The following is a 57,671-nucleotide window of genomic DNA, read 5'->3' as shown; positions in this document are numbered from 1 at the left end:
AAATTTCGATAAATACGGAATAAATCATCGTTTAAATGTTGCTCTTTTGATTGGTGGGGTATCTTTTGAACTCCAAGATCGCAAACTTGAACGAGGAGCTGATGTTCTTATAGCAACACCAGGGCGCCTTCTTGATCATTTCGAGCGCGGTAAATTGCTCCTGATGGGCGTTGAAATCCTTGTTATTGATGAAGCTGATCGCATGTTGGACATGGGCTTTATTCCTGATATCGAACGCATCTGTAAACTAACACCTTTTACGCGTCAAACTTTGTTCTTTTCTGCAACAATGGCACCAGAAATTACAAAACTAACGAAACAATTTTTACATTCTCCGGTATCTGTTGAAGTTACAAAAGCTTCCTCAACAGCGACCACAATTACACAACGGCTTGTTAAATCTGGAAATAAATCATGGGACAAAAGAGCAGTTTTACGAGAACTTATCCAAAATGAAGGTGCCGAGCTTCAAAATGCTATTATTTTCTGTAATCGCAAGAGGGATATCTCTGAACTTCTTAGATCACTCATTAAACATAACTTTAGTGTAGGTGCATTGCATGGGGATATGGACCAATATTCACGTATGAACACCCTAGCCGATTTTAAAAATAACAAACTTACACTTCTGGTTGCTTCTGATGTTGCTGCCCGTGGTCTCGATATTCCAGCCGTAAGCCACGTATTTAACTATGATGTTCCTACACATGCTGAAGACTATATCCATCGAATTGGTCGTACAGGGCGTGCAAATCGTAGCGGAAAAGCTTTTACAATTGTCACAAAAGCTGATCAAAAATATATCAATGCCATTGAGGAAATGAGTAATGAAAAAATTGAATGGCTCAATGGAGATCTCTCAACTTTAATAGCCGATGATCAAACAGAAGATATTGTTGTAAAGAAAAAATCATCAAAATCATCAAAGAAAACTGCTCCAAAAGAGCCTGTTGCTCACACTAAAAAATCTGTAGAAGAGAATAAAACAGAATATATCAAAAATGCAAATAATAAGGAGAAGCCATCTGAGCAACAACGCTCACGAAAAAATAAGAATTACACGCCCCTTGGATTTGGTGATGATATTCCTGCATTCATGCTCATAAAAACGCGTAGATAGACTCGCCCTTTACTCTCTGTAAGCATAAAGTAAATAAAAGATGCCTTTTAAAAGTTTTTCTTATTTCTTAGAGAGCCTTTCTATTACCTTTTCACGCCCTAAAAGCTGCAAAAGCTTTCCCATTTCAGGTCCATGATCCATGCCCGTAAGTGCTTGACGTAATGGCATAAATAAAGACTTTCCTTTCCGACCTGTTTTTTCTTTTAATGCTGTTGTCCAAATTTTCCAACTTTCCTCATTCAAAGCACCTTCAGGTAAGAAATCGAGTGATTGACGCACAAATGCACGATCCTCTAGTGCTACTGTATCAAAATTTTGTTCATCATGAATGATTTTCCACCACAAAACAGCATCTTTGACTTTATCAATATTGCGTCTTATCGCGTTCCAGAAATATTCCGCCTTATCTCCCTCAATAGAAAGTTTTTTAAGTCGTATTTGAACTTCTTCATAGGTTAGTTCATGGACAAGATGACTATTCAAAGAAAGAAGATCAGCAATATCAAATTTTGCAACGGATCTTGACGTATCTTGTAAATTAAAATGTTCTAAAAGCGTAGCTTGATTGGGATAGGGATGCACATTTTGCGATGTCCCAATCAAAACGGCAAGGCATTGAACAGCTATAGATTCAAATCCTTCTTCCCGTAGAGAACGAATAGAAAGATCATTATTACGTTTTGAAAATCCTTTTCCTAAAACTGTCGCCAATAAATTGGTATGAGCAAAAACCGGTAATTCTGCATTAAGAGCTTTAAAAAGAGCAATTTGAGCGCCTGTATTTGTAATATGATCATCCCCGCGAATAATATGCGTAATAGCCATATCTACATCATCAACAATAGACGGCAATGTATAAAGATAGCTTCCATCTTCACGAATAAGAACAGGATCTGAAAGAGAAGCCAAATCAATCGTCTGCTTCCCCTTTATCGCATCATTCCAGCAAACTTCTGTTCGCTTTGTTTGCAAAGGATCACTTTCAAAATTAGGAAGAAGAAAACGCCAATGGGGTTTACGACCTTGAGATTCAAAGCTTTTTTTCTCTTCTGCCGTCAATTTTAATGCTGCACGGTTATAAATAGGAGGCAATTTGCGTGAAAGCTGAATTTTACGACGCCGCTCTAATTCTTCTGCAGTCTCATAACAGGGATAAAGAAGCCCGCGTTGTTTGAGAATTTCCGCAACTTCATCATATCGATTAAATCGCTTAGATTGGTAATAAATTGAATCTGGTTGAATACCAAGCCATTCAAGGTCAACAGCAATAGCATCAATATATTCTTGTTTAGAACGTTCAACATCTGTATCATCATAGCGCAAAATAAATTCTCCTTTATGCGCTTGCGCATAAAGCCAATTGAAAAGTGCAATACGGATATTGCCAATATGAATATAACCTGTTGGAGAGGGAGCAAAACGAACTTTAACCATAAAATAATACTCAATTTTTATCGCGAAAATGATTGACTATGGGATAGCGACGATCGCGTCCAAAACTCTTGTAACTGATTTTTACACCGGGTGCAGATTGTCGTCTTTTATATTCGGCACCATAAAGAAGCTGTTCAACTTTCTCAACAGTTTCTCGTGAATGCCCACGTTTAACAATATCACAAATACTCATGTCATTTTCTACAAGAGATTGCAATATATCATCTAAAATAGGATAAGGGGGAAGAGAATCTTCATCTTTTTGATTTTCTCGCAGCTCTGCAGAAGGCGCTTTTTCTATAATATTGGATGGAATGACAATTCCTTCTGGTCCTCTCAAATTGTGAAAGTGATTTTTATTGCGCCATTCAGCTAATGCGTAAACCTGCATTTTATAAATATCTTTAAGAGGATTAAATCCGCCATTCATATCCCCATATAGTGTTGCATATCCTACAGCCATTTCTGACTTATTGCCTGTCGTTACCACCATTGATCCGAATTTATTCGAAAGAGCCATCAAAAGTGTACCGCGTATGCGACTTTGAAGATTTTCTTCTGTTACATCAGAGGGTAAGCCCAAAAAAACAGGTGCCATTGTCTTTAAAAAAGCCTCAACAGGTTGTGCAATCGGTATGATTTCATAATGACATCCTAAAAGATCAGCACATTCTTTGGCATCTTTTAATGATTCTTGCGAAGTGAAATGATAAGGCATCATAATGGTGCGAACCCTCTCAGCACCAAGAGCATCCACCGCCATTGCCGCACACAGGGCTGAATCAATTCCTCCTGAAAGACCAAGAATAACATCCTTAAAGCCGTTTTTATTAACGTAATCTTTCAAGCCTAAAACACAAGCTTGATAATCGGCTGCTAATCCATTGAGAAGATTTTCATTAGGACCTGAAACACAGTTCCATCCCGTCGTTGTTCGTTGCCAATGGCTCAAAGCAATCTGCCTTTCAAAGTGTTTCATTTGAAACACTTTTTTGCCTTGCCCATTCAAGGCAAAAGACCCGCCATCAAAAACGAGCTCATCTTGACCACCAACTTGATTAGCATAAATAATTGGTACCCCAGATCGTAGAGCTTGCGTATGAACAACATCTATACGTTTTAAAGTTTTATTACGATAGTAGGGAGATCCGTTAAGGACGAGAATAATTTCCGCTCCTTTATCTTTAAGCTCTGTACTCAGAGAGAAATCATTCCATAGATCCTCACAAATGACTATTCCTAATTTGATTCCATGATAAACAATAGGCTCAGGACGTGGACCTGAAGAAAACAAACGCTTTTCATCAAATTCGGCATAATTAGGTAAATCAAACTTTAAGCTTTCAGCAATAACTCGCCCTTCATCAAGAAGCATGAGACCGTTATAAACATTGCCATTACGCCTTAATGGAAGACCAATGACAATTCCTGGTCCGCCTACGGTTATTTTTGCTAAATTTTTAACAGCCTCTTCACATGTTTTTGTAAAAGCAGATTTTAGAACAAGATCTTCTGGTGAATAAGCGCTTATAAAAAGCTCCGATAATAAAACAAGGGCTGCTCCCTCTTCTTTAGCCTTTTGATGTGCCATAACAGCTAGAGAAAAATTCCCCTCAATATCACCGACAATAGGATTTAATTGGGCAATTGCTACCCGAAAATCATTTTTCATAAGTCTTTTTATCACTTCATCAGTTTGGCAACCACAACTTTATTTTCAATCATCAGAAACATCGCTTTTTTTAAAATTCTCTTCTGTCATATGATCTAAAATATTAGGTAAACTTTTGCTATCCACCAGTGGCAATTGCTAACGGGTCAGTGGCACGATTTTTTTTAAGGAGTTCCGCAACAAGAAACGCCAATTCTAACGATTGATCTGCATTTAATCGTGGATCACATTGCGTATGATAACGATCAGACAAATCGTCCACAGAAATAGCATGTGCCCCACCGGTGCATTCAGTGACATCACGACCTGTCATCTCAATATGAATGCCTCCTGGATAAGTTCCCTCTCCATGATGCACAGCAAAAAAATTCTCTACTTCTTTTAAAACATAATCAAAGGGACGCGTTTTATAACCACTAACAGTAATTGTATTGCCATGCATTGGATCACATGACCATATAACCGCACGCTTCTCGCGTTCAACGGCGCGGATGAGTTTAGGTAGATAACTTTCAACCTTATCATAACCAAAGCGCGTAATAAGGGTAAGCCGACCTGGCTCGTTTTCAGGATTTAGAATATCAATTAATCTTAAAAGCTCATCAGGCTCAATGGAAGGGCCACACTTTAATCCTATAGGATTTTTGATACCACGACAATATTCAACGTGAGCATGGTCAATCTGACGTGTACGGTCTCCAATCCATAACATATGGCCAGATGTTGCATACCAATTTCCTGAAGTTGAATCAATTCGCGTCAAAGCCTCTTCATAACCAAGTAAAAGTGCTTCATGACTGGTATAAAAAGATGTTTCACGCAATGAAGAATGCGTTTTGGATGTAATCCCTATAGAACGCATAAAATCAATTGCTTCAGAAATACGCTCTGCCAATAATTCATAACGTTCCCCCTGCGGACTGTTAGAAACAAAACTCAACATCCATGTGTGAACATTTTCTAAATCAGCATAGCCACCTTGTGAAAAAGCACGCAAGAGATTAAGTGTTGCCGCAGATTGGCGATAAGCCATGGACATCCGTTGCGGATCCGGAATACGAGAATCGGCTCTAAATTCAATGCCATTAATAATATCCCCCCGATAAGCAGGAAGATCAATCCCTTCTTTACTTTCGATATCAGAAGAGCGTGGCTTTGCAAATTGACCAGCAATACGACCAATTTTAACAACAGGCTTAAAACTACCAAAGGTTAAAACAATCGCCATTTGCAAAAATACACGAAAAAAATCTCGGATATTATCAGCTTCATGTTCTGCAAAGCTTTCGGCACAATCACCACCTTGCAATAAAAAAGCTTGTCCTTTTGCAACAGCTGCTAATTCATTTTTTAAATCACGTGCTTCACCGGCAAAAACTAAAGGAGGATAGCTTCTCAGTTTTCGTTCAACATTTTCTAACATAGACTTATCCGGATAAGTCGGAACTTGTTTAATTGGCCTTTCTCTCCAAGAGTCAGGCACCCATTCTTTTATCATTACACTCTCTCTAAAGACTAAACTTACAAAACTTACAGCTTGGCATATCAAAAACTTTTCACCAAAATATATGCTGTTTAACTTTCTATTTTCTTCCCATTTTCATATATATAACTTGGTTTATACATCGTTACCAATTCTTCTGCCATCGTTGGATGCACTGCCATCGTTTCATCAAAGATATCCTTCGTTAGCTTACCCTTGAGAGATATCCCTATAAGCTGAGCCATCTCACCAGCATTTTCCCCTAAAATATGAGCGCCCACAACAATACGACTTTCACCATCAACAATGAGTTTCATAAGCATTTTCTCTGAACTACCAGAAAAAACATTACGCATAGGACGAAAAACTGTACGATAAATTTCAAGACGCTTATAACGCTTTACCGCCTCCTCTTCTGAAAGACCAACCGTTCCAATCTCTGGTTGAGAAAAAACTGCCGTTGTAATTAAATCATAATCAGGTGTTGTGGGAATATTCTCAAATGCTGTCTTAACAAAACACATTGCATCATGAATCGCAACGGGTGTTAATTGAATATGACCTGTTACATCACCAACAGCCCAAATATGGGGGATATTTGTTGTCATTTTCTCATCAACAACAACTGCACCAAATTCATTAACTTCTATACCTACTCTCTCAAGTCCTAAACCAGCAGTATTGGGCATCCGTCCCGTAGCCAACATAATTTGATCGGCGCTGATCATTTTCCCATTTGATAAAACAACTTCATAACAATTTTCTGCAGCCTGTACTTTAGAAATTGTTATACCATAGAGAATAGAAATCCCTTTTTCAATCATTGCATCGCTGAGCAATTGCCGCAAATCATGATCAAAATTACGAAGAATTAAATCACCACGATGAAGGAGTGTTGTTTTTACACCTAATTCATGAAAAATATTAGCAAATTCAACACCAATATACCCTCCACCAACAATCACTATTGATTTTGGGAGTTGATTAAGATCAAAAATCTCATTAGAAGTAAGGCAAAATTCACCGCCTTCTATGGACGTATTTGGTGCAAGTTTTGCCCCTGTTGCAATCAAAATTTTTTCTGCACTTACCCGCTCACCCGTGGCAGAAAGCTCTAATGTGTGATCATCTATAAAAGTAGCACGACTTTCATAAATATGCACATTGTTATTTTCTAATCCCTTACGATACAGCCCTTCTAACCTTGATATTTCTTTATTTTTAGCTGCAACCAACTTTTCCCAACTAAAAATTGGATCCGCATATTCCCACCCAAAACCAATACTTTTCTTAAATTCTTTGGCATATTGTGACGCATAAACATAAAGTTTTTTGGGAACACAACCACGAATAACACAAGTGCCCCCTATACGATATTCCTCTGCTATAGCTACCCGCTTGCCAAGAGCTCCCACAAGCCGTGCTGCACGCACTCCACCAGAACCACTTCCAATAACAAATAAATCAAAATCAAAAGAACCCACGAACTAATCCTTCTCACATATCTACAAACAATAGGCTAAGATCATTTATTATCAAATAAAAGTCTTTTTTCTTTTGAAGAAGCATTTTAAGCAATATTCTTAAAGGATTTATTCTTATTAAAAGATTAAAAACGGCGGAAAAACCGCCGCTATTACAAAAATCAGAAATTGCCCATTGTTGTCATAATATCAATCAAGCTATTTTTTATTTTCTGAAGATTCTGATTTTATAGGCATATTTGTAGGCATAGTAGAATTATTCAAATTAAGTGTTTCAGACATCTCTTTTTTCACATTTTCTACAAGATCCCGCATAAGAGCAGAACGCCATACATCAAATGCAGAATAGGAATCACGTGCAATATTGGGGACTTCTGTCAAAAACTTTTTACCGGTGTCAGAATTATAAAATGCTGTAATGGCATCAAGCTCTTTTTGAGTAAAATATTTTGCATACACATGAGCAATCTCTTTTTCTAGATCAGAGCGCCTTTTAACTAAAGCAAGCGCTTGTTTATCAACAATATCAGAAATAGCTGTTGCCAAATTCGGATCATCACTGATTAGTTCATTTTTGAAATCATGGACTGCATTTGGTAAAAAGCTATCAAATTGATCCGTTGCATGAATAGCTCTGATTGCCTTTCGCGCTGAATCTAAATGTTGATCACTCACACCTTGTGCATAAACCATTCCAACATTCACAACAAAAATAGCAATTGCACTAAAATATACGACAAAACGCTGAAAAGAAAATATTACTTTCATTTAATGATTACCCCGATCGCTAATTATAATTTTAATTCGTTATTCTACCTAAAATCTTTAAGACCCTTTTTTACTGTGCTAACATATCATCATGTAAATGCCTTTTCTAAAAATCAAACGGTTCTAAAACTTTTATTTGCCCATCAGCCATAGCGACAATTGCACGTGAAGCCAACCCCAAAAAAAGGCCATTCTCAACAACACCAGGAATAGCAAGAAGTGCATCCGATAATGGTTTTGGTTGCAAAATGCAGCCCCAAAATGCATCAAGAATAAAATGGCCACCATCTGTTTCAAAAGGATTTTTTCCATTCATTCGCAATGCAATTTTTCCAGAAAGCCCTAAATCATCAGCAACTTTTTCGATGGCTTTGCGTGTTGTATGGATACCAAATGAATTAACTTCAATCGGTAGTGCAAAAGCACCAAGTCTTTTTACTATCTTTGTTTCATCAGCAATGACAAGCATTTCACGGGATGCCGATGCCACAATTTTTTCATATAACAATGCTCCCCCTCCCCCTTTAATGAGCATCATCTGAGGACCAATTTCATCTGCTCCATCAATATCAAGATCCAATTCAGGTATTTCTTCTAAAGTGCTAACAGGAACTCCAAACTTACGACAGAGCTGTTCAGAATGTCGTGAGGTAGCAACACCAGTCACACGTAGACCATCAGCAACACGCTCACCAAGAAGACGAATAAACTCATTGACTGTCGAACCAGATCCGATACCAAGCCGCATACCATCTTCAATAAATTCAAGCGCTCTAACAGCTGCCATTTTTTTTAACTGCTGAACATTCATGAATGACTTTGCCTTCTATCCGTATAAGCAACACTTATCACCCCTATTACCACCGATAATAATGATAATAAAAGATAACCTCTTGACGCAATCTATTTAAATTGACCATCGCTTTTGCTTGAACAGATGTTACTCATTATAGAAATATATGATAAGAATAAAATAGAATAATCAACAATTATCTTTTTTATTTCTCTGAGAAAATTTGTCAGCATTTTTCTCATTCAATAAGAATTTTTGATTTACCTTATGCTATCAATAGGATGCACAAAGATACACATATCAATTTTTTTGAAAAATTTAAAATGATCAGATATAAAAATCATCTATTTCTAGAAAACTGTAGATTATTATCTCATTTTCAATGACGTTGATAAATTTACCAATCTAAATACCGTAAAATATTATCAAAAAAGTCTTCTATTCTTTTCTGTTTTGTCATCGTCCAGATATGAAGAAAAATGCGATTAAATTATATATTTTTTTGTGCATACCGTCTATGCATATTCCATGGTCTATGAAACCCTAGAGAAGACCAAATAATGTCCCCACTTTTGGTCATCATCACGCTTCCTCGTGATAACAATTGTTGAGGGGTAAATATTATTTTTGCCTTCTTGTGACATACTGGATTATGCATCGCAATTGTAAATGTCTGAATGAGAATATCTGCCTCTACACATTGATCTGTTTCTCTGTGTAAAACGATCACTTTTAATCCATTATCCAATAAGGATGAACAGACATGACGATCACAAATAAATTGTCCGTGCAATGAAGGCCCATACTTTGTTGGTTTAATCATTTCATTCACACGGAATGACTTTTTCCATATGGATGACGTTAACTTAGAAATATGGTAACGATCAATATATAATTTTTTATCATGGATAACACCCACCAGACGCATATTATCTGCAATCATCAGCTGTATAGGTGAATGCATCACACAAATACAAATACCAACCAAAATAAAAAAACTAAAAAAGAGTCTGATAGGTGTTTTGCAAAAAGTCAATCCAACCAAGCCTATACTCAGTAAGATCAACGCAGATAACGGCATAAAACCAGGATTTAAATCAGGAGAAATAGCCTTGATAGCATGTGCAATCTTTATTACAAGATCAACTCCAAAACCCATAATTTGAAGGGGAAGCCATTCGAATCCTCCTAACATTGCAAGAACTGCGATTAATCCAAAGGGAATGACAAAAATTGAGATGACAGGCAAAGCAAAAGCATTACTGATAATGCTCAAAGATGCCATATTAGAAAAATGATAAGCAGCATAAATTCCACTTGCACTCCCTGCAACAAAGGAAGAAGCACACGTTGAAAGAATCGATAAGAAAACAAAATTCATCACTCCTCCTCCAACATAAGAGGGAGTTGTTTTTCTTTTACGAAAAAATGATCTTCCACTCCACCAATCAAAAAAAGCGATCAAAGCAGCAGTCGCAGAAAAGGACATTTGAAAGCTAGGACCTAATATTTCATGGGGTGTCATCGCCAGAGTTATCAACCCTGCAATGGAAAAATTACGCATTGTTATAGCAGAGCGATTACACAATATAGCAACCAACATAACAGCAATCATCACAAAACTTCTTTGCGCTGATATTGCTAAGCCCGACAATAACAAATAAAAAGCTGTTATCATAAACGCAACGATAGCAGCAAACTTTTTACTGGAATAATAGGAAGAAAAAACTGGAAAAAATGCTAAAAAACTACGGATACTCAAAAGAACTATGCCGCTTAACAACGCCATATGTAAACCTGATATTGATAAAATATGGGCTAATCCAGCTGTACGTAATGCTTCATTTGTCTCATTTGAAATACCAGCACGCTGCCCTGTTATGAGGGCAGCTGCAACACTCCCCTTTTCTCCTTCAAGGGCTATACGGATTCTTTGTGTCATCTTCGTGCGTAAATTTTCAATTTTCTGTAGAATGATAGCGAATATCCCATCAGGCTGAGAAACGGATATTTTTCTTGGTTTTCCTAAATAAACGCCTTGTGCCCCAATTCTTTTAAAGTAATTATGAAAACTAAAATCGTAGCCTCCTGGACGCACCGGCCCAGAGAATGCACGCATCTTCACTTTTCCATGCAGTCCATCACCAATCGCTAAGCCAGATGGCAAATATTTTGCCGATAAACGAACACGATGAAGACTATGGCGTAATATGGGCTTTTCTGTACTCAAAATATCCAAAACTAAACGAAATCCTCCTTTGGCACCTGACTCAATAGAAACAATTCTTCCCGTCAATGTAGTGACAATGTCACTGCCTAACATGGGTGTTGCAATACGCCACGTTTCTATTTTTGCCGCTAAAGTACCCAATATAATACAAAACAGAAATCCCACGGGAATCCATATTTTTGGATAAAAACGTGCACCATAGAATATTCCCAGAAAAATACTGACCAATGCCCCCAATTGTCCCCAACTTGGTTCCCACTCTAAATGAAAATAGAAAATGATTCCTAGGGCAAAAAAGACTAAAATCAGCGAAAAAAGGATACCAAAAGCAACCTCTTTATTAATACAATCTTCTAACCATTTGCGAAAAAAAATGATTACTTCTTTTAAGAGTGTCAATAAAAAAAGTTTTTGTTGGTTATAGCTACCGTTCTTTGCATCATCATATCTAGAAAAAACACTCTGCCCTATCTGACATGGCTTTTTTCTTTCTGTAACAGATTTTTCGGATAAACCCTCTTTACTTTTATAAAACATCAGTCCCCCACTTTAACTCGCAATACGGCTATTGCACGCCCCATCACTTATGCTAACATAACCTTTCTATAAAGTTCCATAAGTAATATCTCAATTTAAAGGAAAATATTCGTGTCTGTTATTACCCGTTTTGCCCCTTCACCCACAGGTTTCCTTCATATTGGTGGCGCTCGTACTGCTCTTTTTAATTGGCTTTATGCAAAACATACCGGTGGAAAAATGCTTCTACGAATTGAAGATACAGACCGGGAACGTTCAACAGAAGCAGCTGTAAAAGCCATAATAGATGGCTTGCACTGGATGGGTCTTAACTATGATGGCGCCCCTATTTCGCAATTTGAACGTGCAGAACGTCACCGCCAAATCGCCGAGCAGTTGGTCAAGAATGGCAAAGCATATTATTGTTATGCTTCACCTGAAGAATTAGCTGAAATGCGTGAAAAAGCCCGTACAGAAAGGCGCCCGCCCCGTTATGATGGACGTTGGCGGGACCGTGATCGTTCTGAAGCTCCTAAAGGTGTTAAACCTGTTATTCGCATCAAAGCCCCTCAAGAGGGAGAAACCATAGTACATGATCTTGTTCAAGGTGATGTTCGTTTTCCTAATAAAGATCTTGATGACTTTATTATTTTGCGTTCTGATGGTTCGCCTACCTATATGCATGCTGTTGTCGTTGATGATCATGATATGGGCATCACACATATCATACGTGGAGACGATCATCTTACCAATGCAGCCCGACAAATAATCATCTTTAAAGCAATGGGATGGGATATTCCTGTTATGGCACATATTCCTCTTATCCACGGTGAAAACGGCGCAAAATTATCAAAGCGGCATGGGGCGCTCGGTGTTGATGCTTACCGAACCATGGGATATCTTCCTGCTGCTTTGCGCAATTACCTTGTCCGTTTAGGGTGGAGTCACGGGGATGACGAACTTATATCACTTGAAGATATGATTTCTTGGTTTGATATTGAGGATATTAACAAAGGTGCTGCTCGTTTTGATCTCAAAAAGCTCGATTCCATTAACGGACACTATATGCGCATGAGCAATGATCAAGACCTTTTTGATGCCGCTCTTGATATTCTACCAGAAACCGACAAGGGAGCACAAACCATTGAAAGACTTGATGAAAAACGCCGTGTTCAATTTTTAAAAGCAATCCCACATTTGAAAGAACGTTCAAAAACACTGTGCGAGCTGATTGATAATGCCGCCTTCATTTTTACGCAACGACCATTACAGCTTGATGAAAAAGCACAAATGCTCTTAGATAAAAATGGACGAACCATTTTAAACGCTCTTTATCTTGCCCTGAAAGCTTGCCCCTCTTGGGATACAAAAGCTTTAGATGAAACTCTTCGCTCTTATGCCCAAACAGAAAATCTTAAATTTGGATCTATCGCCCAACCACTTCGCGCAGCTCTTACAGGACGCGCAACATCGCCAGGAGTTTTAGATATTCTTATTTTATTAGGACGCGATGAATGCCTTCATCGTATCAAAGACCAACTTATCAAAAAAATATACTCATGATATGTACTGAATATATCTCCTCAAATAGATCTCTATACAAATATTTCAACGCAATCTAAAAGAGTTTTTTATGTTATATCATTGAAATACAATTTGTATTGAGTAATAATGATCGCTAAGGAAATATTTTAGATTGCATGTACTCACTTTTAGAGGCAATCTGCCCTTAGTATAAGTAAGAAAAGCTTCAGTTATTGTATATCTCCTACTCTGATGAAGCAGAGTCTTAATTTTTAGAAGCGAAGGATCTGAAAGGAATACCGAATGTCTGAGAATAACGCACATCTTATTGTGAATGATAAAAAAGTAGAACTTCCCCTGCGTAAAGGCACAAGTGGACCTGAAGTCATCGAAATTGCTTCTCTCTACAAAAAAACCGATATTTTTACTTATGATCCTGGTTTTACTTCAACAGCTTCTTGTGAATCAAAAATTACTTATATTGATGGTGATAAAGGCATATTGCTTTATCGTGGTTATCCTATCGACCAATTGGCTGAAAAAGGAGACTTTCTGGAAAGTTGTTATCTTCTCCTTTATGGTGAACTCCCAACACAGAAAGAAAAAAACGACTTTGATCGATGTATTATGCAGCATACCATGGTCCACGAGCAGTTTTCACGTTTCTTCCACGGCTTCCGTCGTGACTCTCATCCCATGGCCGTCATGGTTGCCTGCCTTGGCGCTATGTCTGCGTTCTATCACGACTCTATTGATATTACAGATCCTCACCAGAGAATGATTGCTTCTGTACGTCTTATCTCAAAAGTTCCAACGCTTGCTGCTATGGCCTATAAATACAGTATCGGACAAGCCTTTGTTTATCCACGCAATGATCTTAGTTATGCTGCAAATTTCCTCCATATGTGTTTTGCTGTTCCTTGTGAAGAATATAAAATAAATCCAGTGCTTGCCCGAGCGATGGATCAAATCTTTATCCTTCATGCAGATCATGAACAAAATGCTTCTACATCTACAGTGCGTCTTGCTGGATCCTCAGGTGCTAATCCGTTTGCCTGTATTGCAGCAGGTGTTGCATGCCTTTGGGGACCAGCACATGGTGGTGCCAATGAAGCATGTCTAAAAATGCTACAAGAAATAGGTTCTATTAAAAGAATTCCTGAATTTATTGCACGTGCAAAAGATAAAAATGATCCTTTCCGCCTTATGGGCTTTGGGCATCGTGTCTATAAAAATTATGATCCACGTGCAAAAATCATGCAAAAAACCTGTCATGAGGTTTTAAAAGAGCTCAACATTCAAGATGACCCGCTTCTTGATATTGCAATAGAACTTGAAAGAATTGCCTTAAGTGATGAATATTTTATTGAGAAAAAGCTTTATCCCAATGTTGATTTCTATTCCGGCATTACATTAAAAGCTTTAGGTTTTCCAACTGAAATGTTTACTGTCCTTTTTGCATTGGCGCGCAGTGTCGGGTGGGTGGCACAATGGAAAGAAATGATTGAAGACCCTGCACAAAAAATTGGTCGTCCTCGACAACTCTACACTGGCTATGCTATGCGTGACTATGTTCCTATAGATGAACGTGCAAATTAAAAAAAGAAATCAATAAAGCTTCAATTTACTGAAGCTTTATTGAGAGTAATCAAAAAGCATCCTTTAAGGATTTTTATAAAACCTAATTTTAAAGCTCTTTCTCGCCAGAGAACATCATTATAAAAATTTACGAAAAAATTCTAAATTTTGGCTCTGTCAATAAATTGATAATACTCTTTTGAAAATTAGCTACACATTTAGTAAAAAGAAATTGAAAATTTTACCCTATAATTCTCATTATTTTCAATGAAACGTATTTTCTATGATTCCCTCATATCTAAAACCCTTATTACATATTAAAACTTAGCAATGTTAGAGTTTCACTCTCTATCTTCTTCAAATACAGTAGATTAGAATGAAAATGAAATGCACTCTTAAAATTTGCTATGCAAAATGACTCCTTCTATAGGAATAGCTATAAAGATCAACTTATTATAATGATTATATCCTATACAGGCATTCATCTTAAACATCATCGGCTAAAATCAAGCTTCTTAGAAGAAAATTTTCACAATCGTTAGAAAATAAATTTATTTTGACATTCTGCATTTCATATAAAAAGTGGAAATAATAATATTTTATCCTGTTAAGTGACTACAATTTTCTTTGTATTTAAATTAATAGTTTTTCTTTTAAAGATAATTTACTGATTTTTAATAAAATTATTAAAATTCATTATATAAGCGATAAGAGGTTTACTTCTTTCCTGTATTTTCTATTCCCATGCTTGATAAAAATAAATTATTTTTTTGATAATAATATCCAGCATAATGAAAACAACTCAATTTTTTACATTGCTCCCAAAGAGCTTAAAGATTATAAAAATGCATAATGGTTTCATATTTGCCAGCTTATCTAATAGGAGAACATAATGAAATTATTAGCAGGAGCTCTTATAATAAGCGCGACACTGTTTACCCTATCGGCCAATTCTCAAACGCTGAAAATTGCAAGCGATGCTTCTTATCCGCCATTTAGTTATATTGACTCAAATAATAAACTGCAAGGGTTTGATATTGATATAGCTTATGCACTTTGTAAAAAAATGAATGTTGAATGTACTATTGTCACACAAGACTTTGAGGGGATGATTCCCGGACTTATTGCCAAAAAATACGATGCTATCATTTCTTCCCTTTCTCCTACAAAAGAGCGCTTACAAAAAATTGATTTTACAGATCCTTACTACAATACAGTACTCGCTGTTATTGTTAGCAAAAATTCGGGAATTAAAGAGATCTCAACACAAAGCTTTAAAGGTAAAAATCTTGGTGTACAATCAAATACAACACAAGCTGCATATGCGGAAGATCATTATGCCTCTGAAGGAGTTAATATCAAACTTTATCCTACAGCAACAGAAGTTAATCGTGACCTTTTAAGCCATCGGCTTGATATAATCATCTTTGATAAATTAAAAGCATTAAATTGGCTTGAAAATGAAGGAAAGGATTGCTGCGAGCTTCTAGGAACTTTAGAAGAAACAAAATTTCCTATTGCAATTGCACTCCGTCAAAATAATACTGATCTTAAAAATAAGTTCAATAAAGCAATAGAAGAAATCCGCGCCGATGGAACCTATGATGAAATTATGAGAAAGTATTTTGCATTCGATATCGATTAAATATCACTATGAATTAAACTTGAAGCTTTATATTTAAGGAATATTTTCAAACTCTTTGTTGAACATGCAAGTATGATTGAAAACCCAGTATTTTTATAAGAAAAATTTATATTTATAAAAAGTTAATTTTTAATTGTTTCTCGATATTTAAACCTTTCATGGAATCTAATAATAATTGAGATTGTATTTTTATTTTATAAAAATCTAATTTTTTCTTCATGTTCAAATTGAATAGCCTTATTTTGCAAGAAAATTTCTCGATTTTTATTTATGAGATAATGCAAAGCACTCATTTTATGAAAATTAAGCCATCATACAAGCAATAAGATATTTATTTTCTTTAAATCAATAAAAAAGATAATTTTTTGATAATAATCTGCAACATAATGATCTAAAATAAACGCCGATAAATTTTTGCATTGCTCCCAAAAAGCTTACAGATTATAAAACGTGACGATTTCATATTTGCCCGCTTATCCAATAGGAGAATATCATGAAACTATTAGCTGGAGCTCTTATAATAAGCGCCGCGCTATTCGCCCAATTGGCTGATGCGAAAACATTAAAAATTGCGAGTGAAGGCACCTATCCTCCCTTTAGTTATATTGACTCAAATAACAAACTGCAAGGATTTGATATTGATATATCTTACGCACTTTGTAAAAAAATGAATGTTGAGTGTACTATTGTCACGCAAGATTTCGAGGGAATGATCCCCGGACTTATTGCAAAAAAATATGACGCTATTGTTGCTTCTCTCTCTCATACACAAGAGCGTTTACAAAAAATTGACTTTACAGATCCTTACTATGACACAGCACTGGCTGTCATTGTTACTAAAGATTCAGGAATTAAGGAACTCTCAACACAAAGCTTTAGAGGTAAAAATCTTGGTGTGCAATCTAATACAACACAAGCTTTGTATGCGGAAGATCATTATGCCTCTAAAGAGGTAAAAATCAAACTCTATCCTTCCACAATAGAAATGAATCGTGACCTCTTAAATCATCGACTTGATATGATTATTGTTGATAAATTAGAAGCGTTAAATTGGCTTAAAAATGAAGGAAAAGATTGCTGTTTCCTCCTAGGAACTCTGGAAGAAACAAAGTTTCCTGTTGCAATTGCAATCCGTCAAAATAATAATGATCTTAAAAATAAGTTCAATGAAGCAATAAAAGAAATCCGTTTGGATGGAACTTATGAGAAAATTATGAGAAAATATTTTACAAATGATGTTTATTAAATATCAATGTGATATTTAAATGCAACCTACTGTCTATTTCTAAAAAACATTATCTAACTCTTTCATGAGGAACACAAGAATGATTGAAAATTTAGCATTGCTATCATTTAGCAATGGTGGATGGGGAGCGGTTATACTTTCCAGTGCAGGAATGACATTGTCATTGGCGTTGTGCTGTGGCCTTCTAGGGCTTCCCTTAGGTCTTCTCAATGCAGTAATGATTCGATCCAATATTAAGATAGCTAAAGCTCTAGCACGTCTCTTTTCAACGGTATTTCGTGGATTACCAGAGCTTTTAACTCTGTTTTTAGTTTACTATGGATTACAAAACCTTATTCAAAATGCCTTTGACTATTTTAATCTTGAAATCATGTTCAGCATCAATGCTTTTGTTGCTGGTGTCCTTGCACTCAGTCTGGTTTTTGCAGCTTTCTCTTGTGAAGTTTGGCTTGGAGCATTTAATATTTTTGATAAAGGTCAATATGAAGCTGCCAAAGCTTTAGGCCTTTCACGATCAACCACATTTTTTCGTATTGTCTTCCCTCAGCTCATCCGAAATGCCTTACCAGGACTTTCTAATAATTGGCTTACTTTACTGAAAGATACATCCCTCGTTTCAACTATCGCGCTTGTTGACCTCATGCGACAAACGAATTTAGCTGTCGCGGCAACCAATAAACCCATGCTATTTTATCTTGTAGCATGCTTACTCTATTTATTATTTTCAGCGTTTTTTTCTACAATATTACGCTATGTGGAAACATACACTCAAATAGGCTATAAAAAGGTGCTAGGTTAATGATTCCGGAGTGGCTTTATTTCCTTTTTAATCCTGATCTTTTAAGCCGTTATGGCCCCAAATTTGTTGATGGCTTTATTGTTACTGTTGAGCTTGTTTCTATTTCTTGTTCTCTTGGTTTTTTCCTTGGTATGCTTATCGCTTTTGCGCGTTTATCAAAGAATACGTTTTTACAATATTTCGCAAATGCTTATGTCTATTTTTTTCGCGGCTCTCCTTTGTTAGCCCAACTCTTCCTTTTTTATTATGGGCTTGGTTCAATGAACAATTTTTGGCAACAGGTTGGTCTATGGTGGTTTTTTCAAAACGCGTGGTATTGTTGTCTTTTTATTTTTACACTCAATTCTGCTGCCTATCAATCTGAGATCTTTAAAGGAAGTTTTTTATCCGTAACAACTGGGCAACGTGAAGCATCAAAAGCTTTAGGTTTAAGCAACTCTGTCACATTTTTTAAAGTTATTCTTCCACAAGCAATGATTATAGCATTACGCCCTCTAGGCAATGAGTTGATTTTAATGATTAAATCCAGTGCCATTGCCTCACTTATTACTGTTTATGATTTAATGGGGATTGCTAAACTCACTTATTCACGTACATTCGATTTTCAAGTTTACGTTTGGGCAGCCCTTATCTATCTTTTTATTGTTGAACTCATTCATCGTTTTATTGTTTTTATCGAACATCGCCTCACTCGATATTTACGATAAATAAATGATCATAAAAGAACTTTACCAAATCAAAATGTTGAATTAATAAATTCATTCATCAATGAAAGAATAAAACAAGATGAATTTGAAAAATAATCAATCGATCTCTCCCAATAAAAACCCTGTGATCTCCATTCGAAACCTCAATAAATGGTACGGAAACTTTCAGGTTCTACATGATATCAACTTTGATGTTCAAACTGGTGAACATATCGTTATTTGTGGCCCATCCGGATCTGGAAAATCAACGTTAATTCGTTGTATTAATCAATTAGAACAAGCACAAAAAGGTTCGATCCGTATCCATAACGTTGATATCCATACCGCCCCTGTACAACAGCAAAAAAATGTTCTCCGTAAGATAGGAATGGTCTTTCAGAACTTTAATTTATTCCCCCACATGAGCGTTATACAAAATTGTATTTTAGCCCCTATGACAGTTCAAGGTCTTTCCAAACAACAAGCAAAAGAACGAGCAATTCATTACTTAACGCATGTTGGTATTGAAAAACACTGTGAAAAATATCCTTTACAACTCTCTGGTGGGCAACAACAGCGTGTTGCGATTGCCCGTGCACTTTGTATGGAACCTGAAGTAATGCTTTTTGACGAACCAACCTCTGCTCTTGATCCAGAAAGTGTAGGAGAAGTTTTGCAAGTAATGGCTCAATTAGCAGATACAGGAATCACAATGCTTTGTGTTACTCATGAAATGGACTTCGCACGGAAAGTCTCAGAAAGAATACTCTTTCTAGAAAACGGAAAAATTGTTGAAGATACAGCATCTGAAAAATTTTTTACCAATCCTAAAAGCCAACGTGCTTGTGAATTTCTTGCTAAAATTAAATATTAATCATTAAAATATTGCTTTATTTATACAATTTTATTCCTACTTTTTAAAAGAGTGATAATTGTTTGTGCGCCAACAACCCCCGATGGTACTTCAGTTTTCATTTTCTGTTCTACCATCTCAAAGGAATCAAGTTGTGCCTGTCGCAATAAAGGATTAGCCAAAAGTTGTTCTACCTGTCTTGCTAACATGCCAGGACGGATTAATTCATTCAAATATTCCGAAACAATAGGCTTATCAGCAATAATATTCGGAAGAGCAGCGCTCCATAACATCATTTTAGGAAAAATGAATAATTTAGAAAAATAATCAAGTTTATAGCAAAGAACCATAGGAACTTTTGCTAAGGCTAATTCAAGTGAAACAGTTCCATGTGCAGCAAGAGCAACATCTGCTTGTGCAAAAGCACGCCATTTTTCATCTTCACCAACTACAATTTCTATCTTGCTTTTCCAGCCCTGCACAAAGTCCCGGATTCTATCTACCAAATGAGGTAAGGTTGGTAAAATAATACGTAAATGAGGAATACGTTGTACAAGAATCTCTACTGTTTCTCGAAAAATAGGCATTAAAGAACGAATTTCTGAATTGCGCGATCCTGGCAAAATAACTAATGTAGGCAATAATGCTTGTGTATCGATCAAATTTCTTTGTTCTAATTGGCTTTTTTTTTCTGACTGAACTCTCAAAAGGGGAGGATATGTCAAAAGACGATGTCCAACATAGGTCGTAGCAGGGCCTCCCAAATCTTGCATAATCTTTTCTTCAAAAGGAAAAACCGCTAAAACATGATCAACAAATCCACACATAGCTTTTGCACGCTCTGGCCTCCATGCCCAAACGGTTGGTGCAATATATTTAATGATAGGAATAGAAGGCGCTAAAGCACGTACCTTTTTTGCAATACGATGCGTGAAATCAGGACTATCAATAATAATTAAACAATCAGGTTGTTCTTGTGCAATAAATTTGGATAAATTGCGAATGTGTAGCAACAACAACGGTAGTTTTTTCAACACCTCCTTTAAACCTATTAAAGCAATATCATGGGAATCAAAAAAGCTTTTTAAGCCTAATGCCTTTAAATGGCTCCCCCCAACACCAATCAAATGAATATTGCATCCTATCTGTTGTGATAAACAAGAAATTAGATCGGCCCCAAGTAAATCACCAGATTCCTCACCTGAAACCACTGCAATCTTTAAGAAACAATTATTCATGACCAAACTTCTCAAATGTCTCTATAAATAGAGAATATTTGTTGGCTTTTTCTATTGTTGTTTTCACTGATAATATTAGACTTCTATTTGCCTCCACCGCAACACCAGATAAACCACTCTTTGCAATATTCATTATTGTCGCGGGACCAATTGATGGCAAATCAACGCGATTATCCTGTTGTGGTTTTGCACATTTTACAAGAACACCACCCTTAGAGGGAATTTGCCCTCTTTCTCGCATTTCACAAACACGCCACAACATATTATCAGTTCCCTCAGCGCCCTCCAAAGCAACCACCCTTCCCTGAACAACAACAACGGCTTGTCCAATATCCAATTGACCTAAAAGTTTTGCTGCTTCTGCTGCTAAAAAAATATCTTTTTTCTCTTTTGGCGTAGCACGCCGTATTGTTAAATTAAATGCTATGGGAGCTAAAAGATCTGGTACTATTTCATGGGCACCGATAACACAAAAACCATGCGCTTCAATAATCCGTATAAAAGCTTTTAATAACGCATCATCTCCCTTCCTCAAAGCTCCGATTAACTTAGGCAGAGCTAAAAATGTTGTCCAGTCCAGTCGCAATTGTTTAAGAAGTGGACGCTTTTTCACGCCACCTGCCAAAACAACATTATATACACCAGCCTCTTTTAAAATTTTAACGAGTCGTGCTAACTCTACAATTGATAGTTCGCAATGCTCATAGCGATAAAGAACAGAATCTGCCTCACCATGCAAAAGCACAAGAAAAGGATTTTCTCCATTCTTCTCAAGAGTCTGCGCAACAGTAATCGGTAGAACACCATTTCCTGCTATAATAGCAGTACGGCCGGAAAGAAAACTTCTGGCTCCCCAAATAGGCATTTTTAATCCTTATGTTCTTTTATTCTAACACCTTCAAATTTTGGTGTACAATAAAAACGCTTTCCTTCTTCTTTAATAAAATTAACAACTTCAGAAACAGACTGAGAAGAAGAATAGAAAGAAGCAACATCACTGACACGCTCTTTAAATGGTTTGCTATGATCAAAAAGCATAGCAACCGCATGACGGAGTGCATGAATATCTTGACGCTCAAGTCCTGCACGCTTCATGCCAATAATATTGAGCCCAGCAAGTTTTGCCTGCACACCAACAGCTGTTCCATAAGGTATCAGATCACCAACCAGTGCAGATACGCCGCCGATAAATGCATGATGTCCAACACGAACAAATTGATGAACAGCAGCACCACCACCAATAATCACATAATCACCAATAGTAACATGACCAGCAATCATTGCGTTATTGGCAAATGTTACATGATTGCCTACATAACAATCGTGAGCGATATGCGCATAACAAAAAAATTGGCAATTATCACCAACAACTGTCATTCCTACACTCGAATCGGAACCCCTATGCATTGTTACACCTTCACGAATCGTACAATTCTTACCAATAAAAAGAGTCGTAGCCCCTCCTTTATGTTTATTATTTTGCGGATCTGCCCCCAAAACAGCATGAGAAAATACTTTACTCTTGGCTCCTAACGTTGTCTTTCCCATTATTACAACATGACTTGTCAAACTACATTCATCACCAATAACAGCCTCTGAACTAATATGGCAAAATGGTCCAACGCGTACATTCTCACCAAGCTGCGCTCCCTTCTCCACAAGAGCAGTTGGATGGATTTTCGTACCGGACATTTTTAAATCCCCATCAAATATCGTTTATTCTTTTTCAACAATCATCGCAGCAATTTCTGCTTCAGCGACGCGGACATCTTCTACTTTTGCAACACATGAAAAACGTCTCATACCAGATCTTTTTTTCAAAAGCTGAACATGAATCTTGAGCTGATCACCAGGCATAACCGGCTTACGAAATTTCGCATTATCAACCGTCATAAGGTAAACTAAATTTGTTTGCTTATTGCCTAAATTTAAAAGTGCTATTGCTCCTGCCGTTTGTGCCATAGCTTCTAAAATCAAAACTCCAGGCATAACAGGCTTTGAGGGAAAATGTCCTGTAAAATGTGGCTCGTTAATCGTTATATTTTTAATACCAATCGCTTCTTGTTCACCATCAATATCAACGATACGATCAATTAATAAAAATGGATAACGGTGCGGTAATATTGATAATAGTTTTTCAATATCGACAGCCTCTAAGTTTTTAGTTTTTTCACTGCTGATCATATCAGCGTTTCTCCTTTTTAACTTTTCCCATACTGCGCAACGCCGCTACTTCACGAAACCATTGTTTAAATGGTCGCGCTGGACTACCTCCCCATTTTTCGCCATCCGGAATGTCATTCATAACACCACTACGAGCAGCAATCTGGACAGATTTACCTATTATGATGTGATCAGCTACTCCCACACTTCCACCAAGCTGAGACATATCCCCTATAGATGTACTTCCCGCAATGCCACATTGAGCGGCAATAAGACAATAGCGACCAATTTTTACATTGTGGGCAATTTGTACAAGATTATCAATCTTGCTTCCTTCACCAATAACAGTATCTTGAAATGTTCCACGATCAATTGTCGTGTTCGCACCAACTTCTACACCATCCTCAATAATAACGCGACCAAGCTGTGGAATTTTCTCGATTCCAGAAACGCCCCCAACATAACCAAAACCATCTTGCCCAATGCAAACACCAGGATAAAGCTGAACCTTATCACCTATTATAGAACACTGAACTGTTACCTTAGGAGCAATATAGCAGTCACATCCAATACGGCAATTTTCACCGATAACAGCTGTGGATGAGATAAGAGTTCCTGCACCAATCTCAACATTTTTACCAATAACAGCTCCCGCTTCAATACACACATCATGCGCCAACTTAGCCGTTGGATGAATATGCGCATGCGATGAAATCCCCTTCTGCCCCAACCAAGGTATTGGCTTAACAGAATCTGGAAACAAAATACGACCAATCTGAGCAAAGTCACGCTGTGGTGTGGATGTCACCAAAATTGCCATAGTTTCGGGAACTTTAAAAACAATCTCATTCGTACACAAAACAGCAACAGCAGAACTATCCAGCAAAGCATCAGAAAACTTCCGATGCTCTACAAAAACAAGCGAACCCTCCACAGCACTCTCAAGTGAAGAAAGAGTATTGATAACTTTATGAGAAAACTCTGGATTAAGAAGCTTTGCACCCGTCAACTCAGCAGCATTTGCAACTGTCAATCGTCGGGACGGCGTAAAAAAAAATGTATCCGCCATCAAAACACTTTCTCTCCCAGCTTAAGCTATTCTCTTCAAGTTTTTCCTTCTTAAAATCGCTCAAATCAGAACTTTGTAGAAATACCAAAGTTTAATTGCTGCACACGATCCCCCTCCTGCTTCATTATTGGCCAAGCATAATCAAAACGCAAAGGACCAAACGGAGAATCCCACATCAAACTCACACCTGCAGATGAGCGCCAAGCACTTTTGGTATTGGTAACAGGCGGCTCACCTTTAAAAACTGCCTTATAATTATTACCATAAAGCGTGGCAATATCCGCAAATAAAGCACCGCGCAACCCAAATCCTTCAGGCACAACAGGAATAGGAAACTGTACTTCAGCAGTCGCATTCATATATGTTGTTCCCCCTAAGAAATAAACTTCACCCTTATTGGAAACCTGACGTGGGCCTATCCCATTATATTTGAACCCTCTGATTATATCAGTATTCGCCTTAAACATATCGAAAATACGAACACCATCTCGGCCCATTCCGTGGATATAACCACCCCCAAAGGAAAGCAAACCAACGATATCCTTCTGGTCAGAAAGAGTCTTGTACATCATCGCCTTACCCGTGGTCTTCAAGAACTTTGCACTCCCACCAAGCCCTGCATATTCCTGAAGCAGATGCACATACCACCCATCATGGGGGGATCTCATATCATCAATCGTATTATAGGTGAAACCATAACTAATTGATGAACGTTTCCAAGGGCTGTGTTTTGCAGCTTGAACAATCGCACCAGAATATTTCCCATATAATTCTATTATGTCACTCTCTTTGTCAAAATCATACTCTCCGCCAAAATCATATTCTTCCTGCACATAAGAATAAGCTACATTAGCAGATAATTGATTATTAATAGGTAACGAAAACCGCAGTGATCCACCTGTCTGCCGTACATCATAGGCTTTATCAGCACGATAAGTACTACGAAAAACATCAACGCCAGCAGATAAACGATACCCTAAGAAATAAGGATCAACAAATGATAAATTATAATTACGAGATTTTTCTTGCCCCGCACCTAATCCTAAACGAACATATTGACCACGTCCCCCAAGATTACGTTCAGTAACAGAAACTTCAAGTGACATACCAGGACTTGTTCCCCCCGTTGTATACCCCCCTGAAAGAGAGAGATCTCCTGTTGAAGCTTCAACGACATCTATCACCAAAACAACTTGGTCAGATTGCTCGGTAGGAACCATTGAAATATTAACGGCTTTGAAAAAACCTAAACTTTCTAGACGACGTTTTGCCCGCTGTAATAAAGTTTGATTGTAGGCATCTCCTTCATTCAAATCAATCTCACGACGAATGACATAATCACGCGTTTTCTCATTACCACGTATATCAATACGCTGAATATAAGCACGTGTACCCTGTTCAATATTATATAAAATTGAAATTGTATGATTTGCTAAATTACGATTTCCCCGCGGTTCAACTTTAGCAAAAGCATACCCCGAATCAGCAACTTTGTTATTAATAGTTGCAACAGACTGTTCAATATCTTCTGCACTATAAACATTACCTGGCTGGGTTTTAAGCATCCTTTTTACAGATTGAACGTCAATTCCATCAACATCACTTTCAACTTGAATATCACTAATTTTATAACGCGCCCCTTCATCAAGAACAAAAGAAATTTTATACGTATTGCTTGCTGCATCAAAAGTTGCTTTAGAAGAGACTACACGAAAATCTGCATAACCACGGTTATAATAAAAGCGACGTAAAGCTTCTTCATCAACAGCGAGGCGCTCTTCACTATAAACATCACCTCCCAACAACTTCGAAAAAATTCCTGAAGTTTTTGTTGAAATCACATCACGCAAACGGCGACTTCCAAAGACATTATTGCCCTTAAAAGTGATATCACCAATCTTTGTTTTTTTCCCTTCAACGACATTAAATACCACATTAACCCGCCCTTTTCCAAGGTTAATCGTTTGAACGTTAACAGTGATATTATTACGACCAAGAGTTTTATAAGCCTCACGAATTGTATTTATATCAGCAGAAAGCTTAGCAGAATTAAAAGGCTCATTTGGTTTTAAAGAAATAAACCGCTTAAGATCTGGGTCTTTAAAAGATTTATTTCCTTGAAACAATATTTGATTGACAACCTCATATTCTTTTACGAATACAACCAATTTATCACCCACCGGATTTATTTTAACATCATAAAATAAACCCAATTCGAAAAGGTTCTTCACAGCACTATCAACATCACCACTGGAAACACCTTGCCCAACCTTAATCCCCATATTGTCTCGAATCGCCTGAGAACTTACAAACTTATTCCCACGAACCTCAATAGAGCGGACTACAGACGCTTGTATTTCTCCGACCGCAGCAATTGACATAAAAACCGTTGCAGGGGCAATCATCCCCATCTTTAACACCAATACAGATGCTGCATTTAAAAACTTTGAATTCGTAGTCATTGGCTTTTTTACCTTACTCTCGTTCCTTGGACATGATGCCTTAAAAAGCTAACTGCCATAACAACCTTTTTACAGCGAGACTTTTCATTCCTTAATTACTCATTATAATGTACAACGCCACAACATTTTGTAGACATGGTAAACAACCTTCAATTTGTTTTTGCTATTATTACTTAATTTATAAAGCATTTTCCATAATTTAATTAGCTAAACCAACAAAAATAATCATTAAAAAAGACAAAGATCATAAAAAGGAGAAGAATGGAAAAACCTAAACGAAAAAAGATTCCCTGAATTTGAGTGGATATTGTCTTCCCAGTAATGACTTCAATGACATGAAATAAAAGATGCCCACCATCAAGCGGTAGAATCGGAAAAAGGTTAATAAGCCCAACACTTATTGAAAGAAAAGCTGCCAAATTCAACAAAGAGATAAAACCTGTCTCGCTCACTTTCCAAGCAATTTTAACGGTTTTAGAAGGTCCACTTAGCCGACAATGATCCTCTTTGCCTCCTATTAAACGACTCATAAAAAGAACAGTTTGAGTGGCGATAAACACAGTACGATCTGACGCTTTTCTTACAGCTGTTACAAAACCATAGCGAATATGTTTTATATAAGTTGGATCTAAATGTGCAGGATTATTTAAATCAACAGGAACACCTACACCTATCATAGCACTTCGTGTTCGATTACCAAATCCATCATCTCGCTCAACGACTTTTGGGGTAATCATCGTTGTAAAGACTCGCCCCATGCGTTCTATTTTAAACTCTATGGGTTCTCTTCCGTGAAAAGCTACATAATTCATCAAATCTTCAAAGCTTTCAACCCGTCGTCCATCCATTTCAACAAAACGATCACCTAATTCCAAACCGGATTGAAGAGCAGGGCTATCTTTTACCAAAGAACCAACAACGGGCTCAATGGCTACACGACCATAGATAAAGAAAAAAAATGTTAGAATAACAACAGTAAAAAGAGCATTGAAGAAAGGACCGGCAAAAACAGTTGCTGCTTTTTTCCAAGCATGCGCACTAGCAAATGAACCATCAACAATCAGAGATGATTGGGATGATTCCGTATCGATTTTTTCCTCATCCCCAACAAATTTTACATAACCTCCTAAGGGGATAAGTGCTAAACGCCACTTCGTGCCATGCTTATCTGTATAACTCGCTATTTCTGGTCCAAATCCAAGCGAAAAAATTAACGCCTTAATACCACACAACCGACCAATGAGATAGTGCCCAAATTCGTGCACAAAAATGATAATCATAATGATGAAAAGAATACTCAAACTTCTTAAAAGAAAATCACCCATAGTGACGATATGATTTAAAAACTCCAAACTATCTTCTCCCAATTAGATCATACTAAAAAGATTAAAAGGCGCATCCATATCAGACATAAATGAACCAATTAAATAAAGAAGAAAAGCTGCCCCTACCAATCCATCTATACGATCCATAAAACCACCATGTCCAGGCAATAAAGAACTAGAATCTTTAACAGAAAACCGTCTTTTGAGCCATGATTGCCCTAAATCACTCAATTGTGAAACAATTGACAAAACAAGTGTAAGGAGTGGCACAAAAAAACTGGCTAAATTTATATCAAAAAATCCAAAAGCAACCCATATACCACCGAAAACTCCGACAAATGTACCACCAAGTGCTCCTGACCATGTTTTATTAGGAGAAAATTGTGGTGCTAATTTAGGGCCCCCTAATGCACGTCCGATAAAATAACCACCAATATCTGTTCCCCACACTATCGTAAATAAGAAAATAACAACTTGGAACCCCAACAGTTCATGATCCCGTAGAAAGCATAAAGCAACAACAGGAAAAGAGGCATATAAAAAACCACAAAAAACCCAACCACTCTTTTTTATAGATATAATAGCTAATACTGTAGCTAAAACGATTAAAACACAAAAAATCAATGAAGCAGATACACTCAACACTAAAAAAAAGCCAAAGATTAAATAAAAGATACTTGCTAATATTTTTTGTAAAATACACCATTTCTCTTTAGTAATACTCATCCACTCATAAAGAACAAAACCGCCAATACACCATACAAATAAAAAAAAGAAGTTTCCTCCCAACCATGTTAGATACAACGCAATAATGCCAAAAACAAAAGCTGTCAGAATACGATAAACCAAATTAGACAAAACAACATCCAAACAATAAAAATAGAAAATACAAGCTCTAAAATTAACGCAAGAAAAACTCCCCTACGCAGTATTTTTATCTCATACTTGTATAATTTCTCTTATAATTTATCATAAATAATTCAGTCTACTAAGATAGCGCTTATGAAACTAATAATCAATGAAAACAGCTTCAAAAATCTCCGTCAAAATTATAAAATATTTTTTTAATATTTTCTCAAATATAAAATAAAAAAGCAGTTACCTCTGCCCCATACAAATTAACTAATATAGGTTTCGTATAAAAACACTTTTCTATCAACTATTCGTCATTAAAAAACGAATTACGCCACATAACATCTGCTTGATCAATTATACTCACATGTTTTATAATGAGAAATAAGAGAAAAGTTAGGCTTGTTTTTTTCATTATATTCTTTCCCCAACCTTCATCTTAGAATATTTGAATAATTTCTAATAATGCTTTCATTATGCATTTTAACAAAGACGTGTTCAACTAAAAAACCGCACCATGCTGTTAAATAGTGTCTCCCACCAAAGGGCATGATTTACCACGCAGACTAAAAAATAAAAACATCTGCCCTTTCAAATCAGTCTCTCCCATATCAAAATGATAGAATACCTTCCTGCATAACACCTTGCTACCACAGAGCACACCACGCCCTACAATTATCCCTAGAAACAATTTACAGGCTGGGAATATAACATCCTTTTTCTAGCGACAAAATCGTCTTAAACGTGCATAATTTCAGATTCTTTTACGGCTAAAATTTTATCAATATCAGCAATAGTTTCATCTGTGAGTTTTTGAACTTTCTCAGACAAACTATGGGCTTCATCTTGTCCAATTTCACCATCTTTTTCTAACTTTTTCAAATTGTCCAGACCATCCCGACGAACATGACGTGTAGCAACACGCGCTTGCTCTGCATAGTGATGCGCAATTTTTACAAGTTCTTTACGGCGCTCTTCATTCAACTCAGGCAAAGGAATACGTAAATTCGTACCATCAGTTATGGGATTTAAACCAAGACCAGAATCGCGAATAGCGCGCTCTACAGCTCCGACCATCGTTTTATCCCATACAGAAACAGAAAGCATCCGAGGTTCAGGAACAGAAATATTAGCAACTTGATTTATATGCACAACAGAACCATAAGATTCAACGGTCAACGGTTCTAATAAACTGGCCGATGCACGTCCAGTCCGCAAACCACCTAATTCATGTTTAAAAGCCGTAATAGCACCATCCATGCGACGTTTCAGATCATCCATAATTGATGTAACATTCATATTTCTGTCTCCTTCAATTGTTCTTTGAAGCTTACCCTTATTCCGATACTATTGTAAAGCGTCCTGTTCCATTCAAAACCTTAGCCAAACCGCCTTTTTCATGAATGGAGTACACAATAATCGGTACATTGTTCTCACGTGCTAAAGTGACCGCCGTTGAATCCATAACAGATAATCCCCATTGCAAAACTTCAACATGTGTTAATTGGTCAAAACGCTTAGCCGTAGGGTCTATTTTTGGATCTGCTGAATAAATACCATCAACTTGTGTTCCTTTAAGAAGGACATCCGCACCAATTTCTGCTGCACGTAAAGTGGCAGCAGAATCAGTGGTAAAAAATGGATTTCCTGTACCCCCTGCAAAAATAACAACTTTTCCCTGATTCATATAAGCTATTGCTTTACGTTGCGAGAAACTTTCACAAATTTGTGGCATAGCAATCGCAGAGAGCACAACCGTTTCAACGCCTAATTTTGTCAATGATGTTCGCAATGCTAAAGAGTTAATAGCCGTTGCAAGCATTCCCATATGATCACCTGTCACTCGCTCTCCACCATGCGAAGCAACAGCAACGCCACGAAAAATATTTCCCCCACCTATCACAACCGCAACCTCTATCCCCATTGCGCGCACTTCTGCAATATCAGCGGCAATACGGTCTACAACAGAAACATCAATGCCAAAATTCTGCCCTCCCATAAGAGCTTCACCAGAAGCCTTTAAAAGAATACGTTTATACGGAAGTGCTAATGCCATTAATAATCTCCCCAAAAGCCCATTTACTTTTTGCTTTTGACATCACGAAGGGCACCACTTTTTTCACGTGACGCCCTCTCAACAATTACACTGTTCCCCTCAGAGATTCTACAACCAATGATATGACTTTAAATCTCTGATCAAGAGTTTGCAATAACTAGCCTTTTACAGCAGCAGCAACCTCTGCAGCAAAATCAGACTCCTCTTTTTCTACACCTTCACCTAGTGCAAAACGAATAAAGCCTGTGATTTTTGCTGGTGCACCAATTGATTTCTCAGCGTCCTTTAAAGCTGCCTCAACAGTCATATCAGGATTCATAACAAAAGCCTGTGAAAGCAAAACAACCTCTTCAAAAAATTTACGCATACGCCCTTCTACCATTTTTTCAATGATATTTTCAGGCTTTCCAGACTGACGTGCTTGATCTGAAAAAATTGCTTTTTCACGTTCAACAGCAGAAGCATCAACACCTTGTGCTGTAAGTGCTAATGGATTGGTTGCCGCAATATGCATCGCGACCTGCCGACCAAAAGCAAGAGCAGCCTCTTTATTTCCTGTTGTTTCAATCGCAACCAAAACACCAAGTTTTCCAAGCCCATCAGCCACACTATTGTGTATATAAGTCGCAACAACACCATTCTCAACAGACAATTTAGCGGAACGACGAAATGTCATATTTTCGCCAATTGTGCCAATTGCATCTTTAATTGTAAGCTCTACAGTCTTCTCAGAACCTGGATAAAGAGAAACAGAAACAGATTCAACATCCCCTGACGTATCTAAGGCAGCAGTTGCTACTTTACGCACGATGTCTTGGAATCCATCATTGCGTGCAACAAAATCTGTTTCAGAATTAATCTCAACCAAAACTGCATGTGAATCTTTTGATACGACTCCGATTAATCCCTCAGCTGCTGTACGACCAGCCTTTTTATCTGCTTTAGCTATTCCTTTTTTACGAAGCCAATCAACAGCAGCTTCCATATCACCATTGGTCTCTGCTAGGGCGGCTTTACAGTCCATCATACCAGCGCCAGATAGTTCTCGAAGTTCTTTTACTTGTGCAGCAGTAATGCTCATATTTGCCTCTTTATTTTGTAACAGTGAAAGCGTGCAAAATCCCTCTGCACGCCTATAACTTCTTCTTTAGACAATAAAAGTACCTTAATTAGGCATTTTATATTATTCAGAAACCTCTGAAACTGCATTTTCTTCCAAAATAGGCTCCACAGGTGCATCAACTTGAGCTCCTAAATCGATACCCATTGCTCCTTGCTGGCGTGCAATACCATCAAGAGCAGCACGGGCAAAAAGATCGCAATAAAGAGAAATTGCACGTGAAGCATCGTCATTACCTGGTATTGGATGTGTCACGTCATCGGGATCACAATTGGTATCAATAATAGCAATTACAGGAATACCCAAACGCTTTGCTTCTTGGAGTGCAATATTTTCTTTATTTGTATCGATAACAAATATAAGATCTGGAACAGAACCCATATCTTTAATACCACCAAGCGCACGATTAAGCTTTTCACGATCACGTTCGAGATTTAAACGTTCTTTTTTGGTAAAGCCTTGTGCTTCAGCGGCAAGAATTTTGTCAAGCTTACGCAAACGATGTATTGAATTGGAAATCGTTTTCCAATTCGTGAGCATGCCACCAAGCCAACGCGCATTAACGTAATATTGGGCAGAACGATTGGCCGCATCAGCGATAATGTCAGATGCTTGTCGTTTCGTACCAACAAAGAGAATACGACCACCACGCGCTACAGTATCTGAAACAAGTTTAAGTGCTTGATGTAAAAGTGGAACGGTCTGAGCAAGGTCAATAATATGGATATTATTACGCTGACCATAAATATAGGGAGTCATTTTGGGATTCCAGCGATGAGTCTGGTGACCAAAATGCACACCGGCTTCTAAAAGCTGGTGCATAGTAAAATCGGGTAGTGCCATAAATCTTATCCTTTCCGGTTCAACCTCCGCGGAAAAAGCAGGAAGACCTGCTACCGGCGGATGCTTGCTAGAAGTTTCTCACAGATCATTTGCAAACACCCAGACTCCGCGTGTGGAATAGCGCAAACATACTAATATTTGATTCTTTTTCAAGTTATTTTCTTTAATCATTTAATATTTGCATTTTCACATTGATTAAGATCTTTTCCAAGTTCCAAGAATTCGAGACTGTTCAATTTTGCACGCACTGAAAAAGTTCCATAATCTATATGAAGATCTCGCATGACACCATTCTCATGTAAGAGAAAACTGCTACGATAAACCGGCAAACCATCTTTATTTTCTCCATCATCAAAATAAGAAATTGTAACAGGCCAATATTCTTCTTCATCCAATTTTCTTACTTTTTCCGTTTCGCTATCAGATAAAAGCGTTTTCTTTTCCCCTATGACGATACTTTCTTTTATAACTTTATCTGCTTTATTTGTCCCATCAAATACAGTAACATTGTAAAAATGATCTCCTGCTTTTGCATGGCGGATAATATTTTTTAGTTGCATCATTGGAAATTCAGCCATTGCAAGCTTATACTCTTTTCCCTTTGGCTTTTTTAAGGTAACTATAATACCATCTTGCGTACGCTCCGCAACCCCCTCGGCACGATGCACAACCTCTTCTCCCTCTTGATCTGTAATATTAAAACGAAATGTACGGCTGTCTCCTGTTTCATAACTCGTCGTCTGTTGATCCGTCAAACGTACTGGCATATCTTCAATGTGAACACGGCTAATGAAACGAAAACGTGTGCTATAGCCCTGGCATGCCGAACCAGTGAGCTCGTAAACCATTCGTCCTGACATCGCAGAAATTGTCATTTCATGAGAAACACTATCGAGATGAAAATCATAAATTGCTCGATGAGGCACAATAAAAATGGGCTCTTCAGCTCTCGCAGTACATAAAAAAACAATATATAAAATTATTATAAATAATGATCTAATCATTCCCAACTTCCGAACTTTATCCCCGTTGCATAACATCATACAATAAGGCAAAAAAGGCTAATTTCTCAATTAACCACACATTTTCTTAAATCAAAAAATAGATTATGCAATGAATATATTATAAAGCAGCTATGGAGTTAAAATTATGACCAATATGATTGAAAAAAACTTAGAAAAATTCGGAATCACTCTTCCTGAAGTAATCTCCCCCCTTGCCAATTACATCACCACTTCACAAAGTGGCAATCAACTCTTTATTTCTGGACAACTCCCTCTTATTAATGGAAAACCTATAGCCATCGGTAAAGTTGGTGCAACTGTGAATACCGAACAAGCCCAAAAAGCATCTGAAGCTTGCGCTCTCAATATTCTCGCGCAACTCAAGGCAACTCTGGGTGACTTAAATAAAATAAAACGTGTGGTCAAAATTACTGTTTTTGTGGCTGTAGATTCTCATTTTACCGATATTCCTTTTGTTGCCAATGGAGCTTCTAATTTATTCGTCAATATCCTTGGTGAAATTGGAAAACACGCCCGTTCTGCTATTGGTGTTGCCTCTCTTCCTATGGATGTTCCTGTAGAAGTTGAAGCCATCATAGAAATCTAAACCTTCATTAAGACAGTGCATTATCCTAAATATAACTGAAATCAAAGTACTTCTTTGTCTTACACTCTGATAAACCTTGCATTTTTTCGTTTTTAAATTAGAATCTTAAACTTACGATAAAAGGAAATATTTGTATGAAACAAGCTTATGACAATAATAATATTTTTGCTAAATTGATTCGCAATGAAATCCCTTCTGTTCGTGTCTACGAAGATGATGATGTTATTGGATTTATGGATATCATGCCACAGGCACCAGGTCATACGCTGGTCATTCCTAAAAAAGGCTCTAGAAACTTACTTGATGCAGATCCTGAAACATTATTTCCTGTTATTAAAGCTGTTCAAAAAATTGCAAATGCTGTCAAAAAAGCCTTTCAAGCAGATGGCATAACTGTCATGCAATTTAATGAAGCAGCTAGTCAACAAACCGTCTATCACCTTCATTTTCATATTATACCACGTATGGAGGGAATAGAGCTTACCCCTCATAATGATATGGTAACGCCTCCAGAAACACTTGAAGAGAATGCAAAAAAAATCCGTGCAGCTTTATAACACACTTTTAAGTTGTTGTGCTTTTTTTTCCTACACGTTTTTTTGTAAAGTTTTCCATTTTACTTTTCTTTGAACTTACAGATATATCGGAAGATGAAATTTCTAACTGTAAGCTTTCTTTTTTACCATTTGATTTTTGTGTCAATACGCGAACGGTACCACCATTGCGTAACTTTCCAAATAAAATTTCATCAGCTAATGGCTTTTTAATATATTCTTGTATAACACGCCCTAATGGGCGTGCTCCCATCTGAGAATCATATCCTTTATTAGAAAGCCATAAAGTTGCAGAAGGGCTTAATTCAAAACAAATTCCCCGATCAGCTAATTGTGCTTCAAGCTGAAAAATAAATTTTTGCACTATCTGATTGATGATTAAATGAGATAAAGGTGCAAACGGAATAATTGCATCTAACCGATTACGAAATTCTGGTGTAAAGAGTCGATTGATTGCTTCTATATCCTCACCATCACGATGTACTTTCCCAAATCCAATAGCTGATTTTGCCATATCTGAAGCACCAGCATTGGTTGTCATAATCAAAATAACATTGCGGAAATCAATTTTCTTACCATTATGGTCTGTTAATCTACCATAATCCATTACCTGCAATAAAATATTAAATAACTCTGGATGCGCTTTCTCAATCTCATCTAGCAATAGAACTGCGTGAGGTTTCTGATCAACGGCATCTGTAAGGAGACCTCCTTGATCAAACCCTATATAACCTGGAGGTGCTCCGATTAAACGTGCTATCGTATGCCGTTCCATATATTCTGACATATCAAAACGCAATAATTCAATGCCTAAAGATGATGCAAGCTGTTTTGCAACTTCAGTTTTTCCTACACCTGTTGGCCCTGAAAATAAATAACTCCCTATTGGTTTATCCGGTTCGCGTAAACCTGCTCGCGCCAATTTTATGGATGAAACTAAGACGGAAATTGCCTGATCTTGACCATAAACGACATGTTTGAGTTCTCTTTCAAGCTTACTCAGTATCTTCTGATCATTCCGGGAAACTGTTTTTGGTGGAATTCTTGCAATTGTAGCAACAGTCGCTTCAATTTCTTTAACACCTATACTCTTCTTGCGTTGTTTTTGTGGCAAAAGCTTTTGCGCTGCTCCACTTTCATCAATAATATCAATTGCTTTGTCAGGTAACCTACGGTCAATTATATAACGTGAAGATAATTCTACAGATGCCTTCATCGCCTGATCTGTATATTTAATCTGATGAAAATCTTCAAAATAAGGCTTCATCCCCTGCAAAATCTTAATCGCATCTGTAACAGAAGGTTCATTAATATCAATCTTCTGAAAACGACGCTCTAAAGCACGATCTTGTTCAAAGAATTTGCGATATTCTCTGTAAGTCGTCGAACCAATACATCGCATAGTTCCAGAAGATAATACAGGTTTCAAAAGATTTGCTGCATCCATATTTCCCCCTAATGTCGCTCCTGCTCCAATTAAGGTATGAATTTCATCAATAAATAAAATAGCATCTGGATATAGCTCAAACTCTTTAATAACTTGCTTTAAGCGTTCTTCAAAATCACCGCGATAACGTGTACCTGCAACAAGTCCCCCCATATCAAGAGAAAATATTGTTGCATTTGATAAAACTTCAGGCACTTGCCCATCAACAATGCGCTTTGCCAATCCCTCAATTATAGCGGTTTTCCCCACTCCAGGATCACCAACCAAAAGCGGATTATTTTTTGACCTTCGACATAAAACCTGAATCATGCGTGAAATTTCTATTTCACGGCCAATTAATAAATCAATTTTTCCATTACGTGCTTTACAATTGAGATCAACACAATAATTCGTTAAAGCACTTGTTCCTCTTTCACCATTATCCGAAATCTGCTGATCTAATTGCTCTTCAAGTCCTTCAAGTAACATGGATAACCCATCATCACGCGTGACACCCTGTGAAATAAAACGTACAGCATCATAGCGTGTCATTCCCATCTCTTGAAGAAAATATGCTGCATGGCTTTCACGTTCAGAAAAAATTGCAACAAGAACATTTGCCCCCGATACTTCATCTTTTCCAGCCGATTGTGCATGAATCACCGCACGTTGGATAACACGCTGGAAAAAAGCTGTAGGCTTTGTATCCTCATCAGCTCTAATCTGTTCATCTAACTCTGAGCGAAGATAATTGGTTAAGCGCTCTCGCAATTCCTCCACATCTACTTGGCAAGCCTGAATAACGGAATTTGCATCGGCATCATCTAACAGCGCAAGTAGAAGATGCTCTAGTGTTGCATATTCATGGCGTGCTTGAGTAGCAATTGTTAATGCACGATGCAAAACCTCTTCAAGACTAGGTGTAAAAGATGGCATAGCTCCTCACTTCCATTCCATTACACATTGTAACGGATGTTCATTTTGACGCGCACATTTCCTCACTTGTAATATTTTCATTTCAGCGACTTCATAAGTATAAGTCCCACATTCTCCTATCCCATTGTGATGAACATTTAACATTATCCGCGTTGCCTCTTCGAAACTTTTTTTAAAAAAGTTCTTCAAAACGAAAACAACAAAATCCATAGGTGTGTAATCATCATTAAGCAAAAAAACGCGACATAATTTAGGTTTTTCAAGTTTTTCTCTAGCCTTAGGCATTATAACCGCACCATGCCTACCTTCATCCCAATTCTTGCCCTTTTCATTATGCATAATACGAGCTATAGAGTTTATTATGAGCATCTGTCCCATTATCGTTTTCCATGCAGCACATTTTTATTAATTTTAAATTCTTTCATAACTATTGCAATACCTGTTTGTATTAGAAAAAAAATTTCCTCTATGGTTAGACTTCAATCGCTCACTCATAAAATAACTTCTGTAAACAAATTAGTAATACCATTCGTCTAAACTGCATCAATAAATTACAGAAAAGGAAGCTTTATAGAAGTTTTTTAGGATAAATGGAGAAATAGGATACTGCAAGTGTATATTAATTATCAAAAAATTATGCGCTACTGTAAAACAATAGCAATTTCTTTTGTTATGTTAGCTTTTTCTTACTGTTGGGCATCCGCCACACCTCAAGGGGCCTATCCTGATAAGTATGCGGCTATTGTTATAGATGCTACTACGGGAAAAACTCTATTTCAAGCCAATGCAACACTGAAACGTTATCCTGCTTCTTTAACAAAAATGATGACATTGTACCTCCTCTTTGAAGCTATGCAGATGCGTCGTGTGACACCAAATACACCAATTCCTGTTTCACATTATGCAGCAATGCGTCCACCGACAAAAATTGGATTTAAAGCAGGCCAAACAATTTCTGCAGAATCAGCAGCTAAAGCACTCATTACAAGATCCGCAAATGATGTTGCTGCTGCCATTGCAGAATATCTTGGAGGTAGTGAAAAAAAATTCGCTCAAATGATGACAGTAAAAGCCCGTAAACTTGGCATGAAACATACACATTTTGCAAATGCTTCAGGACTTCCGGATGTGCACAATTATTCTACAGCACGAGATATAGCGACTTTATCATTAGCTTTACGTAAACATTTTCCCAAACAATATAAATTGTTCAAAACAAAAAGTTTTAATTTCCGTGGACATAAAATTAACAGCCACAATAAACTTGTTAAAATAATGAAAGGTGTCGATGGAATTAAAACAGGCTACACACAAATGTCAGGTTCTAATTTAGCAACTTCGATGCGTCTTGAGGGGCGCTCTATTGTCGCTGTTGTTATGGGAGGTAAATCATCTACTGCACGTGACGAGCATATGGCTAGCTTATTGAATCAATATTTGCCCAAAGCAAGCCAAATGAAAAGTGGTGAACGTTTAATAGCTTCTGTACGCTATCACTTACCCACTGGGGCCAATACTCCTATACCGACCATTAAAGCAGATTCAAGTAATTTTGACGATGAAATTTCGACTATGTTGACAGCATTTGCAGAACAACCTAAAAACTCCAATATCGCAATAACGGCTGTAAATAAGGTAATTATACCAATACCGAATCCTCAAAAAACTATACCAGCTGAGACTCATAAAATTGTAACAGTCTCTTTGTCCGAAAATGCCGGATGGGCTATCCAAATTGGTTCTCTTCCTAGTGAAGAACAAGCAAAAACTCTACTTTTAAAAGCAAAAAATATAGCTTTTTCTACTTTAAAGCATGCATCTTCACACATGCAACTGTTTGAAAAAAGTGGGCGGCGTTATTACCGAGCGCGCTTTACAGGGTTTCAATCAAAAAAAGCTGCATTTGATGCTTGCTCTACATTAAAGAAAGCAAATTTTAACTGCTATACTGTAGCCTACTAAAAATTTTTGAATTCTGCGTTAAGGATAGTATTATGACAGATAATGCTTTTGCTTCATTCCATAAAAAAGAAATTTTATTGAAGCAATCATCCCTCCTTTCATTGCGTTCTCTTCACGATGCTGCCGCAAAACTTACTGGTTTAAAATATAATTCGACAGCATTAGATACACAGTCTCTTGTTAACCTTCTCATTTGCCAAACAATGCGTAACCGTCGTCTCATAATGCCTCCTGTACGCATTCATTTACGCGTTGCGAGCCAAACTGGTAATGTGCCTATTAAAATCCGTTTAGGAGCAACAAATATTTAATTCTACAGACCCTCTCTAAAAAATTATTTTATTATTAACCATTATCTACAGCCTTAGAAAACCTTTTGATAAACATACTTTTTTCTTAAATTGTTGAATTTTTCTGACAGCTTTTCCAACTATCCAATATCTCCAAGTTTTTAATAAAAACATTGTTAAGGACATAAAAATACCCAATATTTTTCCACTTTTTGGATTTAATATAAAAAATTGTCCTTGATATCTTTCTGGAAAAAATGAATAGCTTCATTAGATGAAAGCTTATCATTTGATGGGATTATTGTAAAAGTTCAATAAAGAAAATCTCTCTTAATAACGCTCCCCATACAACATAAACGCTGTAAAAAAACAATCTCACTCCTCTTACTTGTATTTATGTCAAAAGGCACAGAAAATTGGAAAATACAAATACTATCGATGAAAAAACGTAAACAAATTATCAGATTAAATATTATAATAACGATTTCCATAAGATTTTAATTTATAATTATAATTTATTTTTTGCATATTGAATAAGAGATTTTCGTAAAATGCTCTTATTTTACTTCTTATATTGAATCAGTCAAAATCGCTCGCTTGCTCATCACGAGAAAAATTGGCATATAAACTATTTAAAAAAGGATGATAGTGCTGGTTTTCTCCCTTTATAAATAAAAATGCTAATACTCTATAGATTTTATACCATCCATGGAAAACTTACATTATATTATTCATATGCAAGATACTGATTTATAAAGATAATTAATTATTTTGCATGTTAGATGAGAATCTCGAATATCGTAAGATTCTCTCATTAAAAATCTGTTTATGTTGAATCAATCAAAACCGTCTCTTGCATGTTATGAGCGAGATTAGTGTGTAGCGTGAAACTGTACCAAAAAGACTAAAAATGCCTATAATGAACCGTTTCAAATGCCAAGAGCTTTGTCCCTGTACAGAGGGGCGGCTCTGGCAAAGTGTGCAACCATGCCAGCGTACTCTTTTTATTAAGCATAAAGATGGGGACAGCTCAATGGATTTACCGTTATATCATTCACAGGTGCCATCGTGAAATGAGCTTGGGAGCGTTGAGAGATATTTTTTTAAAACGAACTCACGAACGCGTAACACGATAATGTTCTATTGTGTGCATTCTATTCTCATGAGAATTTTTATAAATATTTCTTAATGTATACGTTATTATTTATTTTAATTTTTTTGTCGGTAAAAAATTTATAAATAAAAAAGATATTTCCAATATATCTCTTAATTATTGTAAATTAGTGTTTTTTTTCAAGGCATTTTTTACCATACTAGGTAGAAAAAACTTCACTTTTAAAAAATTAAAGTCTTTAAAACTCTACTCTCTTCATCATAATTATTCAGATTTAAAACAAATTTTCCTTGGATACTCAGGCATAATCTTCCATTACTTAAAAGATATATGGCTATGGAAACTTTTTAAAGCCATAAAACCCAGCTAAAAATAATGGCAGATTGATCACTAACTTTACTTTACGCTTTCTTATTTTTTCCAAATTACACTTTTTCCCCACTTTAGAGACAAATCAAACAGATGCACAACACTCTCCCCTCCAAGCTTGCATGCAACACCTATTATTCGTTAAGAAAACACTGAATGATCTCAGATTTATTTCAAACTACTGCTGCATTAAAGTGGAATTTTAATTTAAAGGAACAAAAAACATAAGCTTTATTAGGAAATACGATCTCTCTCCAAAAAGTCCAGTTATGGATTGAAAAATGTTCCAGCTCTTAACAAGATATCGCATTGACTGCAAGACCACCTTTACTTGTCTCTTTATAGCGTTCACTCATATCATAACCAGTCTGGCGCATTGTTTCTATACAAGCATCAAGAGAAACAAAATGATCTCCATTACCATATAATGCAAGAGAAGAAGCCGTTACCGCCTTAACAGCTCCCATTGCATTACGCTCAATACAAGGCACTTGTACAAGACCTGCAACAGGATCACATGTCATTCCCAAGTGATGTTCAAGCGCAATTTCTGCCGCATTTTCAATTTGAGCTGGTGTTCCACCTAACGCTGCGGTCAACCCTGCTGCGGCCATTGAAGATGCCGTTCCAACTTCACCTTGACACCCAACTTCTGCACCAGAAATAGAGGCATTATGTTTGATAACACCGCCTATAGCTGCTGCCGTTAATAGAAAATTATGTATTCCCTCTCGATCTGAATCATCATTAAACTGAAGATAATAACGCAAAACGGCTGGGACGACACCGGCTGCTCCATTTGTTGGTGCTGTAACAACACGACCACCCGCTGCATTTTCCTCATTGACTGCTATAGCATATACCGAAAGCCAATCATTTGCCCAAAGTGGATAATTGTAATTTTTCTTTTGTTTTTCCAAAAGCGTTTCATGCAGCTTTTTAGCGCGCCTTAGAACACGCAATCCACCAGGCAACTCACCTTCTTGTGAAAGACCTCTATCAATGCAATTTGTCATAGCTGAAAAAATTTCATCAAGCCCTACATCAAGAGAAAAACGCTCTATCTTTGTTTCTTCATTTAAGCGCTTCATTTCAGCAATTGAAAGTCCTGATTTTTCTGCCATTGATAACATTGTACAAGCAGAATCGAATGGATATGGTACCTCAAATGCTTCTGGTTGTATATTATCATTCATATGGCTTAATTCATCCTCAGTCACAACAAAGCCACCACCGATAGAATAATAAATCTGCCGCAACAGAACATTCCCATCAGTATCAAGTCCTTCAAAGGCTAGTCCATTTGTATGTCCAGGGAGGATTTGCTTTCGTTCAAAAATAAGATCACGTTGCACATCAAACTGATAAGCGGGATGACCTTCTGGTTGCACTTTTTTTTCACGTATAACTTTTTCTAACAAAAACCCCATGCTATCAGGATCAACAGTAGAAGCTTTTTCTCCTAAAAGTCCTAATATGATAGCTCTATCTGTCGCATGACCAATACCTGTGAAAGCTAAAGAACCATAAAGATAAACACGTATACGAGAAACTTGGTTATCAGATAACTGAGAAAAATCTCGTATCCTTTGCAAAAACATATTAGCCGCTGTCATCGGCCCCATCGTATGTGAGCTAGAAGGACCAATACCAATTTTAAAAAGTTCAAAAACAGATAAAAACACGAACCACCTCAAAACTCCAATATGGTCTGAGTATACGCTTTTCTATAACGTTTGTCCTGTTTAAAATCAAATTGCGAGATAGAGTAAAAAAATGATAGCAATAAACACGAATGTTGCTCGTCTTGCTACCACCCAACACCCTCTTTCTATAGTGCTTTCCATTAGCCAACCTTCAAAACGAACAATGCCCTTAGAGTCATCACTCTCTTAATGTTTCGAACGTAGTAAAATAAGTGTTAATATGCAACATCATAATTTAATAAGAATGAAAAAATTCTACCAAGCATATTTTTCATAATGCACCAAGTTCTTCAAAGTATATGCTTAATGATATAAAATATTTTATGGACATGCTTCGATGAAACGTACAAAGTTTTCTAACGGTTCTCGTTCTGTCTCAAAATTGTTTTCTGGAGCACTCATATCGCGATAACCAAGTGCCATACCACAGATAATATTCCGATCAGAAGGTACAGATAAAAGCGTACGAATTTGTTTATGATAATCAGCAAAAGCTGCTTGGGGACAGGTATCCAATCCAAATCCACGTGCTGCTAACATAATGGTCTGCATAAACATACCCAAATCAAGCCAACTCCCTATTTCCATGTCGTGATCCATTGTAAATAAGAGTCCTACAGGTGCATCAAAAAATAAAAAATTTCGTGCTTTTTGATGAAGCATTTTTTCTTCATCTCCTTTTTGAATTCCAAGACTCTGATAAAGATCCAAACCAACTTTTCGACGCCTTGAAATATAAGGCTCACGCCACTGACGTGGATAATAACTATATTCACGCTCTCCTTTTACACCTGAAAGCACAAGTTGTGAAAGCTCTTGCCCTACTTTCTGTAATACACTTCCTGTAAGCACAATCACTTGCCATGGCTGAATATTTGTTCCAGATGGTGCACGTGCTGCAAGTTTTAAGATTTCTTTGATTGTTTCCAAGCTAACTGGCTGATCAGTAAAAGCGCGAATTGACTTTCGTGACAATATAGATTGAAAAACACTCATAGGAGAAACTGTCATTGTTTTTACTTTCTTTATGAAAAATAGTTTTTTCTTATCAAGAATAATATACTGCGAAAATACCTTTGCAGCTTTTTCAAACACTCTATTTCTTTAAATGACTTACACATTTCACGCAGTGGTAAATATTCCCCTTAGAGACGGTATAATCTATCTCTTTTAAGAGAAAGAAATTAGTCTAAAAGAAGACAAAATAAATTTATAATCAATGACTACCCCCCAACTCCGCTAAGCTCTCAAAAAAACTCTCTTCAATTCGTTCTAAATCCTGTAGAAGATCATCAACATCATGCTGCATCTGCTTTAAATCAGTTCGTTTTTTATGAATTCCTGCAATTAATTTCTTAAGCTTTTTCTCATTATCAGGTGGTTTTCCAACCATTGTCAAAATATCAGATATTTCAGACAACGAAAATTTAACTCTTTTAGTACACAGGATTTGTTTTAACTTATGACGACCCGTTTATGTATAAAGCCGTGTATTTGCAAACCGAAAAGGGATAAGAAGTCCCTCTTCTTCATAGCAAAGTTCGAGCTATTATTGAAAACTCACGTGTTAATTTTCCAATTGAATAACATTCGTACATTTTATTATTCTGTCTGCATAGATCACATTGTTATAAGAAATATGTCTATTTTTTATAAAACTTAGTGAGCACCTTAATCTCTAATTTTCTGCATTCTACTTTAGAAGAAAATACATTCACAAACATTGTATAGTAGAGAATCAATTATTTTTATATTACAGAAAGACTATTGATCTTTCATTATAAGTCCTTTTAAATCTTTATAGAAGATATCAATCAGAAATTTTCCTAAAATTCAAAATCAATCATTATTTGATTTGTAGATAATCAACTCTTTTCCTTGAATATGTTTTTTGAGTTTCACATACTTGGGAAAAAACTTTCTATACTGCCTTCAGAAATAAGAAAACTTTAAAATGAAGCAACAAGAAAGATAAGCATCATTACAAAACAATAAGCTACTAAAGATGTTAAAAATAACTATCGCCTTATAATTTTTGATATTTTTCAAGAGAATATACAACTTCTGCATTTCGAAATAAGAAAACGTCTGAACTTTCTATTCAGACGTTTTTTTATTATGTGATGTTGTATTTAAATTATTCAGCAACAGCCCCGGTTGTCATATTTGTCAACATAGCCTTAGCCACTTCGTTATTACTAGACTTACGCTGCTCATCTACAATCAAATCATCACGAACTGCAGCAATACGACGGATTTGAGAAATTGTACCACCCGTACCTGCTGGAATAAGACGACCGACAATAACGTTCTCTTTAAGTCCTTGCAAAGTATCAATTTTACCAGAAACTGCTGCTTCAGTAAGAACACGTGTTGTTTCCTGAAACGATGCCGCCGAAATGAAAGAAGGCGTTTGAAGAGAAGCTTTTGTAATTCCAAGAAGAATAGGATTACCAGATGCAGGTTTCTTCCCTTCTGCAATCAAATTATCATTGATTTCATCAAGTTCAATACGATCAACATTATCACCTGGAATATAACCAGAATCTCCAGATTCAGTAATTTCAACTTTTTGCAACATTTGACGAACAATCACTTCAATGTGCTTATCATTAATAAGAACTCCCTGCAAACGATAAACCTCCTGAATCTCATTAACAAGATAAGATGCCAAAGCCTCAACTCCCTTAATCGCCAAGATGTCATGAGGTGCTGGATTCCCATCAAGGATATAATCCCCCTTTTCAATTTGATCGCCTTCTTGGAAGTGGAACAACTTACCTTTTGGAATCAAGTATTCTACTGCCTCAAGAGTTTCATCATTTGGTTCAATAATGATACGACGTTTATTCTTATAACCACGGCCAAACCGAATTGTACCACTAACTTCAGCAATAATCGCATGATCCTTTGGACGACGCGCTTCAAAAAGCTCAGCCACACGAGGAAGACCACCCGTAATATCTTTCGTTTTGGCACTTTCCATTGGCAAACGAGCAATAACATCACCAGCCTTAACATGAGCACCAAGTTCAACAGAAAGAATAGTTTCCACTGACATCATATAACGGGCTTCACCTCCCTTATACAATTTAGCAATAGATTCACCTTCTTTATCCGTGTGAATAATAATGGCTGGTTTAAGATCCGCACCACGTGGATTAGCGCGCCAATCAATCACCAAACGCTTCGTAATACCCGTAGATTCATCAGCTGTTTCAGTGACAGATAAACCATCAATCATATCTTCAAAACCCACATAGCCTTCAACTTCCGTTAAAATTGGACGTGTATAAGGATCCCATTCTGCTATACGTTGGCCACGTTTAACCACATCACCATCATCAACAAAAATATGAGCACCATAGCTAACACGATGTACAACGCGCTCTTTTCCTAACTCATCCTTGATAAGGATAGCCATATTACGCCCCATAACAACCAAATGGCCTTCAGAGTTACGAACCACATTACGATTACGAATTTCCACCTTACCTTCATAAGATGCCTCTAAATACGATGAATCCACAACCTGCGCAGTTCCTCCTAAGTGGAAAGTACGCATAGTAAGCTGTGTTCCCGGCTCACCAATGGATTGAGCAGCAATAACACCAACGGCTTCTCCCTGATTAACAGGTGTTCCACGCGCCAAATCACGACCATAGCATTTTGCACAAACACCAAGACGTGTTTCACATGTTAATGCAGAACGAATTTGAACAGATTGAATCCCAGCTGCTTCAATCTTCGCAACATCAGCTTCCTCAATCATTGCTCCACCTTCAAGGATAACCTTTCCAGAGACAGGATGTAGAATATCAACAAGCGCTGTACGACCAAGAATTCTTTGCCCAAGGGAGGCAACAATTTGTCCTGCATCAACAATCGGCTGCATGGTAAGCCCTTTTGCGGTACCACAATCAACTGCTGAAATAATAGCATCCTGTGCAACATCAACAAGACGCCGCGTTAAATAACCAGAGTTCGCCGTCTTTAACGCAGTATCAGCAAGTCCTTTACGTGCACCATGCGTGGAATTGAAGTATTCATTAACAGTTAGACCTTCTTTAAAATTTGAAATAATGGGTGTTTCAATAATTTCACCCGATGGTTTTGCCATTAATCCACGCATACCGGCCAATTGTCTCATCTGGTTAGCAGAACCACGAGCACCAGAGTGCGACATCATATAGATCGAATTCATCGGTCGTTGACGACCTGTTTTAGGATCAAAATCGACGGCTTGAATACGTTTCATCATTTCATCTGCGACGCGATCTGTACATTTACCCCAAGCATCTACAACCTTATTGTATTTTTCACCTTGTGTAATCAAACCATCATTATATTGCTGTTCGTACTCCTTAGCCAAAGCTTCTGTTTCTGCAACTAAACGCGACTTACTATCAGGAATAACCATATCGTCCTTACCGAATGAAATTCCTGCACGACAAGCATAAGAAAAGCCAAGCTGCATAATACGGTCACAAAAAATAACCGTCTCTTTTTGTCCACAGTGCCGATAAACATGATCAATCATTTTAGAAATGTTCTTTTTCGTCATCTCTTGATTGACAATATCAAATGAGATATCCGCATTTCTTGGCAAAAGCTCACCGATAATCAAACGACCAGGTGTCGTATCATAAAGTTTAGAAACTTCTTTTCCATCCTTCCCCATATTCTTAACACGGCCTTTAATCTTCGTATGAAGCGTTACAACCTTATTTTCTAAAGCATAATGAAGCTCACCTATATCAGAAAAAGCCATTCCCTCACCTGGTTCTTTTTCAGAAACAATCGAAAGATAATAAAGACCAAGAACCATATCCTGTGATGGAACAATAATGGGAGCTCCATTAGCTGGATGAAGAATATTATTGGTTGACATCATTAAAACACGGGCTTCAAGCTGTGCTTCAAGAGAAAGCGGAACATGAACCGCCATCTGATCTCCATCAAAATCTGCATTAAAAGCAGTGCACACCAGCGGATGAAGCTGGATAGCTTTCCCTTCAATCAAGATAGGTTCAAAAGCCTGAATCCCCAAGCGGTGCAATGTTGGTGCACGATTGAGCAAAACAGGGTGTTCACGAATAACCTCATCCAAGATATCCCAAACTTCTGGATGTTCTTTTTCAACAAGCTTCTTTGCCTGCTTTACCGTTGATGAATAGCCTTTTGCATCAAGCCGCGCATAAATAAAAGGCTTAAATAATTCAAGAGCCATTTTTTTGGGAAGACCACATTGATGCAATTTTAATTCAGGACCCGTCACGATAACAGAACGCCCCGAGTAATCAACACGCTTCCCAAGTAAGTTCTGACGAAAACGTCCTTGCTTGCCCTTCAACATATCTGATAAAGACTTAAGAGGACGTTTATTGGCTCCAGTAATCACACGCCCACGCCGTCCATTATCAAACAATGCATCAACAGCTTCTTGTACCATACGCTTTTCATTGCGCACGATAATTCCAGGAGCACGCAATTCAATCAGCCGTTTCAAGCGGTTATTACGATTAATAACACGCCGATAAAGATCATTCAGATCTGATGTCGCAAAACGCCCACCATCAAGCGGAACCAATGGACGCAAATCCGGTGGAATAACCGGAATTGTTTTCATAATCATCCACTCTGGCTTATTTCCAGATTCAAGAAAATTTTCAACGATTTTAAGTCGTTTAATCAATTTTTTCTGCTTTAACTCTGAAGTTGTTTCAGCTAATTCAAGACGCAAATCATTAGCGATTTTATCTAACTCCATACTAGCTAAAAGCTCGTAAATAGCTTCAGCGCCAATCATAGCTGTAAACTGATCTTCTCCAAATTCATCAATAGCAAGCATATATTCTTCTTCAGAAAGAAGCTGATGGAGCTTAAGAGACGTCAATCCTGGTTCGGTTACAATATAATTCTCAAAATAAAGAACCCGTTCAATATCTTTTAAAGTTAAATCTAAAAGTGTAGAAATACGACCTGGTAATGATTTAAGAAACCATATATGCGCAACGGGTGCCGCAAGTTCAATATGCCCCATACGCTCACGACGTACGCGGGAAAGAGTAACCTCTACACCACACTTTTCACAAATAATGCCCTTATACTTCATGCGTTTATATTTGCCACATAGACATTCATAGTCCTTAATAGGGCCAAATATACGTGCACAAAAAAGACCATCACGCTCTGGTTTAAACGTCCGATAATTAATCGTCTCAGGCTTCTTAATCTCACCATACGACCAGGACAAAATTTTCTCAGGACTCGCAATAGAAATACGAATAGAGTCAAATGTCTGCGCTGGCGCTTGAGGATTGAAAAGATTCATGACCTCGTGGTTCATGCTGTTCTCCTTCAAAGATTCTTAGAACCTGTTGTAATATCTCATTTATTTTATAACAGATCTTCTTTAAAATACATTTACTTTTAAAAACAACCTGTATAGCCTTAATAAGGTTATTGAGCCTCTTAAAGTAATAAGAGCGCAGCCTTTTTCTAGTGCGCTCCTTGAATTATTATTCTGTCGTATCAGACAATGCCCGCTGTGCAATAAGTTCACGCGCATCATCAAGCTCCACATTAAGAGCAAGTGAGCGCATTTCTTTTACCAACACATTAAAGCTTTCGGGTATACCTGCCTCAAATGTATCATCACCACGCACAATTGCCTCATAGACTTTTGTTCGACCAGCCACATCATCTGATTTTACTGTTAGCATCTCCTGCAAAGTGTATGCAGCACCATAAGCTTCAAGTGCCCAAACCTCCATTTCACCAAAACGCTGACCACCAAATTGTGCCTTACCTCCTAATGGCTGCTGCGTAACAAGTGAATAGGGACCAATAGAACGTGCATGAATCTTATCATCAACAAGGTGATGCAATTTCAACATGTAAATATATCCCACCGTTACTGGACGATCAAAAGGCTCCCCAGTACGACCATCATAAAGCGTAACCTGCCCTGAACTATCTAATCCTGCGTCTTCCAGCATCATGTTAATATCAGACTCATGTGCTCCATCAAAAACAGGCGTTGCAATTGAAACCCCTTTCTTCATCTGTAAAGCCAATTTGTAAAGGCTTTCATTATCATACTGACGGACTGGCTCATTATGATTATCATCAGGCATAAGATTTTCAATACGCTGACGCAAAGGAAGTATATCTCCAGTTTCTTGATATAACTCTAACAAATCGCCAATCTTCTTGCCCATCCCGGCACATGCCCAACCAAGGTGCGTCTCAAGAATTTGTCCAACATTCATACGACTAGGCACACCAAGTGGATTCAAGACGATATCAGCATGGGTCCCATCTTCAAGAAATGGCATATCTTCTACGGGAAGAATACGTGAAACAACACCCTTATTCCCGTGACGCCCCGCCATCTTATCACCTGGTTGGATTTTGCGTTTCACAGCCACAAAAACCTTCACCATTTTCATGACACCAGGAGGCATTTCATCACCTCTTTGGACTTTTTCAACTTTATCCATAAAGCGACGTTGTAATGCTTCTTTTGATTCATCATATTGCTTACGCAAAGCTTCAATTTCATTTTGAAGCTTTTCATCCTCAACAGCAAATTGCCACCACTGTGATCGTGGATAATGCCCCATTACTGTACTATCAAGCTTTTTACTACCCGAAAAGCCTTTCGGACCTTCTACAGCAACTTTACCTGTCAACATATCGGTAAGACGCGCATAAACATTGCGATCAAGAATCGACTGTTCATCATCACGATCTTTTGCTAAACGCTCAATTTCTTCACGCTCAATTGCCATCGCACGTTCATCTTTTTCCACGCCATGGCGATTAAAAACGCGAACTTCAACAACAGTACCAAAAGTCCCAGGAGGCATACGCATAGAAGTATCACGAACATCAGATGCCTTTTCTCCAAAGATTGCACGCAGAAGCTTTTCTTCCGGCGTCATGGGACTTTCACCTTTTGGGGTAATCTTTCCAACTAAAATATCACCTGGTTGAACTTCAGCACCAATATAAATAATGCCAGCTTCATCAAGGTTTCTTAACGCTTCTTCCGCAACATTAGGAATGTCGCGCGTAATTTCCTCAGGTCCAAGTTTTGTATCGCGTGCCGCAACTTCAAATTCCTCAATATGAATTGAAGTAAACACATCATCAGCAACAATGCGCTCGGATAACAAAATAGAATCTTCATAATTGTATCCATTCCAAGGCATAAATGCTACGAGAACATTCCGCCCAAGAGCTAAATCACCAAGATCCGTGGATGGACCATCTGCAATGATATCGCCTTTCTCTACCCTATCACCGACATGTACAAGAGGACGCTGATTAATACAAGTGGACTGATTAGAACGCTGAAATTTCTGTAAACGGTAAATATCAACGCCTGATTTTGAAGGATCTAAATCTTCTGTTGCACGAATAACAATACGGGTAGCATCGACTTGATCAACAACACCACTACGTTTTGCACTCACAGCAGCTCCTGAATCGCGTGCAACAACGGATTCCATTCCCGTACCAACAAAGGGTGCCTCAGCGCGTACAAGAGGAACTGCCTGACGCTGCATGTTCGATCCCATCAACGCACGATTCGCATCATCATTTTCCAAAAATGGAATAAGCGCTGCTGCAACTGAAACCAACTGTTTTGGTGAAACATCCATCAAATCAACATGATCGCGTGGCGCCATTAAAACTTCACCTGCATGACGGCAAACAACAAACTCTTCTATAAAGCGGCCTTCACTATCTAATGAAGAATTAGCTTGAGCTACATAATGCTTTGCTTCTTCCATCGCTGAAAGATAAATAACTTCTTTTGTGACTTTACCATCAATAATTTTTCGATATGGGCTTTCAATAAAGCCATATTTGTTAACTCGCGCAAATGTTGCTAAGGAGTTAATCAGACCAATATTGGGGCCTTCTGGTGTTTCAATCGGACAAATACGACCATAATGCGTAGGATGGACGTCACGAACTTCAAAACCCGCACGTTCACGAGTCAAACCACCTGGACCAAGAGCAGAAAGACGGCGTTTATGGGTAATTTCTGACAATGGATTGGTTTGATCCATAAACTGAGACAATTGTGAAGACCCAAAAAATTCACGGACCGCTGCTGCCGCAGGCTTTGCATTAATCAAATCCTGTGGCATAACTGTATCAATTTCAACCGATGACATACGCTCTTTTATCGCACGCTCCATACGAAGAAGACCAATGCGATATTGATTTTCCATCAACTCCCCGACGGAACGAACACGACGGTTGCCAAGATTATCAATATCATCAATTTCACCACGTCCATCACGCAATTCAACCAACATCTTAACAACAGCAATAATATCCTCTTGGCGTAAAATGCGAACTGTGTCTGGACAATCAAGATCCATACGTAAATTCATCTTAACACGCCCGACAGCGGAAAGATCATAACGCTCTGGATCAAAAAACAATGAATGGAACATTGCTTCTGCTGTATCGATTGTTGGTGGTTCACCTGGACGCATCACCCGGTAAATATCAAATAACGCATCCTGCCGACTTTCATTTTTATCTACCTTCAAAGTATTGCGGATGTAAGCGCCAATATTCATGTGATCAATATCAAGAATATTGACTTGATCAGCACTAACATCGAGCAGAATTTTTAATACTTTTTCGTCAATTTCATCACCAGCTTCAAGGTAGATTTCACCTGTTTCGTAATTGACGATATCTTCGGCTAGATAACAACCTAATAAATCATCTTCACTAACTTTAACCGCTTTAAGTCCTTTTTCTACCAAAGACTTTGCAGTACGAACTGTTAATTTTTTACCAGCCTCCGCAACGACTTCACCACTATCTGCATCTATAAGATCAGAAATGAGCTTCATTCCTTTAAAGCGATCCACAGAATAAGGAACACGCCATCCTTCTCCATCACGCTCATAAGTCACTTTATCATAAAACGTCGATAAAATATCCGACGCATCCATACCTAATGCCATCAAAAGACTAGTAACAGGAATCTTGCGCCGTCGATCAATACGCGCATAAATGATATCTTTAGCATCAAACTCAATGTCAAGCCAAGAACCACGATATGGAATAACACGAGCAGCAAAAAGAAGCTTTCCTGATGAATGGGACTTTCCTTTATCATGGTCAAAAAAGACACCAGGAGAACGATGCATCTGAGAAACAATAACACGCTCCGTACCATTAACAATAAAGGTACCATTCGTCGTCATTAAAGGCATATCGCCCATATAAACGCCTTGCTCTTTAATATCTTTGATATCTTTGGAGCCAGTATCCTCATCAACATCAAAAACAATCAAACGCAATATGACCTTTAATGGGGCAGCATAAGTTAAATCACGTTGACGGCACTCTTCAACATCAAATTTTGGTAAATCAAATTCATAACCTACAAACTCAAGCATAGCTGTCCCGGAAAAATCTGAAATAGGAAAAACCGATTTAAAAACAGCTTGCAAACCTTCATCTGGTCGCCCACCTTTCGGTTCCTCAACCATGAGAAATTGATCGTATGAGGCTTTTTGAACCTCAATAAGATTCGGCATTTCTGCTACTTCAGGAATCTTACCAAAAAATTTCCGTACGCGCTTACGACCATTGAATTGAGACATCATTGCGTGAGTCTGAGCCATCGTCGCTCCTTGATCTTTACTGTTCAAGGTAGACCAACCTTGAAAGCCTTATACCATTAACCTGCATATGCAGACCAGTTCACTTGACACTCATAATGAGCATCATTAACTTTCCCCACCAACATAAGTCATTTATCTCTTTGACTCTATGATGAAGGGGGAAGTAATCCAAACCTATCCCATTCCTGTTACGAAACCATTGGGAAAAGGTTTTTTACTCATTATTTTCCCTCTTTGTATTAAGAGAAAGAAAATCGGCGAACATAAATGTTCGCCGATAAAATTAAATTTACTTAAGTTCAACTTTAGCACCAGCAGCTTCAAGTTGAGATTTAATTTTCTCTGCCTCTTCTTTAGAAGCACCTTCTTTAATAGGCTTGGGTGCTCCTTCAACCAGATCTTTAGCTTCTTTAAGACCAAGTCCAGTAAGGGCACGAACTTCTTTAATAACATTAATTTTTTGTGCGCCACCTTCAACAAGAATAACATCAAATTCTGTTTTTTCTTCAGCAGCTGGAGCAGCAGCACCAGCAACAGCAGCGACAGCTACAGGAGCAGCAGCCGAAACCCCCCACTTTTCTTCAAGTAACTTAGAAAGCTCAGCAGCTTCCAAAAGGGTTAGATTAGAAAGGTCTTCTACGATCTTCTCTAGATCAGCCATTTTTAAATTCCTTCAATTAAAAGATTTGAACCATTATTAAAACTTATCCAAAAAAACAGAAAAGCATTAAAGCTTTTCCATAAACATGAATACAAACAGCCTTAAGCCGCCTTATCCTCCTGAGCATATGCTCCAATGACACGCGCAACCTGACCAGCAGGGGCATTAACAACCTGTGCAATACGGGTCGCAGGGGTAGAAATCATACCCACAAGTTTTGCACGCAACTCGTTTAATGAAGGCAATGAAGCCAATGACTTCACAGCATCTACACTTAAACTTGTTGCACCCATTGAACCACCAAGGATGACAAATTTGTCATTGCTTTTCGCAAAATCAACAGCAACTTTTGGTGCTGTGATTGGATCTTCTGAATAAGCAATAAGTGTTTGTCCGGTAAACAAACCCACTATCGATTCAGATTCCGTGCCCTGAAGAGCGATTTTAGCAAGACGGTTTTTGGCGACCTTAACGGCACCGCCAGCTTCACCCATTTTCGAACGCAGATCATTCATCTGTGAAACTGTCAGACCGGAATAATGTGCAACAACAACAGAACCAGACTTCCGAAAAGCCTCGTTAAGCCATGTAACAAATTCGCGTTTTTCCGCTCTATTCACTGTCTCTCTCCATTTAACAGATTTGCTTAGAACAAACCTGTTGGTTACCTTTGATAACATAAAATACTTCATGTCACCGATGAGGATCCTGTCCCCTTTTTCACGCACAGCGTTCAAAGGCAACCTTGGCTCAAACCCTTTAAGTCTTTTAACTCTCAGTTTTTACCCCAGTCTCATGCAGGCTTTTTTGATTAAGATACTTAAAAGTATCACCTACAATCTCGGACAGGATATTCCGGAATTTCTTCCGGTACAACCTAAGCTCTATAAAGCTTAGATAGCTAGCTGATCAAAACCAGCATTTAAAATACAATTTTGATGTTCACATACCCCAAAACAAAATTATAAATCAGCTTATACTGTCTCTGAACGAACTGTTGCTGGATCAACTTTAACACCAATCCCCATAGTCGAAGAAACAGCAACGCGCTTAATATACTCACCTTTTGCACCTTGCGGCTTAGCTTTAATAACTGCACTTGCAAAGGCTTTTATATTTTCTACGATTTTTTCAACACCAAAAGAAGCCTTACCAATACCAGCATGCACAATACCGGCTTTTTCAACACGAAACTCAACAGCACCACCCTTAGACGCTTTGACAGCACCAGCAACATCAAGTGTTACAGTACCAACTTTGGGATTGGGCATCAAACTCCGTGGACCAAGAATCTTACCAAGACGACCAACAAGAGGCATCATGTCTGGTGTTGCAATACAACGATCAAAATCTATAGTCCCTCTATTAACGCTTTCAAATAAATCTTCGGCACCCACAATATCAGCTCCTGCCGCCTTAGCTTCCTCAGCCTTATCCCCACGAGCAAAAACGGCAACACGAATATTTCTTCCTGTTCCATTAGGCAAATGAGCAACACCTCGAACCATTTGATCAGCATGACGAGGATCAACACCCAAATTCATTGAAATTTCGATTGTTTCATCAAATTTAGCAACGGCACGCTCCTTAACCATTAAAACAGCATCTTTTAAAGCGTAAAGTTCACTAAAATCGATATCTTTTCGGATATTTTTTATTCTCTTTGCTACTTTTGCCATAATACTAGCCCACCACTTCCAAACCCATCGAGCGAGCAGAACCTTCAACCATACGCATCGCTGCCTCAATGTCATTTGCATTAAGATCTTTCATCTTTGATTCCGCAATCGAACGAATTTTATCGCGAGAAATGCTTCCTACAGACACTTTACCAGGCTCTTTTGAGCCAGATTTCAGGTTTGCTTCCTTCTTTAAAAAGAATGATACAGGAGGCGTCTTGAGAGAAAATGTGAAAGATTTATCTTGGTAATACGTAATAACAACTGGAATCGGTGCCCCCTTTTCCATTTCTTGTGTCGCTGCATTAAACGCCTTACAAAATTCCATGATATTAATACCACGCTGCCCAAGAGCTGGACCAATCGGTGGAGATGGAGTAGCAGCTCCTGCAGGGACCTGCAACTTAAGCTGACCTATACTTTTTTTTGCCATAACAATCTGCCTTTAATTTCACTGGTATACTGACAATTCATCTTGCCCGTCACCCGCTTGCAGTCACGTGGTTCGGATCATTAAGCCGACAAAAGCTATAAATCACCTCCCACTCCTTCCTTAAAGTAATAAAAACTACTCTAAGTTTAATCAGAGTTTTTCAACCTGACCAAATTCCAAATCAACAGGCGTAGGACGCCCAAAAATAAGCACTTCAACCTTAAGACGAGAGCGCTCTTCTTCAACCTCTTGAACAATTCCATTAAACGAAACAAAAGGACCATCAGCAACGCGAACTTGCTCTCCAACCTCAAACAATACAGAAGACTTTGGAGACTCAACCCTTTCCTGAACTTGTTTGAGAATTTGCTCAACCTCTCGATCAGAAATGGGAACAGGACGCGCATCCGATCCTAAAAAACCTGTCACTTTAGGCGTATTCTTAATAAGATGATAAACTTCATCTGTTAACTCAGCACGAACAAGAACATAACCAGGAAAAAATTTTCGCTCAGTATCAACTTTGCGTCCACGACGAACCTCTACAACACGCTCTGTTGGAACAAAAATCTTTTCAAAAAGATGATCAAGTCCCTTCTGCTTTGCCTCCTTATCAATAGCTTCCGCTACTTTCTTTTCAAAATTTGAATATGCCTGAACAATATACCAACGAGCTGCCACAGTCACACTTCCTTACATTCTCAACTAAAAAGATATTTCAGAAGATCAATAACCCGCCAAACACCAAAATGCATAACCTGATCCACAATAAAAAAGAAAGCTGAAGCCAATGCAGTTACCAACAAAACCATAATAGTAGAAATAACCGTCTCACGACGTGTAGGCCATTTCACTTTAATTGTTTCTGCATAAACCTGCTTCAAAAAGGTAATCGGATTGGTTTTAGATGCCATCGTCACACTATACTCTCTCTAGTCCTATTGTGTTTTATAGAACAAAATAAACAGAAAAAAATGCAAAAGCCAACTTTCAGACTTATGCAATTTCCTTACTTTCTATTCAATACCGTTTCACACACAAAAAAACAAGCCCCATATCAAAAAAAGCGAAAAAGGCAGCAAAATCCACTCCCTTATATGTAAAATCCCCCTTTGGCAGGGGCAGCAGGACTTGAACCCGCGACCTGCGGTTTTGGAGACCGCCGCTCTACCAACTGAGCTATACCCCTAACTCTCAAAATTAAAATACTTTTAACACCCCTTTAACAAGCATTATTTATTCAATGATCTTAGAGACGATACCGGCACCAACAGTACGACCACCTTCACGAATAGCAAAAC

The 57,671-nt window shown here is 37.7% G+C and carries 45 protein-coding genes, 1 tRNA gene and 1 pseudogene (1 of these 47 running past the window's edge); 12 read left to right on the top strand and 35 right to left on the bottom strand.

What is annotated here, in order from left to right; translation table 11 throughout:
- On the top strand, nt 1-1,120 hold the 3' portion of the coding sequence (locus tag ACFIN0_RS06015) for a DEAD/DEAH box helicase (protein ID WP_375609494.1). The gene continues 284 nt to the left of window position 1, outside the view; the window shows 1,120 of its 1,404 coding nt (coding positions 285-1,404); its start codon lies off the left edge, out of view; it ends in the stop codon at nt 1,118-1,120.
- A 60-nt stretch (nt 1,121-1,180) separates the two neighbouring features.
- On the opposite strand, the gene gltX (ACFIN0_RS06010) is transcribed toward ACFIN0_RS06015, so the two are convergent.
- From gltX (ACFIN0_RS06010) to ACFIN0_RS05980, 7 genes are all read right to left on the bottom strand, one after another.
- Nucleotides 1,181-2,554, bottom strand: coding sequence for a glutamate--tRNA ligase (gene gltX, locus ACFIN0_RS06010; RefSeq protein ID WP_375609495.1), 1,374 nt, complete (start codon nt 2,552-2,554; stop codon nt 1,181-1,183).
- Nucleotides 2,555-2,564: 10 nt separating this feature from the next.
- Nucleotides 2,565-4,226 carry an NAD+ synthase gene (locus tag ACFIN0_RS06005; protein WP_375702127.1) on the bottom strand — a complete coding sequence of 554 codons (1,662 nt, stop codon included), beginning with the start codon at nt 4,224-4,226 and terminating at the stop codon, nt 2,565-2,567.
- Between the two features lie 118 nt (nt 4,227-4,344).
- On the bottom strand, nt 4,345-5,724 hold the full coding sequence (locus ACFIN0_RS06000) for a class II 3-deoxy-7-phosphoheptulonate synthase (protein ID WP_375607195.1): 1,380 nt from the start codon (nt 5,722-5,724) through the stop codon (nt 4,345-4,347).
- Nucleotides 5,725-5,801: 77 nt separating this feature from the next.
- Nucleotides 5,802-7,193, bottom strand: coding sequence for a glutathione-disulfide reductase (gene gor / locus ACFIN0_RS05995; protein WP_375702126.1), 1,392 nt, complete (start codon nt 7,191-7,193; stop codon nt 5,802-5,804).
- 198 nt (nt 7,194-7,391) lie between these two features.
- Complete coding sequence (locus ACFIN0_RS05990) at nt 7,392-7,961, bottom strand: DUF2059 domain-containing protein (protein WP_375702125.1); 570 nt, start codon at nt 7,959-7,961, stop codon at nt 7,392-7,394.
- 106 nt (nt 7,962-8,067) lie between these two features.
- Complete coding sequence (gene rpiA, locus ACFIN0_RS05985) at nt 8,068-8,772, bottom strand: ribose-5-phosphate isomerase RpiA (protein WP_375702124.1); 705 nt, start codon at nt 8,770-8,772, stop codon at nt 8,068-8,070.
- A gap of 472 nt (nt 8,773-9,244) precedes the next feature.
- Complete coding sequence (locus tag ACFIN0_RS05980; RefSeq protein ID WP_375607199.1) at nt 9,245-11,521, bottom strand: ComEC/Rec2 family competence protein; 2,277 nt, start codon at nt 11,519-11,521, stop codon at nt 9,245-9,247.
- 111 nt (nt 11,522-11,632) lie between these two features.
- Here ACFIN0_RS05980 and gltX (ACFIN0_RS05975) point away from each other — a divergent pair, with 111 nt between their 5' ends.
- From gltX (ACFIN0_RS05975) to ACFIN0_RS05945, 7 genes are all read left to right on the top strand, one after another.
- Nucleotides 11,633-13,063 carry a glutamate--tRNA ligase gene (gltX, locus tag ACFIN0_RS05975; RefSeq protein WP_375702123.1) on the top strand — a complete coding sequence of 477 codons (1,431 nt, stop codon included), beginning with the start codon at nt 11,633-11,635 and terminating at the stop codon, nt 13,061-13,063.
- A gap of 264 nt (nt 13,064-13,327) precedes the next feature.
- Complete coding sequence (gene gltA, locus ACFIN0_RS05970; RefSeq protein WP_375702122.1) at nt 13,328-14,623, top strand: citrate synthase; 1,296 nt, start codon at nt 13,328-13,330, stop codon at nt 14,621-14,623.
- Nucleotides 14,624-15,494: 871 nt separating this feature from the next.
- Complete coding sequence (locus ACFIN0_RS05965; protein ID WP_375702121.1) at nt 15,495-16,247, top strand: transporter substrate-binding domain-containing protein; 753 nt, start codon at nt 15,495-15,497, stop codon at nt 16,245-16,247.
- Between the two features lie 493 nt (nt 16,248-16,740).
- On the top strand, nt 16,741-17,493 hold the full coding sequence (locus ACFIN0_RS05960; protein ID WP_375608543.1) for a transporter substrate-binding domain-containing protein: 753 nt from the start codon (nt 16,741-16,743) through the stop codon (nt 17,491-17,493).
- Nucleotides 17,494-17,572: 79 nt separating this feature from the next.
- Nucleotides 17,573-18,292, top strand: a complete 720-nt coding sequence (locus tag ACFIN0_RS05955) for an ABC transporter permease (RefSeq protein ID WP_375607204.1) — start codon at nt 17,573-17,575, stop codon at nt 18,290-18,292.
- Complete coding sequence (locus tag ACFIN0_RS05950) at nt 18,292-18,999, top strand: ABC transporter permease (RefSeq protein WP_375607205.1); 708 nt, start codon at nt 18,292-18,294, stop codon at nt 18,997-18,999. Before ACFIN0_RS05955 ends, ACFIN0_RS05950 begins: the two co-directional genes overlap by 1 nt.
- Nucleotides 19,000-19,078: 79 nt before the next feature.
- Entirely contained in the window at nt 19,079-19,852 is a 774-nt protein-coding gene (locus tag ACFIN0_RS05945) for an amino acid ABC transporter ATP-binding protein (protein ID WP_375607206.1), read from the top strand.
- Nucleotides 19,853-19,872: 20 nt separating this feature from the next.
- Here ACFIN0_RS05945 and lpxB read toward each other — a convergent pair whose 3' ends face one another.
- The 13 genes from lpxB to ACFIN0_RS05880 all read right to left on the bottom strand — a co-directional run bounded on the left by lpxB (nt 19,873) and on the right by ACFIN0_RS05880 (nt 33,963).
- On the bottom strand, nt 19,873-21,069 hold the full coding sequence (gene lpxB / locus ACFIN0_RS05940) for a lipid-A-disaccharide synthase (protein WP_375702120.1): 1,197 nt from the start codon (nt 21,067-21,069) through the stop codon (nt 19,873-19,875).
- Nucleotides 21,062-21,934: an LpxI family protein gene (locus ACFIN0_RS05935; protein ID WP_375702119.1), complete on the bottom strand. Its 873-nt coding sequence runs from the start codon at nt 21,932-21,934 to the stop codon at nt 21,062-21,064. The genes lpxB and ACFIN0_RS05935 overlap by 8 nt, the downstream gene beginning before the upstream one ends.
- A gap of 2 nt (nt 21,935-21,936) precedes the next feature.
- Entirely contained in the window at nt 21,937-22,761 is an 825-nt protein-coding gene (lpxA, locus tag ACFIN0_RS05930; RefSeq protein WP_375609506.1) for an acyl-ACP--UDP-N-acetylglucosamine O-acyltransferase, read from the bottom strand.
- Between the two features lie 24 nt (nt 22,762-22,785).
- Nucleotides 22,786-23,253 carry a 3-hydroxyacyl-ACP dehydratase FabZ gene (gene fabZ / locus ACFIN0_RS05925; protein ID WP_375607210.1) on the bottom strand — a complete coding sequence of 156 codons (468 nt, stop codon included), beginning with the start codon at nt 23,251-23,253 and terminating at the stop codon, nt 22,786-22,788.
- A gap of 1 nt (nt 23,254) precedes the next feature.
- Complete coding sequence (gene lpxD / locus ACFIN0_RS05920) at nt 23,255-24,301, bottom strand: UDP-3-O-(3-hydroxymyristoyl)glucosamine N-acyltransferase (protein WP_375607211.1); 1,047 nt, start codon at nt 24,299-24,301, stop codon at nt 23,255-23,257.
- Between the two features lie 65 nt (nt 24,302-24,366).
- Nucleotides 24,367-26,763, bottom strand: coding sequence for an outer membrane protein assembly factor BamA (gene bamA, locus ACFIN0_RS05915; protein ID WP_375607212.1), 2,397 nt, complete (start codon nt 26,761-26,763; stop codon nt 24,367-24,369).
- Nucleotides 26,764-26,966: 203 nt separating this feature from the next.
- Nucleotides 26,967-28,115 (bottom strand): RIP metalloprotease RseP, encoded by a 1,149-nt coding sequence (rseP, locus tag ACFIN0_RS05910; protein ID WP_375702118.1) that lies wholly within the window; start codon nt 28,113-28,115, stop codon nt 26,967-26,969.
- 15 nt (nt 28,116-28,130) lie between these two features.
- A complete protein-coding gene (locus ACFIN0_RS05905) occupies nt 28,131-28,946 on the bottom strand; it encodes a phosphatidate cytidylyltransferase (RefSeq protein ID WP_375607214.1) in 816 nt (271 codons plus the stop codon).
- Nucleotides 28,947-29,678: 732 nt separating this feature from the next.
- Nucleotides 29,679-30,239, bottom strand: coding sequence for a ribosome recycling factor (gene frr, locus ACFIN0_RS05900; protein ID WP_273790667.1), 561 nt, complete (start codon nt 30,237-30,239; stop codon nt 29,679-29,681).
- Between the two features lie 37 nt (nt 30,240-30,276).
- Entirely contained in the window at nt 30,277-30,996 is a 720-nt protein-coding gene (gene pyrH / locus ACFIN0_RS05895; RefSeq protein ID WP_375610636.1) for a UMP kinase, read from the bottom strand.
- Between the two features lie 157 nt (nt 30,997-31,153).
- The gene (gene tsf, locus ACFIN0_RS05890; protein ID WP_375607216.1) at nt 31,154-32,077 is read right to left on the bottom strand and encodes a translation elongation factor Ts; all 924 of its coding nucleotides are present in this window, start codon (nt 32,075-32,077) and stop codon (nt 31,154-31,156) included.
- 102 nt (nt 32,078-32,179) lie between these two features.
- Nucleotides 32,180-32,959 (bottom strand): 30S ribosomal protein S2, encoded by a 780-nt coding sequence (rpsB, locus tag ACFIN0_RS05885; protein WP_273788135.1) that lies wholly within the window; start codon nt 32,957-32,959, stop codon nt 32,180-32,182.
- A gap of 167 nt (nt 32,960-33,126) precedes the next feature.
- A complete protein-coding gene (locus ACFIN0_RS05880; RefSeq protein WP_375702117.1) occupies nt 33,127-33,963 on the bottom strand; it encodes a cell envelope integrity EipB family protein in 837 nt (278 codons plus the stop codon).
- A 145-nt stretch (nt 33,964-34,108) separates the two neighbouring features.
- Here ACFIN0_RS05880 and ACFIN0_RS05875 point away from each other — a divergent pair, with 145 nt between their 5' ends.
- Together ACFIN0_RS05875 and ACFIN0_RS05870 are read left to right on the top strand one after the other, a co-directional pair.
- Nucleotides 34,109-34,570 carry a RidA family protein gene (locus tag ACFIN0_RS05875; RefSeq protein WP_375607219.1) on the top strand — a complete coding sequence of 154 codons (462 nt, stop codon included), beginning with the start codon at nt 34,109-34,111 and terminating at the stop codon, nt 34,568-34,570.
- Nucleotides 34,571-34,704: 134 nt separating this feature from the next.
- Nucleotides 34,705-35,127: an HIT family protein gene (locus tag ACFIN0_RS05870; protein ID WP_375702116.1), complete on the top strand. Its 423-nt coding sequence runs from the start codon at nt 34,705-34,707 to the stop codon at nt 35,125-35,127.
- Between the two features lie 7 nt (nt 35,128-35,134).
- On the opposite strand, the gene clpA is transcribed toward ACFIN0_RS05870, so the two are convergent.
- Nucleotides 35,135-37,486 (bottom strand): ATP-dependent Clp protease ATP-binding subunit ClpA, encoded by a 2,352-nt coding sequence (gene clpA / locus ACFIN0_RS05865; protein WP_375686657.1) that lies wholly within the window; start codon nt 37,484-37,486, stop codon nt 35,135-35,137.
- 6 nt (nt 37,487-37,492) lie between these two features.
- Nucleotides 37,493-37,864, bottom strand: a complete 372-nt coding sequence (gene clpS / locus ACFIN0_RS05860) for an ATP-dependent Clp protease adapter ClpS (RefSeq protein WP_375702115.1) — start codon at nt 37,862-37,864, stop codon at nt 37,493-37,495.
- Nucleotides 37,865-38,098: 234 nt separating this feature from the next.
- Between clpS and ACFIN0_RS05855 the strand changes: the two genes are divergently transcribed.
- Both ACFIN0_RS05855 and ACFIN0_RS05850 read left to right on the top strand, forming a co-directional pair.
- Entirely contained in the window at nt 38,099-39,448 is a 1,350-nt protein-coding gene (locus ACFIN0_RS05855) for a D-alanyl-D-alanine carboxypeptidase (RefSeq protein WP_375607223.1), read from the top strand.
- A 32-nt stretch (nt 39,449-39,480) separates the two neighbouring features.
- Nucleotides 39,481-39,759, top strand: coding sequence for a hypothetical protein (locus ACFIN0_RS05850; protein ID WP_273790659.1), 279 nt, complete (start codon nt 39,481-39,483; stop codon nt 39,757-39,759).
- A 1,755-nt stretch (nt 39,760-41,514) separates the two neighbouring features.
- Here the strand turns inward: ACFIN0_RS05850 and ACFIN0_RS05845 are convergent.
- From ACFIN0_RS05845 to ACFIN0_RS05785, 13 genes and pseudogenes are all read right to left on the bottom strand, one after another.
- The gene (locus ACFIN0_RS05845; protein WP_375702114.1) at nt 41,515-42,906 is read right to left on the bottom strand and encodes an L-serine ammonia-lyase; all 1,392 of its coding nucleotides are present in this window, start codon (nt 42,904-42,906) and stop codon (nt 41,515-41,517) included.
- A gap of 342 nt (nt 42,907-43,248) precedes the next feature.
- Nucleotides 43,249-43,938 (bottom strand): nitroreductase, encoded by a 690-nt coding sequence (locus ACFIN0_RS05840; protein WP_375607225.1) that lies wholly within the window; start codon nt 43,936-43,938, stop codon nt 43,249-43,251.
- Nucleotides 43,939-44,143: 205 nt separating this feature from the next.
- Nucleotides 44,144-44,347 (bottom strand): hypothetical protein, encoded by a 204-nt coding sequence (locus ACFIN0_RS05835; protein WP_375702113.1) that lies wholly within the window; start codon nt 44,345-44,347, stop codon nt 44,144-44,146.
- A gap of 717 nt (nt 44,348-45,064) precedes the next feature.
- Complete coding sequence (gene rpoC, locus ACFIN0_RS05830; RefSeq protein ID WP_375607227.1) at nt 45,065-49,276, bottom strand: DNA-directed RNA polymerase subunit beta'; 4,212 nt, start codon at nt 49,274-49,276, stop codon at nt 45,065-45,067.
- A 172-nt stretch (nt 49,277-49,448) separates the two neighbouring features.
- Nucleotides 49,449-53,597, bottom strand: a complete 4,149-nt coding sequence (gene rpoB / locus ACFIN0_RS05825) for a DNA-directed RNA polymerase subunit beta (RefSeq protein ID WP_375614670.1) — start codon at nt 53,595-53,597, stop codon at nt 49,449-49,451.
- A gap of 289 nt (nt 53,598-53,886) precedes the next feature.
- Nucleotides 53,887-54,258 (bottom strand): 50S ribosomal protein L7/L12, encoded by a 372-nt coding sequence (gene rplL / locus ACFIN0_RS05820; protein ID WP_012755028.1) that lies wholly within the window; start codon nt 54,256-54,258, stop codon nt 53,887-53,889.
- 101 nt (nt 54,259-54,359) lie between these two features.
- A complete protein-coding gene (gene rplJ / locus ACFIN0_RS05815) occupies nt 54,360-54,878 on the bottom strand; it encodes a 50S ribosomal protein L10 (protein WP_375607229.1) in 519 nt (172 codons plus the stop codon).
- Between the two features lie 354 nt (nt 54,879-55,232).
- On the bottom strand, nt 55,233-55,937 hold the full coding sequence (rplA, locus tag ACFIN0_RS05810; RefSeq protein WP_375607230.1) for a 50S ribosomal protein L1: 705 nt from the start codon (nt 55,935-55,937) through the stop codon (nt 55,233-55,235).
- A gap of 4 nt (nt 55,938-55,941) precedes the next feature.
- Complete coding sequence (gene rplK, locus ACFIN0_RS05805) at nt 55,942-56,370, bottom strand: 50S ribosomal protein L11 (RefSeq protein WP_273723157.1); 429 nt, start codon at nt 56,368-56,370, stop codon at nt 55,942-55,944.
- A gap of 150 nt (nt 56,371-56,520) precedes the next feature.
- Nucleotides 56,521-57,051 (bottom strand): transcription termination/antitermination protein NusG, encoded by a 531-nt coding sequence (gene nusG / locus ACFIN0_RS05800; protein ID WP_273790740.1) that lies wholly within the window; start codon nt 57,049-57,051, stop codon nt 56,521-56,523.
- 20 nt (nt 57,052-57,071) lie between these two features.
- On the bottom strand, nt 57,072-57,284 hold the full coding sequence (secE, locus tag ACFIN0_RS05795; protein WP_273790652.1) for a preprotein translocase subunit SecE: 213 nt from the start codon (nt 57,282-57,284) through the stop codon (nt 57,072-57,074).
- A 199-nt stretch (nt 57,285-57,483) separates the two neighbouring features.
- Nucleotides 57,484-57,559 (bottom strand) — tRNA-Trp (locus ACFIN0_RS05790).
- A gap of 47 nt (nt 57,560-57,606) precedes the next feature.
- Nucleotides 57,607-57,671, bottom strand: a pseudogene (locus ACFIN0_RS05785) (elongation factor Tu); the annotation flags it as partial.

It is taken from the genome of Bartonella sp. AA89HNZF, assembly GCF_042196905.1.
In the GTDB taxonomy this organism is placed as follows: Bacteria; Pseudomonadota; Alphaproteobacteria; order Rhizobiales; family Rhizobiaceae; genus Bartonella.
This window is presented reverse-complemented; position numbering and strand designations above follow the sequence as displayed.

Excerpts from the sequence above, each read along its gene's own strand:
- lpxB (WP_375702120.1), bottom strand. The coding sequence starts at position 21,069 with ATGAATAATTGTTTCTTAAAGATTGCAGTGGTTTCAGGTGAGGAATCT.
- rplL (WP_012755028.1), bottom strand. The coding sequence starts at position 54,258 with ATGGCTGATCTAGAGAAGATCGTAGAAGACCTTTCTAATCTAACCCTT.
- rpsB (WP_273788135.1), bottom strand. The coding sequence starts at position 32,959 with ATGGCACTACCCGATTTTACTATGCACCAGCTTTTAGAAGCCGGTGTG.
- fabZ (WP_375607210.1), bottom strand. The coding sequence starts at position 23,253 with ATGATCAGCAGTGAAAAAACTAAAAACTTAGAGGCTGTCGATATTGAA.
- lpxD (WP_375607211.1), bottom strand. The coding sequence starts at position 24,301 with ATGGCGGATACATTTTTTTTTACGCCGTCCCGACGATTGACAGTTGCA.
- gltX (WP_375609495.1), bottom strand. The coding sequence starts at position 2,554 with ATGGTTAAAGTTCGTTTTGCTCCCTCTCCAACAGGTTATATTCATATT.
- ACFIN0_RS05880 (WP_375702117.1), bottom strand. The coding sequence starts at position 33,963 with ATGATTAGATCATTATTTATAATAATTTTATATATTGTTTTTTTATGT.
- gltA (WP_375702122.1), top strand. The coding sequence starts at position 13,328 with ATGTCTGAGAATAACGCACATCTTATTGTGAATGATAAAAAAGTAGAA.
- pyrH (WP_375610636.1), bottom strand. The coding sequence starts at position 30,996 with ATGGCATTAGCACTTCCGTATAAACGTATTCTTTTAAAGGCTTCTGGT.
- rpoB (WP_375614670.1), bottom strand. The coding sequence starts at position 53,597 with ATGGCTCAGACTCACGCAATGATGTCTCAATTCAATGGTCGTAAGCGC.
- ACFIN0_RS06005 (WP_375702127.1), bottom strand. The coding sequence starts at position 4,226 with ATGAAAAATGATTTTCGGGTAGCAATTGCCCAATTAAATCCTATTGTC.
- ACFIN0_RS05875 (WP_375607219.1), top strand. The coding sequence starts at position 34,109 with ATGACCAATATGATTGAAAAAAACTTAGAAAAATTCGGAATCACTCTT.
- ACFIN0_RS05945 (WP_375607206.1), top strand. The coding sequence starts at position 19,079 with ATGAATTTGAAAAATAATCAATCGATCTCTCCCAATAAAAACCCTGTG.
- ACFIN0_RS05850 (WP_273790659.1), top strand. The coding sequence starts at position 39,481 with ATGACAGATAATGCTTTTGCTTCATTCCATAAAAAAGAAATTTTATTG.
- clpA (WP_375686657.1), bottom strand. The coding sequence starts at position 37,486 with ATGCCATCTTTTACACCTAGTCTTGAAGAGGTTTTGCATCGTGCATTA.
- ACFIN0_RS05935 (WP_375702119.1), bottom strand. The coding sequence starts at position 21,934 with ATGCCTATTTGGGGAGCCAGAAGTTTTCTTTCCGGCCGTACTGCTATT.
- secE (WP_273790652.1), bottom strand. The coding sequence starts at position 57,284 with ATGGCATCTAAAACCAATCCGATTACCTTTTTGAAGCAGGTTTATGCA.
- ACFIN0_RS05980 (WP_375607199.1), bottom strand. The coding sequence starts at position 11,521 with ATGTTTTATAAAAGTAAAGAGGGTTTATCCGAAAAATCTGTTACAGAA.
- ACFIN0_RS06000 (WP_375607195.1), bottom strand. The coding sequence starts at position 5,724 with ATGATAAAAGAATGGGTGCCTGACTCTTGGAGAGAAAGGCCAATTAAA.
- rpiA (WP_375702124.1), bottom strand. The coding sequence starts at position 8,772 with ATGAATGTTCAGCAGTTAAAAAAAATGGCAGCTGTTAGAGCGCTTGAA.
- ACFIN0_RS05950 (WP_375607205.1), top strand. The coding sequence starts at position 18,292 with ATGATTCCGGAGTGGCTTTATTTCCTTTTTAATCCTGATCTTTTAAGC.
- rpoC (WP_375607227.1), bottom strand. The coding sequence starts at position 49,276 with ATGAACCACGAGGTCATGAATCTTTTCAATCCTCAAGCGCCAGCGCAG.
- ACFIN0_RS05840 (WP_375607225.1), bottom strand. The coding sequence starts at position 43,938 with ATGACAGTTTCTCCTATGAGTGTTTTTCAATCTATATTGTCACGAAAG.
- ACFIN0_RS05960 (WP_375608543.1), top strand. The coding sequence starts at position 16,741 with ATGAAACTATTAGCTGGAGCTCTTATAATAAGCGCCGCGCTATTCGCC.
- rplK (WP_273723157.1), bottom strand. The coding sequence starts at position 56,370 with ATGGCAAAAAAAAGTATAGGTCAGCTTAAGTTGCAGGTCCCTGCAGGA.
- rplA (WP_375607230.1), bottom strand. The coding sequence starts at position 55,937 with ATGGCAAAAGTAGCAAAGAGAATAAAAAATATCCGAAAAGATATCGAT.
- frr (WP_273790667.1), bottom strand. The coding sequence starts at position 30,239 with ATGAATGTTACATCAATTATGGATGATCTGAAACGTCGCATGGATGGT.
- ACFIN0_RS05955 (WP_375607204.1), top strand. The coding sequence starts at position 17,573 with ATGATTGAAAATTTAGCATTGCTATCATTTAGCAATGGTGGATGGGGA.
- tsf (WP_375607216.1), bottom strand. The coding sequence starts at position 32,077 with ATGAGCATTACTGCTGCACAAGTAAAAGAACTTCGAGAACTATCTGGC.
- bamA (WP_375607212.1), bottom strand. The coding sequence starts at position 26,763 with ATGACTACGAATTCAAAGTTTTTAAATGCAGCATCTGTATTGGTGTTA.
- ACFIN0_RS05965 (WP_375702121.1), top strand. The coding sequence starts at position 15,495 with ATGAAATTATTAGCAGGAGCTCTTATAATAAGCGCGACACTGTTTACC.
- clpS (WP_375702115.1), bottom strand. The coding sequence starts at position 37,864 with ATGGGACAGATGCTCATAATAAACTCTATAGCTCGTATTATGCATAAT.
- lpxA (WP_375609506.1), bottom strand. The coding sequence starts at position 22,761 with ATGTCCGGTACGAAAATCCATCCAACTGCTCTTGTGGAGAAGGGAGCG.
- ACFIN0_RS05990 (WP_375702125.1), bottom strand. The coding sequence starts at position 7,961 with ATGAAAGTAATATTTTCTTTTCAGCGTTTTGTCGTATATTTTAGTGCA.
- ACFIN0_RS05870 (WP_375702116.1), top strand. The coding sequence starts at position 34,705 with ATGAAACAAGCTTATGACAATAATAATATTTTTGCTAAATTGATTCGC.